Genomic DNA, 57,671 nt, shown 5'->3' with positions numbered 1-57,671 from the left:
TCAGGCCCACATTACCGCAATAGCGGCCACTACTATCAGCGCCAGCCCCCAGTGGTCAGCTTTTTGCAGTTTTTCTTTAAATACAAAAGCCGAAATCAGTAACATAAACAGCACTTCAACCTGCCCCAGTGTTTTTACCAGCGCCACCGACTCCAGGCTCATGGCGGTAAACCAGCCAACGGAGCCAATGCAGCTGCACAGGCTGATCAGTAAGGTAAGTTTAGGCCGCTGCCATAAAGCCGTTAATGTCGGCCTGTCTTTCAACGTTAACCACAGCAGCAATAACAGCGTTTGCAGCATAATAACCAGCAATAATACCCAGGCTGCACCGTATGGAAACGGTAAACCCATAACTAAACTGGCCTGCCGCACCCATAAGGATGTCAGTGCAAAGGCTAAACCGCTGCCAAGGCCCAGCAACAGCACCGACACGGATAACTGGCGCAAACTGGCACCACTGAGTAAAAATACCGCGAAGCCTCCTAAAGCAACACCAAACCAGCCGAGTAAGGTTAACGACTCACTAAAAAACACTACGCCCAGCACCGCCGCCAACACGGCTTCACTTTTTGCCAGGCCGGCACCTATAGCGTAGTTTCGTAACTTAAACAGCTTTACCATTAGTGCCGTAGCCAGTATTTGTGCCAGAGAGGCGGCAATAATAAAACCGGCAAAATGGCCGCTAAACACCGGCATAGCTGCTGGTTGCCACTGGTATAACACATACAAATAAAGCGCCGCTAAAGGCGATGCCCAGATAAACCGCGCCAGCGTAACACCGGCTACGCTAACATCTTTGCTAAGTTGTTTTTGAAACGCATTGCGCCAGGCCTGCATAAATGCAGCCAGCAAGGTAAAAGGGATCCACAGCACAGCGACACACCCGAAGACGTAAAGACGGCTATATTAACAAAAAAGCGTAAAACGTGATAGCTGGCCGCAGCAATAGCGGCCATTCATTACGCTGATAAGCTGCTTAGTCGATAAAGTCTATTTCAACCGGTGTTGCTGTAGGGCTTACCACCACATTTTTTGCCTGTAAAAAGGCGATATCGTCGGCCGCTTCCGGGTTGTCGTCTACGTCACAACTTAGCGCTACGGTATAGTTATCAGCCTGAATAAAGCCAATACTGTAGTGGTACTCGCTTACACCATCAAAATATACGTTGGTGCTGGCATAAGGCTGATAGGTATTATCGCCGCCATTATCAGCTAACTCATCCAGTGGCCGATCAGCCCCCTGGTACAAATACACCGCCGCTACCGGCACAGAGGCATCAGCCGGGGCTACTGTGCAGTTATTATTGATCAGCAACCCTTCTGCTACCTGGCCGGTTAAATGGCCAACCTCAGTGTTGTTAACCAAGCGCAAGCCGGTTGGTTTAAGGAAATAACCATTTTGCCCTGGCGGGTTAATCAGCGCCTTACGTAAATCAAACTCCAGTGTGTAATTAGCATTGCCGCCTTCAACCAGTGTTAAACTGCCCAGCTTTAATTCATTTGACGGCACCTGTAATGGCTCCCGCATGCCATCTTCCAACTCGACATAACTGCCGGAGGCAATTTCCAGCCGTAGCTGGCCATAATTGCCGGCTTCAATATCAGCATCGGTTAAAAGCGCTTCAGACTTAGCGCCATCAAGCAGCAGTAAATCTACCCCGCGCGTATTAGGAATAATTGTCCCCTGCGCATCACGGCATTCATCATTCGCCTCTGCTGCCGCGTCGTCATCCCCCACGGTAAAACTCTGATTGCCCACGCCATTACCGGTTAACTCAATTTCACTAAAACACAACATAACGACTTTAGCGCCATTTACCGGTGCATCGCTTACTGCCAAACTAAAGCGGGTCATCTGTGGTTGTATATCATCGTCGTCTGAGTCGCTGTCGCACGCAGCCAGTAACGTCAACGACGCCAGCACTGCACTTGTCAGTATTGTCTGTTTCATTAATTTGCCCTCCGTTAGTGCAACCTAACTAATAGCAGTAAAGACTGAATGGTTACTTAATTGCTCAGCAGGCTATTGTTAAACTGGCGAAAATTGCTGCAGTCAGGCGATACAGCATTGCATTCTGGCGGGGAATCATTATGATACGCGCTACGTCGGTACGTAGCGCAGCTTGGTAGCGCACTTCGCTGGGGGTGAAGGGGTCGGAGGTTCGAATCCTCTCGTACCGACCATTAAATTCCCCAAAACAAAGCCCCGCAAAAGCGGGGCTTTGTTGTTTCTGTAGCCAACATCTAAAGCCGGTTTATCGGCCTTAAGCGCAAATTTAGTATTCTGGTATCAAGTCCAACTCTTCCAGCCGAATAGCCATTGCTCCTATGGAAACCTTAAACTGCTCAGCAAGCGAGAATACTGCTTCACCGTTTATACGATCCAAACCTGCCAAAGCTCTCGCTAACCCCCGTTTGGTCGAGAGCTCCTTTTCGATGCGCTTATCATTACTACTATTAAGCAGATATTGCAGGTTATCCCGTAACAACACGTCCTCTGAGAACCGTGCCTTAAAGCGGCTGGTTACTAATTTGGCAGGCATTAAAAAATATACTGCAAACTTGTCTGCTTCAAGCTCAATATGGTCGCGGGGTACAGCGCCACTGCCATCCAATGGTCTGTCACGATGTAAACCAGACTGCTGATGCATAATGGCATGCCCTACCTCATGGGCAGCTGTAAAATTCATAATTTCAGGTGGCATTAACAGAGAGAGTTCTGCTGTTCGATTATCTTTGTCTATAATTCCAGCGACATCAATATCACCTTCAATCACACCCAATGAGCTTCTTTTAAATACCTTATAGCCCAACAGTTCAAACGCCTTTTCAGGGTTCAGCAACTCTGCCGGATCATCAGGTACACCATCCGGCCACAGTGCTTCTTTCTGATACCATATGGCATGAGCGAGTTTTCGTGCTGCCTCTTCGATATGCTTGTAACTAATTTTGCCTTTGCTATCCGTAACAAGCTGATTAAATTGCAGCAGCGGTAAAGGTAAGTTCTGTTTGTTATTACCGCCAACGGATAAAAACTCATCTTCTTCCTGGTTTGCCGCTACTGCGTAGCGGTTCAGGTTACCTTTGTAGCCTTCGTGCAGTTCTTTGCTTTCATACGTTGTAGCAGGAATACCCGGATAAGCATTTAAAGATGGTGGCACTTTAATTTCATCATCAATCTGATTGGCTAACACTTCATACGGGTGCCGAGGACCTCCATTAGCCGCAGCAATATCAGCTTGAGCTTTATTTATGTTAGTGGCAGCAAATTGGCTGGGCATATCGGCGCTAAATTCCCCTTCATCATCGAGATGTGCAAAAGGATTTTGTAGCCGTTGACGATCTTTGATTATCAAATTTAGAGGTGCTGTCATGCAATAAACCTTTTTGTATAAAAAGCAATCAATTAACGATAGCTCATTTACAAAGTAAGTGTTAATGGGAACTGCATTTAGCCCAGGCTAACGTTTAAATGTACTCAACAACTTGGCAGCAGAAGGAAGGCCGATGTTCCACGAAGTACGCACTTATCCATTCACCTGCTCACCGACATCGGCAAAGACCAGCAGGCATAGGCAACGCACACCGATGCCAAGTCAACGAAGATATACCAGAAAAGGCATGTGTAGTGGGTTTGAATCATACCGGGTTTGTCGGAGGCTAATTTTCTTGAGAGAATTAGTCCATGAACAAAAGAACAACTTATTCCGCAGAAGTACGCGAACGCGCAGTTCGTATGGTTTTAACCTCAGAGCATGATCACCCATCGAGATGGGCGGCGCTGGTGTCTATTTCATCAAAAATTGGTTGTACACCTGAGACGTTAAGGGCTTGGGTTAATCGAATCGAGGTGGACTCAGGCAAAAGGCCAGGTATTACTACCGATGCCGCAGCCAAGATCAAACAACTTGAGCGAGAAAACAAAGAGCTTAAGCAGGCCAACGAGATCCTGAAGAAAGCTGCGGCGTTTTTTGCCCAAGCGGAGCCGACGGGCAGGCCGTCCTGCGCAAACCGAAGAAATAATCCAGTTCATTGATTCGCACCGAGCGTTGCATGGTGTCGAGCCGATTTGCCGTGTGCTGCAAATCGCGCCATCAACGTATTTTCGGTGCAAGTCACTTGCAGCCCGGCCACAGCTGCGCTGTCAGCGTTATCATCAGGATGAGGCGTTAAAGCCAGAGATTCTGCGTGTATGGCAGGACAATCGGCAATGCTATGGTATCAGGAAGGTCTGGAAGCAACTGAGGCGTGAGGACTTTACGGTGGCTCGCTGTACCGTTGCCAGACTGATGAGCATTCTTGGGATACAGGGTGTGCGACGAGGGCGTCGTTGTGTCACGACGCTCCCTGATGAGAGTGCTGCAACACCACTGGATCTGGTGAACCGGGAGTTTACTGTAAGTCGGCCAAACCAGCTTTGGGTGGCGGATATTACCTATGTAGCCACTTGGTCAGGCTTCGTTTACGTCGCCTTCGTCACCGATGTGTTCTCCCGTAAAGTTGTAGGCTGGAGGGTAATGAAGTCGATGCAGACGCCGTTAATTCTGGATGCACTGGAGCAGGCTTTATGGGCCAGGGGCAAGCCGAAAGGCGTCATTCATCACAGCGACAGAGGAAGCCAGTATGTCTCGATACGATACTCAGAGCGATTATCAGAAGTAGGCTTTACCGCGTCTGTCGGCAGTGTTGGGGACTCGTATGACAATGCATTAGCAGAGACAATTAACGGCCTGTACAAAGCCGAGGTCATTTATAAAGACGGCCCTTGGCGAGGGTTGGAGCAGGTTGAGCTTGCAACGCTGGATTGGGTAGACTGGTTTAACAATAGCAGATTACTGAGCTCGATTGGCGATATCCCGCCAGCTGAATATGAGGAAAACTATTATCGACAATTAAAGCAAGATACGGCAGCATGACTCAAACAAATCCGCCTCCGAATTTACCGGTACGATTCAGTTGAAGTTCCAGCCGCGGTACTGGCTATAAAAATATCATATTAAACAGTATAAAATAACAGAGGCCTAAGTTTAGTAGAACGGGTACTAAAAAATCCAAAACAGTTAGATCCATCATCAGCTGTTTAGGAAACGCACAAAAGCTGCCAAGTGTCATAATGGCTTTGAGCCGCAAACTTTTAGGTGAAGCCCAAACAGTTCGCACAATAGAAGTTTGGCCTTCTTCAAACCTCTGAACGACCACTCCCCACTCAGTTGCGTGCCTTAGATAATTTATATTGATATTTTCTTTGTTTACATGCTCGATTTCTAACTTATGTATCACCCCACCCCTTGGCCCTACCGATGTTTCAAACTTCTCAGATGGACTATTGTCAGTACTATTGCAGTAACCACTGATAGTAAACGAAAAATCATCATCTTTATTCTCTATAGGACCAATGAAAAAAGACGCATCCTTGTTTAGTACATACTGTCTGATAAAACCAAATCCAGCCGAAGTTCTGAAAAAGTAACGGAGGCAGCTTGTTTTAACATATAGGTATTCTTTTTTGTTATGAAGATAAAATCGGAGAACAGAAAAAACTGATGAAACCAAGTATATCATTACAATTTTATCGGGATGGCTGACCACAATCTTACCAAACCAACTTATATCTATGTCTAAATCTGTCACCTTCAATCCAAGATATATTGGAATAAATCCGGTCGCAAATAACATGATCATGGCTATAGATGATGCTCGTTTGTTACTACCATTAGCGTCGACAAAAAACTGGTAAAGCATGCGTCATCCCTCGCCATAATATATGGCGATAGCATAACGCTAACACATTGATTTGCAAATCTTGAATTTGTATTTCAAATCTGTACTTTTCCTAGCTGTACACACCGTTAATAAGTCAACGAAAATATACCCGGAAGGCCATGTGCAGAGGATGGAAGTACTTGCGGCGAAGCTGGCTATATGATGAGTAAATGGTTTGAGTTGAGTGCTATCTATAAAATTCGTAAGAGCATTGGTCAAGCTTAATTAAATTTGCTTTTGTTCGTCTGACAATTCTCAATATCAATACGAATCTGTCATGGAAGACAAACATTACCTGACCGTTGCGCATCCACATGATTGCTTCACCAGGTGCAAACACTCGGGTATATGAATTCTGCTCTAAATCACGATACGCATTTGTACCCCACTGTTGTCGATATCTATGTTCAAGCTCTTTTGCAACATGGCTGTTGAATACCTCAAATAATACAATGTGCATACTCTTAGACATTGGTATGCCATTCTTCAGGAAATAGGCGCCCTGCCCGAGATAAGTGCAGTACTTAGCCATTTCCAAACCACTAACCGGTATTTTTAGTGCTATAGAGCCGTCAGGCATTTTTTTTCCTGACCGGATCATATCTAAGAACCTTTCTTGACTACCCCTGTAATCAACAGCTTTGATAAATGCATTAACCGCCAAGTCAACGCATTCAGACTGGCTTTTAGCAACAGTTCCCAAAATAAAGTCCAAGTTTGATTTATCTGAGTTGCAGCCTTTACATGCCCAAAATTCAAAATCTCCATTCGTCCTGGTTTTTTGCAAAAGAGTATTTGGCACTAAATGTTCGCGTGAACGACTTAAGGGATGATCTGGGATCCTATTCATGATCTGGCGGCAATACGGACATACTGTATTTGTATGTTTAAGCTTCATGACCTGATAGATTCCTTACCCCAATATACAGTAGTAGCATAACGCTAACTTGTTGATTTGCATAGTTTGCATTTTGACGACAAAGTGGTAATTTTGTAGGACAAAAGCACAAACTGCCAACTCAACCAATTGTTTTTAAATTATAAAATTTCTTTACAGTAGCTTCTCATCGGGTGTCAGAGATCGGAGATTCAAATCTTATCGTAACGACCATTAAATTCCTCAAAACGAAGCCACGCTTTTGCAGAGCTTCGTGTTTCTGTACTTACACATAACGGTTTAGAGTTTAAAACCATTAAGCGATTTTTTCATATCACAGGGCACTTTCCGTAGTTGCTGGCTGACGACTGAAAGCTCGGTCGATTTTGCTTTGTGCCATAGATTGCAGGGCGTTGGCAGAGTCTTGCTAAATATCCTGAATACGTTTGTTGATATCCTGAGATGCCTCAGTTTGTCGAACTTAAGCAAGTGCATTTTAAATGAAATTAATTTGTGAATATTGAGTTACAAAAAGAAGTTATGTATGCTGCGCAAGTTAAATAGATACAGGGAGGTTAGAAATGAGCTGGATACATACTGGAAAAACACAGGCTTTTAATTACACCGGTTTGGATAAAAACCTGGCGCAGGAGCACGGTATTCGGTTACCCGCTCAATATTTTGTCAACAAGTGGCAGCTGACTCATCAGGCACTGTTGATGCTGGCCAGCCTGAACGATTATGACCAGCAGCAGGTCATGAAAGAGATTGAATACGTTACCCGCTACCCCAGCACAACCTACTCTACCAAGCACAGTTTAAACCCGTTCCGGCGTATCTACCGCACCCGATATCCGTTTCGTAGTTACCATTATTTAATTGAATACCGCACGGCGGCCAATGGCCAGGTTGTGATTGATGAAATATTTTTCGACAAAACATTAACCGGAGAAAATGTAAACTCCGCAGCTGAACGCACTATGCTCTATCATGTGGGTAGAGATGCCGATCAACACTATGATAGCGCTAAAAATCATGATGAAATTAGAGGATTAGTTTTATCTGCTCCAAAGTTCGCGCCAACAAATCAAGTTCGCACTGAACATGCAGCAGTAAATGGCATGCAAAATAACCTTAATAAAGCAGCGTGGCTAATGGGCGTACATGCCCAGGCGGCTTATAGCTCGGATACGATATCTGCCTATACGTTGTTTCATAACCCCACTGATGGCGGTATGTTAGACCTGACAGAGTGCTTATTTGATAAACTTAGCCGCACTAAATCCCATAATGCGCAACATTTAGCTGCAGTATTGGCGCAAGCACAGCAGCAAGGCAAAGCGGTAAAATGGGTTGCTCATAGTCAGGGCGCAATTATTTTTAATGCTGCACTGGTGCACTACCGGGCGCATTATGGTGGCCGTTTAGGTTTGCAACAGTTGGCAGTGCATGGCAGCGGAGCAAATGTGGAACGTCTGATAAATATCGCCACAGGCCTTGGAATGAAAATTACTGACGTAAGAAATAACCCATTTGATTTGGTGCCCAACTTGGCTGGAGGCAACAATTTATCGCCCAGCAGTTTATGTCGCAGCTTAAAATTCTGCGGTCTGGTATTTGGACCAAACTCAGGCCCAGGTGTAAGCCCACATACGTTGCCTTATCTCGGCATCGAAACTTACAGGCAGCAATTATGGATGATGGGTAACCATAAAAAAGCAGCGCAGGTACAACGATATATTCAGATACATGCAGGTAAGGTTCGCTAATGGGTTTAGTTAAAAATGTGTGGCAGGGTTTTGCCGGTGGGCCGGATTTAAATCGCCAACAAATACACCGGTTTTTACTGGAAGATATTCAGGTGCAAGTACGCATGCCGCATTCTAATATCGAAACCATTGCATCACCACGTCTTGTTAATTTTCCTTATAAAAGGCCTGGCTGGTTTGAAAGTAATATGGAACAACAAAGACAGCATTTTTACGTGCACCTCAATACAGAATGCTGGTTTTATCTCGCCCCAGTTTTACGCTTTGACGATGGTGAATTAGGCCACCTATTTTGCTCACTTTGGTTAAAACGAGTACCCGATGGGATTAATGCATTAGATCGGCAGCAGCTAGTCCAGTGCGTGATAGAAGAGCACAACGAACATTACAATGCAGCAGTACAACCAGAAACGCCGTACAATCATGGTAAGGGGATAAATACTGAAATCAGACAGGATACGCGCGCCGAAGCGGAGTTAGCTGCTTCGAGAGGCTCTCCCTACAGGTTAGATAATCTGGAAAAATATACGGCAATAGCCATTAACAGCCACGGCTATTCGCCATTAGCACCTGCCAACATCATTTCACTTCACGGGCAGGACTGGGTATTTTATCAGGATAAGCGGCGTCCAGACTTACCTAATGGCGCAGATTTTTACTGTCTGCCACTGGATAATAGCTACTACTTTGCTATCAGTTTCCAATATACCGTGTGTCAATCTGGTAATACGCGCTGGCTTAAACACGCCAAAGCGACCCAACAAATGGTATTGGATAGCTTAAAAGTGAGCCCGGTTGATATTACTGCTGATAACTTACTGGTTCATACGAGCAAAAAGGCAGAGTAAAGTTGCTAAAAAACTGGTGGCAGGGGTTCGCTGGCGGGCCTGATTTCAACCAGCAGCAAAAGCTTAGCTTTTTGCTGGAAGAGTATTCTGTTCAGCTTACGCTGCCCTACTCCAATATTACCTCTGACGAGCAACCAAAGCAGGTTAATTACCCGTTTCGCTCAGTAGGCTGGTTTGAACAACACCAGCAACAGAAAGATCAACACAAGTATGTCCAGATACATACTGAGGGTTGGTGCTACTTAGCGCCTCTGCTGCGTTTTGATGGCAGTGAGTACGGTTGGTTGTGGTTAAATGTCTGGTTAAAGAAAGTACCAGAAGGTGTTGATGCACTTGACCGCCAGGTACTTGCTAAACATGTAATTGATGAACATGTAATTGATGAACATGTAATTGATGAACATGACCAGCACTACAATTCATCTGTAATTGGCACTGATGGTGAATACGGCCTTGGCCGCAATACCGAAATTGAGGCAGAACTGAAAGAATATGCAGAACTTCGTGCATCCCGAGGTTCGCCATTCACTGAAGAGCGCTACCGCGAAGAACTGCAAGGCCGGATCAATAATTATGGCTACCCACCGCTGCAAGCAGCGAAACTCATTACCCTGCAAGGCCTTGAATGGGTGTTTTATCAGGAAAAATACGATAGACACCCAACCCGGACAGACTTTTACTGCCTGCCACTTAGCAGCAAGTTTTACCTGACAATTGCTTTTAAACACCGGGTTGACAATGCCAGTGAGAAATCCTGGCAGAAAGATGCTGAAAACGCTCAGAAAAAAATGCTGGCCAATGTGAACATCACAACTGCAACGAAAGACACAAACCTGCTCACTTAAGTCTGTAAATAACTAATTTGAATCTGTGGCAGATAACATCCCGTGACAGTGCTCTATCACGGGATGTTATGTCTATACTTACAGTTTAAACCCACTTAGCGATTTTTTCATATCACTGGCCATTTTTCGCAGTTGCTGGCTGGCGACTGACAGCTCGGTCGATTTTGCTGTAGTGCTTTCCACTGCCGTGGCGATATTTTCCATATTTTCGTTGATGGTGCCCGACACCACGGCCAGCTCTTCGGTGGCGCTGGCCAGTTGGTCGTTAACATCGGTAATGCTGGATACTGCGGTATTTATGCGTTTTAGCGCCTCACTGGCTTGCTGCGAGCAGACTATGGTTTGCTCGGTTTCAGCTTTGCTTTGCGTCATAGATTGCACGGCGTTGGCAGAGTCCTGCTGAATACCCTGAATACGTTTGTTGATATCCTGCGTAGAAGCTTGCGAGCGGCTGGCCAGGGTGCGTACTTCGTCGGCTACCACGGCAAAGCCTCGGCCCATTTCACCGGCACGGGCAGCTTCAATGGCCGCGTTTAGTGCCAGTAAATTAGTTTGCTCAGCAATGGCACCAATAACATCGGTTACTGCCCCAACCTCTTCACCGCGCTTGGATAACTGCGCAATAACCTCAGATACCTGCTCTAACTTCAGCTTTAACGCGTCAATAGCGGTAATGGTTTGGCCAACTGACGTTACCCCGTTTTGTGTTTCGGTGTCGGCATCCCGGGCAGCTTTGGCTGCAGTGGTGGCACTGCGTGCCATATCTTCACAGGTAGCTGTCATTTCATTTACCGCAGTAGCAACCTGCGCGGTTTGATCCATAACATTTTGCAAAATCTGCTGCGTTTGCTGGCTGCTGTCATCTAAAGCCTCAGATTGCATCGACAATTGCTCGGCCATCGATATCTGCTGGCTGATAATACTACGTAGCTGGCTAACCAAAATGCCAAGCGCTGCTAGCAGGCTGTCATTGTCACCACTTCGCAGCGCAAACTGCACAGAGAAATCACCGGCGGCAACCTGCTGCACCAACAGCTTGGTGTCGGCCACTTCACCACCGAGCGTGCTTAGTAGCCAACTGCGGATAAATAACGACACTCCCGCTGTCAGCAGCATAATAATAATTACCACCACACCAATTTGCATCGCAACAGCCCAGAATGCCGCTTTCATATCATCGATATAAATACCAGAGCCCAGCACCCAGCCCCAGCTATCGTCTTTTGCGACATAAGACAGCTTGGTATAACGCTCCTCGGTTACCCCACCGCCTTTTAATGGTTTTGGCCATTGATACTCAACAAAACCGTCACCGTAGCGGTTTATTACATCAACAAAGCTGACGAACAGATTGGCATTATTTAAGGTTTGCTGCTCTTTGCCATCGCGGCTACGCATTAAAGTGGCATGGTTAAAGTTGGGTCTGTCGAGCACGGTACCATCTAGCGCAGGTACTGTCGGGTGCATAATCATTTTGGGAATGGGACGGCCGGTGTCGTTAATCCAGATATATTCTGTGCCATCGTAGCGTATGGCCTTAATGGCAGCCATGGCCTGTTGTTGTGCCTGATCTTTACTCAGGCTGCCGCTCTGCTCCAGTGCCTGATAATGTTTCACCAGGCTAAGGGCGCTGTCAATTACCGCCACAACCCTGTTTTCTCTGCCCTCTGTCAGGCTGTGCTGCAAGGCATTTAACGCCACTGCACCAAGCACCATAAAACCAAGCAATGCCAGTAAAGGAATGCTTAACAAACGCCCGCCCACGGTTTTCCAAAATGCCATGATATATCCTTTTTTATTACTTCGATGTTCCTGATTTAGCAGTTAATTTCACTGCCAGAGTCAAAGCTTTTTTTAACTTTATCAGCATAGCCTGTGCTTTATCAGCTGTCACATCTTGTAATTAACAAATAACCACGTTAGAACTGATAACGTGGTTCTCAGCGGAGTGGTTTGTTATGCAGTTTTTGTATCGCGTTAGCTTTTATTTGTTGTTCAGCCTGGCTGTACTTTCAGCCGCGGCACAGGCTTGCCTTAAAGGCCAGGCTGCCGTAGCTTCGCCGGATCAGTACGGTGCCACAGTGGCAGAGCAAATATTAAAAAAAGGCGGCAATGCGGTTGATGCTGCGGTAGCAACTGCTTTTACACTGGCAGTAACCTACCCTGAGGCGGGCAATATTGGCGGTGGTGGTTTTATGACACTGTGGTTTGACGGTAAAGCTTACTTTCTGGATTACCGCGAAACAGCGCCTGCAGCTGCCCAACGTGATATGTATTTAGATGAAGAAAAACAGGTTATTGAAAACTTAAGCTTAATTGGCCATAAAGCCAGTGGTGTGCCGGGCACAGTAATGGGATTATGGCAGGCACATCAGCGGTTTGGCAGCCTGCCCTGGGCAGAGCTGATACAACCTGCTATTTACTATGCCCAAAATGGTTTTACCGTAGCAGAAAACCAGTATCAGTACCGTGCCGATTTACTTAGCCAACTGGAAGGCAAAACCAATTTTGCCCGCTATTTTTCTGCTATGCAGCCTAACGAAAACTTTGTTCAAAGCGAGCTTGCCAGCACTCTAAAACGTATTGCTGAACATGGCCCGGCCGACTTTTATCAAGGTGAAACGGCTAAATTACTGGTAGCGCAAATGCAACGCGGTGGCGGCCTGATCACTCTTGATGATTTAGCGGCATATAAAGCTGGCTGGCGTGAGCCGGTTATTACCCCCTGGCGCGATTACCAGTTGGTAACTGCTGCACCACCAAGTTCTGGTGGTATTGCGCTTAGCCAGTTGCTGGCATTAAAACAGCGGCGCAGTGCCGACTTTACTAATGTTGCGCTTAACAGCAGCCAGTATGTGCATTTAATTGCTGAGATAGAAAAACGCGTATTTGCTGATCGCGCCGATTATCTGGGCGATCCAGACTTTACGACAGTACCGCAGCAGCAACTGCTTGACAGTGCTTATCTGGATAAACGCGCGGCGGAGATAAACCCGGCAGCAATATCGGCCACCGCAGCGGTAAAGCCGGGGCTGGAAGGCTACCACACCACGCACTTTTCTGTGCTGGATAAAGACGGTAATGCGGTGTCTAACACCTATACGCTGAATCTGGATTTTGGCAGCGGCGTGATAGTAGAAGGCGCTGGTTTTTTACTGAACAACGAAATGGACGACTTTTCTGCCAAGGCCGGTGTTCCCAATGCCTTTGGCGTAGTAGGCAGTGATGCCAATGCGATAGCACCGGGCAAACGAATGTTGTCGTCGATGACCCCCAGCCTGCTGATAAAAGATGGTAAAGTCGGGTTGGTGATTGGCACGCCGGGTGGCTCAACCATTTTCACCTCTATTTTTCAGGTAATGACGAATTTATATGACTACCGGTTACCGCTGGCTGACGCTGTGGCTGCACCGCGTTTTCATCATCAGTTACTGCCCAAAGATCAGATCACCATGGAGCCTTATGCATCGCTTAGTACAGCAGTACAAAATGAGCTAAAGGCCAAGGGCTATCAGCTGGTGACTCAAGGCTGGAACCTTGGTGATATTCAGGCAATTCAGGTAATAGACGGCAAAATAACTGCCGTTGCCGATCCGCGCTCACGTGGGGTGGCGAAGGTTATTAACTTGCATTAACACCACCGAGCAATAAGGTTTTAGTTTTAGCCTTACTTTTTTACTTTGGCGCTACTTTGGCATTAGTGCTGTACTAAAGCCTTATTGTTGCCGGGCCACGTTTATGCAACATTCCGTAGTCTATTACCCTGTTATTGCCGGAGCCGTTATGCCCAAACTTAAGTTGGTTAGTTTTACACTGTTATCTGCTTTTGCCATACCGCTATCAGCACAGCAGACATTGCCCAAACTGCAGTTGGCAGAGCACATTACCTTGTCGGGTTTATCCAGCGGCGCTTATATGGCTGGCCAGTACCACTTAGCATTTGCCGAACAGGTTAGCGGCGTAGCCATGCTGGCCGGTGGCCCGGTATATTGTGCGCAAAACAGTTTAGGCCTGGCCCTGGAACATTGTTTTAATAAAGCCAGCAGCTCGCCGGATATGAATGCAATAAACCAGTATTTAACCGCGCAGCGCGCCACGGGCAAGCTGGCGCCGGTTGCAGCAGTTAAAGATGACAAAGTATGGATTTTTCATGGCAGCAAAGACACCACAGTATACCCCGGCCTGGCCGCAGTACTTTACCAGCAGTACCGGCAATGGGTTGATAGCAGCCATATTGCACTGATAACAGATAAACCTTTTGGCCATACCTTTCCGACAGACAATACTGCTTTGGGTAGTTGCGATGTCTCTGAGCCGCCTTTTCTGGCCAGCTGTAATTATGATGCTGCAGGCGAGCTGCTTAAGCACTTACTGGGCAGTGTTAAAGCAAAAACAGCCAGCAGCAGCGGCCGGCTAATTACAATTAACCAGCATCAGCTGGCTGCGGCTGCCAAAGATGCCCTGGCTGAAACCGGTTATTTGTACATACCACAAAGTTGTGCCAGCGGTGAAAGTTGCCGGTTACATGTTAGTTTTCATGGTTGTAAGCAAAATGCCGCCAGCGTAGGCGAAGCCTATGTAACAGGCAGCGGGCTGAATAATTATGCCGATAGCAATAATATTGTGGTGTTATACCCGCAAACCACTGCCAGCAGCATAAACCCATTTAACCCTAATGCTTGTTGGGATTGGTGGGGCTATACCGGCGCTGATTATGCTACCAAAGAAGGGATACAACTTAAGGCCATACACCAGTTAGTGCAGGCCTTAACAGATTAAGTTAAAACAGCCGCGACCAGGATAAAAATGCTGACAGCCCGGTATCACGATCCGTTAACGGGCTGTCACTGATACTGCTGCCATACCAGTGATGTTGTACACCAAGTCTTGTCATACCACCAAAAAACAGCGCCGTAGTGACAGAAACGCCGGCATTATAATTAACGGCACCACTGGCTTGATAAGCGGGACGCTGCGCTGTAGCTTCATCCGGGCGCACGCCGTAGTAGTAATCGACCAGATTGCTGTCGGAATAGCTGACGCCAAATGCCGGCTCAATGATGACCTGCCCGGCACGGTAGCTATAACTCACTGATACCTTTGATTCCTGGCCGTTAGAGTTACCTAATAAATCAAATACGGTTTGGGCTTCAAACTTCCAGCTATCCTGGCGCAGCTGCATGCCAATACCGCCATCAATTGAATCTTTACGTTTGGCCATACCGTTAAACACCGCACTGTCAGATTCATCAAAACCAGCAAACCGCGGAGCAAGTTTGGCGCTAAAACTGATATTACCCAGATCCAGCAGTTTATAGCTTACAAAAGGCCCGTATACCGTCAGCCTGTCGCCCTGATAACCAATGATAGGTAACGGGATAGTGCGGTTGCTGTAGCCCTGATATATTTCCTGATTAACCCCGACACCCACACCATAGGAAAAACCTTGTGATGCGGCACTTTGTGCCATTGCTGTACAACACACCAAACTGGTACCGATAACACTGGCTAAAACACAATGACTCAATTTCATCTGAAAACCTTAGGTTGCGACTAAATAGCGATTGGGTAGCGACTAAGCTGCGACAATAACCCGGATATAACACTTACTGTGTTGATAACATCATTACTGTACCCAAATACGTATAGATCAACCAGCGTTAAAACTTATTTTGTGCTGCCATGCCAGGCGGCAATATTTGCTCTACACCGCCAAGGCGTTTGGCCATTTGCATAATGCGATCATGGTGTTTAGCCAGTGCGGTTTTATCATCTGCGGTTAAGCAACCGGTTAGCGTTTGGTAATACTGTTGGCCCTGCTGAATGCTTTTTTCAGTTTTTTGCCGCTGCGCTGCCGGTAAAAACATCAACGCCTGGCGTGATACTTCCAGCGCAGGCTGCACAGCATCCAGCACGGGCCAGGTTACTTTGGCACTTAACTCAACAAACTGTACCGGCGTAAAACCATGCTCTTTCGCCAGTTGCTCAATTTGCGTTTGATAAGCGGAATCTTTTTCCTGTGCGCTAAGCTCACGGTAGTGTCGTGGCCAGTCACAGTGTTGCTGTAACTTAAACTGCTTGTTTTGTGGCCTTTGCTCTAACTGCTGTAATTTGGGCAACATGGCTTCAAACTGGTCCAGATTAGCATCTGTCAGCACTGTTGCAGCCATTACAGGCAAAGCAAGCACACTAAGCAGTGTCAAGCCGGCAATGCTGGTTGGTTTCATCATGGTATCTCCGGAATTTATGTTATCGCGCTATCTGAACAGGGCAAGGCTTAATCCAGCCTGAAGCCTGTGCCGCAATCCTTAAACGAAAAACAGCACCGCCAGCCCCAAAGCCAGTATTACCAGCGTGGCAACTAACAACTTGTTAGCCAGCGCCCTGCCACCCAATACAAACACCAGAATACATTTAACAACGGTATTACTCAGTGCTGCTACAGTAACAGCGCCAGCGGCCAGTGCTATGCCCTCAGGTATACGCCGGGCGTAATCCGCCATTGACAAGGTTATGGCGTCCACATCAGTTAAACCTGCTACAGCTGCCAATATATACAAGCCTTCGCTGGCGGCATATTGCTCGGTAAGTTTAACCAGCAGCAAAATAACCGCAAACAACACTCCAAATTTCATTGCTGCAATCAGGCTAAACGGGTTACTAACCTTAACGGTACTTTGTTGTGGTGCCTGATAACGCCTGCGGCCAAGCTGGTAGTAAATAGCCGCCATAGCGGCAGTAGCCACCGCCATAACGCTAAACGGCAGCCACAAATGTGCCAGCAAAGGTTTATACACAATGCTTACTGTTACCAGCACACGGACAAACATTACCAGCCAGGCCAATAATACCCCGCAGGCCTGAGTATCGGCAGCCAGCGGATCGGGTTCAAATTTACTGCTGCGGGCAAAGCTTAAGGTAACGGCAGTAGACGATGCCAGGCCACCACTAATACCGGTAACTACGGCACCATGGGCAGCACCAAGCCAGCGCACGGCAACATATCCCAGCAGCGACATAGAGGAAATCAGTATTACCAGCAACCAAAGCCGGTAAGGGTTAAGCGCCTGCCAGGGATCGACTGGTTCATTTGGGAGTAATGGCAATACGATAAAGCTGGCTATCAGCAGTTTGACTCCGGCGTATAAATCTTCATTGTCGATTTTACTGACCATAGTGTGCAGCGGCCGTTTAAAGGTAAGAATGGCCGATGTCAGAATACCCAGCATCACCGCTAATTCAGCATAACCAAACATCACTGCGCCACCGAGTAAACACACGGTAATAGCGCTGATTTCACTGGTTAACCCCAACGCCGTCGGGTTATGCCGGTTTTCCAGTATGTAAGCGGTGAGTACGGCCAGTGCAACCACCAAAACGGTAATGACAAATAGCCAGGGTGATTGCAGATGCAGTGATAACCAGGCCGACACCGCACCAGCCTGGGCAAACAAAATGTAGGTGCGTAAGCCACCAAAGCCCCCGGGGTGTTCGTCGCGGCGGTGTTTTTCCCGCTCAATGCCAACCAACGCCCCCAACAACAAGGCGATTAAAAAGTTTTGCACCATATCAATATCAAATTCTGACACTTTCGATTGAACTCAGTTGGTTAGCGGTTATTAGCCACAGCATAGCGCAGTTTGTCCGGCCGTGGCAGATGCAACCGCGCCAAACTGTTAAATTGAGCAAAATCATGGTTCGCGTTACACTCGCTGCCTTTGCATTGATTACGGGTTTGCTTATGGCACTAAAAGCCACTGTATTTAAAGTTCAGCTGCAAATTGCTGATATGGACCGGCATTATTATCAGGATCACAGCCTGACACTGGCGCAGCACCCGTCAGAAAATGACGAGCGTATGATGGTGCGCCTGTTAGCCTTTGCCATCAATGCCAGCGACACGCTGGCCTTTACCAAAGGTTTAAGCGCAGAAGACGATGAACCGGAGTTATGGGACAAAACCCTCAGTGGTGAGATTAATTTGTGGGTAGAGTTTGGCCAAAGCGATGAAAAATGGCTGCGTAAAGCCGCCGGACGGGCAAAACAGGTGCAATTATTTTGCTATGGCGGGCGTAGCGTACCGGTATGGTGGAAAAACATTCAACAAGCTCTGGAGCGTTACCAGAATCTGGCGGTGCTGGAAATCAGCGAAGAAGCCGTAAAAGCCATGGCAAAACTGGTAAACCGCACTATGAACCTGCAGTGCAATATCAGCGAAGGCCAGATCTGGCTGTCCGACGCTGAGCAGAGTGTATTAATTGAACCTGTGCTGCTAAAAGCAGCACAGTAGCAGCGCCGTAATAAAGGCCTGCGCCGGCTTATCCCAGGCGTGGGTCGCTGTCTTTAATCATCGGTTGCGTTTTGTTTTGCGCAACAAAGGCCAGTAATGCCGGATAATCGTCAAACTCCAGCAGTTCACGGAACAAAGTCCAGTCCACCAGGCTATATAGCGCCATGGCAACATAATCCCATTTGGCAAACTCGTCATTTGCTGCCTGTTGTTCCAGCACATACAAAGAGGTAGCTACCCGCTCACGCTGTAAATTAAAAAACAGCTTATCGTCATTGGTGTCAAAGCCGCTACGGCTGCATTGCAGCAGCATCACTAAAGAATCACTTACGGCATTAATTACTGTTAGCTGGTTTTCCTGATACCAGCTAAGCGGCGCTATGCCCAGCTTGGCTGCCAGATAACGGTAGATCACGCCAGAATCAAAAATAACCTGACCTGCATCGTCCAGCATTGGAATGCGCAGTGCCGGGTTAATGGCTGCCAATGTTTGCCGACCTTCACCGGTAAAAATATTCAGGTTAATAAACTCGTGTGCGGTAGTAGCCAGCAATAAGCGAATGCGCCGCACATAAGGTGAGGTTTGTGAACCGTATAGTTTCATATTTACTCCTTAACAGGCGCTGTTGCAGCGCGTAATGAATTCAGGCTAAAACCGGTTACCAGCATGGTGCCGATAATAACAATGGCAGCACCGGCCAGCGTATGCCAGCCGACAGTTTCATCTAAAAACAGGTGGCCCCACAATACACCAAATACCGGTATTAAAAAGGTAACGGTTAGCGTGGGTGTAGCACCTAAATCCTGCACCAGCCGGAAATACAGCATATAGGCCACACCGGTACAAATCACTCCCAGCGCCAGCACAGCATACAAGCTTTGCATGGCCGGCTCAGCCACCGGCAAGGGTATAAACCAGAGTAATGGCAATAACCACAGGCAGGCCCCCCACATATTGCCATGTGCATTGGTAAAAGCCGGCACCGGTTTAGCCAACCGGGTATACCAGGTGGCAATACCATAACAACAGGCAGCCCCTGCTGCGGCAGCTATAGCCGGTAAGGCATTGCTATTTGCAGTAGCATCAAAGCCTACCAGTATGGCCACACCACTGATCCCCAGCAGTAAACCGCCGGCAATTTTTAATGACATACGCTGGCGAAAAAACACCCAGCCAATTAATGCGCCCCACAACGGTGCTGTAGCATTAAGCACCGCCAGTAAAGATGCGGTTAGTGTTTGCGCCGCATAGGCAAACAGCAAAAATGGTAAAGCGGTATTAAAAAAGCTCAGCACCATAAAGTGGCTAGCGTAGCCACGTATTGGCAAACTGCGTTTAAATGCTACGGCAACCAGTGCCAAGAACAGTGCCGCCAGCAGCACCCGGCCAAACATCAGCCAGGCCGGGCCAAGCTCCGGCACCGCAATACGCATAAACAGAAAGGAAGCGCCCCAAATAGCGGCCAGCGAAAATAACCGGATAATACTGCCTGAATTCACCTTCACTATCCTGTTTGTTAATTATTGCTGCTGTATACATTTATTACTGGCCACTGCACTTACCAGTACCACCAATACCCAATTGCGGCGGCAATTACCAGCACCATCAACAGTATTAAGCCCCAGGGTTGTTTTTTCCCGGCGTACGGATCTTTTAGCGAGCGTTTGGCGCCTTTGGGCAACTTAGCCAAACCGGTTAACGCAGCACCAAAGGGTACATTAATTTTTGCTCTGGTATTAACCGCCCAGCCATTGGCATCCAGCAAAGGCCCAAGATTGCGCCGCCGTAATGTCATAAAAGCCATTAACATAGACGGACATGAAATAAGCAGCATAACGCCAAGCAGTACTAAAGGTATCTGCCACCATTGCAGCGAAAACAAGCCGGCAACCACCGCCGCCAGCATGGTGCCTAAAGCCCCTAACGCCAGACCAATTGCCGCAAAAATACCGGCAAATTTAGCAATATCAAAGCCAGATGTTGCCGCTGCCGGTGCTGCGGCGGCATCGGCTACACCACTGGTCGTTTTGGTTTCAATATCTTTATCACGCGAAGCGGCAAATTTTTGCAATTGCGCTTCAATAAAAGCGGCGACCCGTTTATAGGGTGACCAGAAAGCCTGGCGGATACTCACGGGCTGGGCCACTACTTTTATTACACTGGCTTTCCAGTCACGGCCATTGCGATCATAAAATATACCGTTGCGCCCCGGCACCATCAGCTCATCGACATCACCTCCGGTAAGTGCAGCAACAATATTTACTGCCGCCTCCCCCTGGCGGGTACAGGTACAATACACCAGATAACAACCACTGAACGGCGCCATGCTGGCGTGGCGGGCCATATCTGCTACATATAGCACCAGCTCGCAACTGCGTTGATCCAGATACAGGGTTCCGGCCTGAAAAATAGCTTTATTTTCGCCCTGATAAAAATCACTTAACGATACATAGTTACGCAGCAAGGTAACCAGATTGCTTTGATAATGCACCAGACGCTCAACTGCATCGACATTATCGGCAAAGGTTTTTTCAGCTACATCAAGGGCGATAAGCTGCTGCAACCGCGCTGCAGCATCGGTGGTAACAATGGTAGTTAAACGTTCGGGCGCTAGCTGATGTAAGGCTGAATCAGGTTTAGCAGCCTGCCAGGCACGCCAGGTTGCCAGTTTGGCTGAAATAGCTGACCACTCGGCCAAACTTAAACTGTCCGGGGTGTTACCCAGCAAAGGCTTGATAACCAGCTGAGATAACTGCTCAATTTTTTCCGCCCAGGCCGGGTTAATACCCTGCCCTAATGGCAAAGCCAGGCCAGCCCCTACTTCGGCCAGCGGTAAAGCCGCGATATCATCATCGCTCTGGCCTATCGCCCGGTTTGCCAGCACTGCATATACGGTAGCTTCAGGGTTTAACGTTTGGGCGGCCCGGCTGTCAAATGCGGCTAACTGGCAACGAACAAAAAAGTCATCCACTTTTTCCTGCACACTGTCAAATACCGCTACTGCTGCAGCGGTGTCATTACCCAGCGGATGCAAATCGTCCGACTCTGCGGCACCGGCTTTATGCCAATCAACTATGGCCTGCGCCTGCGCCATAAAACTGTTTAACATCTCGGTGTCAGTACCCATACCGCCACTGCAGTCAGCCACGCCACCCAACACACTGACAATGTCGGTAATCAGCTGTTTTACATCATCGTCTGCGGTAAGCTCGGCCATCACCACGCCGTCACCGTTGAAATGATCCGGTGAGAATAAACGGGATTTATCAGTAAAATCGCCTACCTGTAAACTGTCAGCAGCGGTTTTGCCGGTATATTCCAGCACCCGCAAAGCGGCAAGTTTAATGGCGGCGCCAATTTCATCAGCGTCAGAAATTGCATCCAGTGGCACGCCAGGTGGTTGAAACATCAACTGCGCATCAGTAAGGCGCTGACAACACCAGCTTACTGCGGCCTGTATTTCCGGCACCCGGATCTGGCCGTCACCGTCTACGTCTAATAACGCCAAAGTGCGGCTATTAATTTCCAGCCCGGAGGTTGGGCAACTCAGCACTGTCCAGAGTTTAGGATCAAGCTCGTTTAGGTGTTGCAAGTCGGCACCGGTTTCCAGCGCAACCTGATCAAAACCGCCTGAGCGGAAAAAACGCCATTTATGTTGTGTAGTATTATCAGCCACAGCCGTCGCTCCCTGAGACAAAAAATTAATTTAGCATAATGCAGCGCTGCACTATTTACCACATGGCCTAATGTTACCAAATAGCCTGATACAGAATTTTTACCCACCTACATTGCCAAGCTATGCAACTTTATTGCATAATCATCCGGCTTCATTTTTGTTTTATAGCTTTTGGCCCACGCTTATGCGTGGGCTTTTTACTTTTTACGCCAACAACATGGCATCAACCTTTATCGTCGTGGCCAATACGGCTGGCTACAGCGCCGGTTTGCTGCTGATATTTCGCATCCAGCCTTTTGTTATAAGGCCGCTCGGCCGGGCCTGTCATCAGTTCAAAATTCAGCGCACCAATTTTCATCTGTGGCCTAAGCGCCAGTGGCAACTTACCGCTGTTATAAAACTCCAGCACGATATTGCCAGACCAACCCGGATCAATGCGGTGCGCAGTAACATGCACCATTAATCCCAGCCGCGCTAAAGACGAGCGCCCGTCTAACCAGCCGACAATATCATCCGGCAAGGTGACCGATTCCAGCGTCATCGCCAGTGCCAGCTCACCGGGGTGTAAAATAAACTTGTCACCGTCTGCGATGTAAATTTCGTCACTCATTACGCTGTTAAGTGCCTTATCCACCTCGGCGCGTGGGCCACTTAAATCAATATAAGCAGCGGTGTGGGCAACAAATACACGAAATTTATTGCCCAGACGAATATCAACACTCACGCCGCTTATCATGTCGGCATCAGGCAACGGAGTAATGCTAATTTTACCTTCAGCTAAATAGCGTTCTATATCGCGGTCACACAGTCTCATTTTAATCGTCCGTTATTATTATTTCAGGTTGGCCAGCCGCTTGCGCTGCAGCCTGCCAATGCAATGCCAGCATTAGTTGCCGGCCAATTGTACGGTAAATTTGCGCCACAGGCTGCTGTTTTAACACTATGGGCACCCCGGCGTCGGCCTGCTCGCGGATCTGTTTTTGCAGCGGTAACTGGCCCAGCACCGGTACCTGATAACGCTCTGCCAATAAGATACCGCCTTCAGTACCAAAAATATCATCAATGCTGCCGCAGTGGCTGCACTGGTAAAAACTCATATTTTCAATCAGGCCCGCTAGCGGAATATTGACCTGACGAAACATGCTGATGGCTTTTTCTGCATCCGACAGTGCTACATCCTGCGGTGTGGTTACTACCACAGCACCGGTAACCGGCAGTTTTTGCGCCATGGTCAGTTGAATGTCACCGGTGCCCGGCGGCATATCAACAATTAAATAATCCAGCTCTGGCCACAGCGTTTCGTTCAGCAGTTGCAACAACGCCTGGCTGGCCATGGGGCCGCGCCAAACTGAGGCTTGCTGTGGATCAACCAGAAAACCGATAGACTGTAAATACACGCCATGAGCAAACTTGGGCTGCATTAACTTATTATCCGGCGAGCTGATTTTCTCGCCGCTCAGCCCCAGCATCACAGGAATAGACGGGCCATAAATATCCGCATCCAGCAAGCCAACCTTAGCACCTTCCAGCGCCAGCGCAGTCGCCAGATTAACGGCAGTGGTAGATTTACCCACTCCGCCCTTACCCGACGCAATAAGAATAATCTGCTTAATATCTTTAAATACCGGTGCTGCTGTTAGCTGATAATCCAGGCTTAACTGATAACTAAAACCGGCATCAAGCAGCGCCTGCTGCAACGGCTGTGCGATGGATAACAGCGGCAGTTTCAGGCTGATACGCAGATTGTTTTTTTGCAGGCTTACGCTGTCAAGTAATAACGCCAGCGGCGCGCCACTGTCGGGCAATTGCCAGTGTTGCAGCAGTTGCTGTGCGGCTTCAGGCAAAGCATCGGTTTTGGCAGATTTAAACCAGTTAAACATCAGCAAGTTCCAAATTCAGGCTTTAACGCGTTTTTTTAGCAGAACCGCACCTTGGCGGGTGCGGATCGATGGCGGCTAGTGTATCATTTAGTGAAATTTTTTCAGTTATTTATGCAAAAGAGCACCGCTTAATGTCGACACGCAAAATACTTGTAACCAGCGCTTTACCCTACGCCAACGGCCCTATCCATTTAGGCCACTTACTGGAATACATTCAAACCGATATCTGGGCCCGCTTTCAAAAAGCCCGTGGCCATGAATGCTATTACGTTTGCGCCGACGACGCGCATGGCACCCCTATTATGCTCAAAGCGCAGGAGCAAGGCATTACACCCGAACAAATGATTGCCAAAACCAATATTGAACACCAGGCCGACTTTGCCGGTTTTGGCATTGGCTTTGACAATTATCACTCGACACACAGCGAAGAAAACCGCGAGTTTGCCAGCCAGATTTACAATAAACTTAATGCTGGCGGCTACATTAAGCGTAAAACTATCAGCCAGTTGTTTGACCCGGAAAAGCAAATGTTTTTGCCTGACCGTTTTGTAAAAGGCGACTGCCCCAAATGCGGTGCGCTGGATCAAAACGGTGACAGCTGTGATGTCTGTGGTGCTACCTACAGCCCAACTGAAGTTAAAAACGCCCGCTCTGTGGTATCCGGTGCTACACCGGTATTAAAAGACTCTGAGCACTATTTCTTTGATTTACCTGCCTTTAGCCAAATGCTGCAAGACTGGACCCGCAGTGGTAGCTTACAGGATGAAATGGCGAATAAACTACAAGAGTGGTTTAAAGATGGCCTGCAAATGTGGGATATCAGCCGCGATGCGCCCTACTTTGGTTTTGAAATACCAGGCGCACCGGGTAAATTCTTTTATGTCTGGTTAGATGCGCCTATCGGTTATCTGGCCAGCTTTAAAAACCTGTGTGATAAAACCGGCATCGACTTTGACAGCTTCTGGCAGCTGGACTCCAGCGCCGAGGTGTATCACTTTATCGGCAAAGACATTATTTATTTTCACAGCCTGTTCTGGCCGGCCATGTTGCACGGTGCCGGTATGCGCAAACCCAATGCCATTTTCGCCCACGGTTTTGTTACCGTAAACGGCGCCAAAATGTCTAAGTCGCGCGGTACTTTTATTAAAGCCCGCACTTATCTGGATCATTTAAACCCGGAATATCTGCGTTATTACTTTGCGTCTAAGCTTAGCAGCAGCATTATTGACCTGGATTTAAACCTGGATGACTTCAGCCAGAAGGTTAATGCCGATTTAGTGGGTAAAGTGGTCAATATTGCCAGCCGCTGTGCCAGCTTTATTACTAAGCGCTTTGATGGCAAGTTATCGGCTACGGTAGCCGAGCCTGCCCTGCTGACAGAATTTACCGCTATGGGTGAAAGCATCGCCGACAGCTTTGAAAAGCGTGAGTTTGCCCGCGCTATCCGCGACATTATGGCGCTGGCCGATAAAGCCAACCAATACATTGATGCCAAAGCGCCCTGGGTGCTGGTAAAAGATGATACCAAACAGCAAGAAGCGCATGACGTTTGCTCTATGGGTATTAACCTGTTTCGCGTACTGATGCACTATTTAAAACCAGTGTTGCCGTTAATGGCCGCAGAAACCGAAGCCTTCTTAAACAGCGAACTAAGCTGGCAGAATTATCAGCAGCCATTAACTAATCATGCTATCAACCCGTTTAAAGCTCTGATGCAGCGGGTTGATCCGGTAAAAGTTACCGCCATGCTGGAAGCTTCAAAAGAAAACCTGCAACCACAAGCTGCTGCACCGGTAAAAACTGCGGCTAAGGCTGAAAAAGCACCTGCGGCAGAGCGTGAACCAATAAGTGAAACCATCAGCATTGATGATTTTGCCAAAATTGATTTGCGCGTAGCCAAAATTATTAAAGCCAGCGCCGTTGAAGGTGCCGACAAACTGGTGCAGCTGCAACTGGATATTGGCGGCGGCGAAGTACGCCAGGTGTTTGCCGGTATTAAATCGGCTTACAGCCCTGAGCAGCTTGAAGGGCGCCTAACGGTGATGGTAGCAAACCTGGCACCACGTAAAATGCGTTTTGGTTTATCCGAAGGCATGGTGTTGGCCGCAGGCCCTGGTGGCAGCGACTTGTTTATTCTGTCACCGGATGACGGTGCACAACCCGGAATGCGTGTGAAGTAACTGTTTCAGGCAGCTTTGGGCTGCCTGTATTTTTTTAAGGCAACGGATGACCAGTAAACACCCTTACCGCAGTTTTAGCGCTTTGTTTCTTACCACTTTGCTGATGCTGGTGGCACAGGGTTCGTTATCAACTTACCTTGGTTTGTCGCTGGCACAGCAGCAAGTCGATTCTATCTGGATTGGCGCGTTAATGTCCTGCTATTATCTTGGCCTGGTGCTGGGCTCTAAGCTTGGCCACAAGGTTATTGCGCAGGTTGGCCATATCCGCGCTTTTGTTGCCAGCGCGGCTATTGTCAGCGCTTGTGCGATGAGCCATGTGCTGATAAACCAGTTGGAAATATGGCTGCTAATGCGGGTTATCGTTGGTATGGGCATGATGTGCCAGTATATGGTGCTGGAAAGCTGGCTGAACGAACAAACCGAAAGCTCGCAGCGTGGCACTGTGTTCGCCTTTTATATGATCACCTCTTATCTTGGTATGATTGGCGGCCAGTTAATGCTTAGCCAGTTTCCTGAGCTGGGTATTGCGCCACTGCTTATTATCAGTATGTGTTACTCGCTGTGCATAGTACCGATAGCACTGACTAAACGTATTCACCCGGCACCGCTGCAACCGGCACCGCTGAAGATTCTGGCGTTTTGGAAGCTGGTGCCTCAGTCGCTGACAGCAATAACGGTAGCAGGCATGATGGCCGGTGCTTTTTATGGCCTGGCGCCCGCTTATGCTGCCGCTAAAGGAATGACTACCGAACAGGTTACCTTATTTATGTCGGTAACGATCTTAGCTGGTTTGTTAGCGCAGTGGCCTATGGGCAAAATTTCTGATCGGGTACCACGCAGCCGTATCTTGCGTTTTAATGCTGCAGTGCTAACTATTCTTACCTTGCTCATTGCGTTGTTGCCATTAAGTGGCTGGCTGTTGTTGCTGGCAACCTTTTGCTACGGTGTGCTGGCCTTTACGCTTTACCCTATTGCTTCGGCTTTTGCCAACCAGAATGTAGAGCAAAACGATCGGGTGGCACTGTCTGCCACAGTGTTACTGACATTTGGCTTGGGAGCCTGTTTTGGCCCCTTGCTGGCATCGGCGTTAATGCAACTGGTTGGTCCGGCGATGCTGTATGCCTTTATCAGTTGCTGTGCTCTGACGCTGTTTCTGCGGCTGATCCGGGTAAACTATACGCAAAAAATGGTTAAACGCATGATGGACGAGCAACAAAATGCCCAGTTTAAAATGGGCTCAGGCGATTTGGTATCATCACCGCTGGCGGCGGCGCTTGATCCACGCGTTGACGAAGAAGTGGTTGTGGCACAAATGCGTGATGACGACTTTATTGCCGCTTATCAGCAAGTGCCTGCCGGTTATGACGAAGATATTGAACAAGAGCAATCTGAAGATCATTTTGATGCCACAGAGCCAGCGGAGAACTACCCCAGAAATACTGAGCAAAACAAAACCGTCTGATGACGGTTTTGTTGCTTGTGCTAGTTACTGTGCATCACCACTTTATTCCACAGATTCTGGTTTTTCACATAAGAGAAATATTCATCCGGGCGCCAGAATTTGGGCAACAGCGGCATATTTTTGCGCTCTTCAAAATTTGACACCAGTTTACTCAGAATTTCCAGCAAACGCTCTTCGCTGATCCGCTCCAGCTTTTTACGCGCCTGCGGGTAGTACAGGTTGTTTTCAACACTGACGATACAGCCCTGGGCAGACACGTTATAAGTAAGGTTACGGGTTACCATGCGGCAAACCGGTTGGCGGATATCGGCCGGGTAAAGCCCGGTAACAATGGCATATTCGTAACGATCCAGATCCTGCCTGTCTGAATCTTTCGGAATATAAGTAATGCCAAAGCCCTGTGGGAAAATACCGGTAATACTTAACAGCGCATCTACCGCTACCTTGCTGTATACGCCTTTCTCTACGCCTTTTTCCAGCACCAGAGCCACTTTAGGTAAGGTTTCGTAGGCAAAGCTGCTTTTGGTCGATAACACCACCGAGGTATAAATTTGCGGAATTTTAAGCACATTGCCAATACCGTGCTCCGGCTTGATGGCGTTTTTCAGCAACATCAGCACAAAATTCTGCCGCTCACCTTCAAGCTTAATAAACTGGTCACGCTCTTCTCTGGAATTACCGCTGTATTTATCCAGACCCAGGCCCTGGGTAACATATTTCAGGCTTTCGCGATAACTAATTTGCAGCAACGCCAGCCGCTCGTCGTTCTCAAGTACCCGAAATTCATCAGCTTTACCATCTGCACCTTTTAATATCAGCAGTGCTTCAGGGTGGCAGTTACCAATATCCTGCAGCAGTGCGGCCATTAACAGTGGAATTTGTACATCATCGCGAAACGGATCATACTCATCTTTGCCGTTTTTTTTGCCTTTACTGGCCATATAACGCTGCTGCACATAAGCGTTGTTCAGCTCACCATCGGCCAACAGCTTATCCAACAAGCGCAGTGACAGAATAGCTTTATATAAATGCTTACTTTTTTGATTGCTGGCAGCAACATGCTTGCCTTCGGTAGGCGATAGCAGCTGAATAGTGCCCAGTAATTTAGCACTGTTCATATTAGTATCTTCCTGCGATTCCCCCTGACATAGCTCCAAAATATCCAGACAGATTTTTTTAAGCGTCGTCAAACGGGCGCTGGCTTCATCATTGCGTGCCTGCTGAAAGGTTTGCCTTTCATTTTGTGCTTGCAGCAAGTTACGCTCAACCAACGCCAGATCGCGCTTGCTTACCTGCTTCTGGCGGTTTTCAAATAAAAATACCTGTTGTTCCAGTTCAATTTTTTCTGCCTGCTGTGCTACCGCCTGCTGAAAATACTGTACCGCCTGCTCGTACATGGAGTCGGCTACTGCCGTAGTATCACAAATACGGTTAATCAGTGTTGTCACCAACTTACTGTAAGTTGATTTTCCGATGGTACCTAAAGTCATTCTGGTAAGGCGTCCTTGTTACAATATGCGCACTGCCCGGCTAACACAAAACGAGGTGCGGGCAGGAAAAGGTTTTCAGCAAATCAGAATGTTAACACAAGCTTGCCACTGGTGGCATTACTGGCCATAAGCTGATGCGCAATTTGTGCCTGGCGCCAGTCAAATTGTTGTTGTAGTACCGGCTGTATCTGGCGCTGCGCCAGCATCCTGGCAAAAGCCTGACTAAACGCCTGAGTGAGATTAGTTTTATACCGGTTACTGCGATTACGCAAGGTAGAGCATATCAGCTGGCCACGGCGTTTAAACAAAGGTGCTAAATTGAGTTGCGGTATGTCATGCCCACCCATCATGGCATACAGCACGATTTTGCCGTCCATTGCCAGTAACGGAATTTCGCGGCTGATATACCCGCCTGCCACCGGATCCAGTATTAAATCCAGGCCTTGCGGCCATTGGCTGGCTAGTTCCTGTTCAAAAGCGTTTGTTTTATAGTTTATTGTCAGGTCGGCCCCCAATGCAGTGCATACTGCCAACTTATCTGCACTGCTGGCCGTAACTGCTACCTTTGCACCAAGGGCTTTAGCCAATTGTATGGCGGCGGTACCTACTCCACTGGCACCTGCATGAATAAGCACCCGTTGGTTAGTTTGCAGGTTGCCGATGCTGCACAACAGCTGATAAGCCGTTAAAAATACTTCTGCCGTTGCGGCAGCTTCTGCCATGCTGTAGCCGGCAGGCACGGCCATAGCATGCCCGGCATGCAATAATGCATATTCAGCATAACCTCCACCCGGCACCAAACCAAACACCGCTTTACCCAACCAGCTTTTATGCAGTGGCCCGGCAGCAACAACCACACCGGCTACTTCCAGCCCCAGAATATCGCTTTCGCCCTCTGGTGGCGGATACAAGCCACGACGCTGCATTAAATCTGCCCGGTTGACACCGGCAGCCGCCACTTTAACCAGCAGCTGTTCTGCCGAAGGTTGTGGTACTGCACGCTGTTCGATACGCAATGTGCTGTCTTTACCGGCGTTTTCTACGGCGATAACCTGCATAGTGGCGGGGATGCTGACCAAAACTGACTCCTTAGTAAATTGGCTGCTTTAGCTTAAATTGTGCTTTAGCTTTGGGCAGCGCTTCTCTACAATGCGGCCTTTAGTCTAGCACAGTGTATAAATGCCCATGAATAAGCCTTCAGTCTCATCTGTATTACCCCGGTTAACTCTGCAGGAAACCCGGGAGAAGTCGTTAAAACGGCTGCATCCGTGGATATTCTCCAAAGCAGTAAAAAGTATCAGTGGTAATCCGGCCAATGGCCAGACAATTGAGATTGTCAGTAGCAAAGGTGAATGGCTGGGCTATGGTGCTTACTCTGCCGAGTCGCAGATCCGGGCGCGGGTATGGAGCTTTAATCCGCAAGAGCAAATAGACGCCGCATTTTTTCAGCGCCGTATTGCCCGGGCCTGGCAGTTACGCACTGAGCTTTTTGACCTTAACCAGACCACAGGTTTACGGGTTGTAGCAGCAGAATCTGACGGTTTACCTGGTGTTACCATCGATAAATACGACACCATACTGGTGTGCCAGTTGTTATCTTCCGGTGCCGATGCCTGGCGCGATGCTATAGTGCAGGCTTTGATAGCACTGTTTCCTGAGCACAGTATTTATGAGCGCTCTGATGTCGATGTGCGCAAAAAAGAAGGCTTACAACCGGTTACCGGCTGGCTGCATTTGCCGCGTAATAACGGCGAAGTGGTAATTAAAGAACACGGTATGTCGTTACTGGTTGATGTTATGCAGGGCCATAAAACCGGCTTTTATCTGGACCAACGGGCCAGCCGGGCTGCAGCCAAACGTTATGCCAAAAATAAAACCGTACTGAATTGCTTTAGCTATACCGGTACTTTTGGTGTAGCAGCCTTGCAAGGTGGTGCGCAAAAGGTAACCAATGCTGATTTATCCGGGCTGGCGCTGAGTACAGCACTGAAAAATGCAGAGCTTAACCAGCTTGATCTGTCAAAAATAGATAACGTTAAATTTGACGTGTTTAAACTGCTGCGCCAGTATCGCGAGCAAGGTAAACAGTTTGATATGGTGATCCTGGACCCGCCCAAATTTGCTGAAAGCAAAGCGCAATTAATGGGTGCCTGCCGCGGTTATAAAGATATTAATATGGTAGCCATGCAAATTGTTAAACCCGGCGGCTTATTGCTTACTTTTTCCTGTTCAGGCCTGATGGAAGATAGCTTGTTTCAGAAAATTGTTGCCGATGCCGCACTGGATGCCAAACGTGACTGTTTGTTTATTGAAAAGCTCAGCCAGGATAGCGACCATCCAATAGCCAGCTTTTACCCGGAAGGCAGCTACCTCAAAGGCTTAGTGTGTAAAATCTACTGATATTAGATCTTGGGTAACAGCATAGCTTTGGGGTATGCTGACATAAAATTGTCATCATTGGAGAAACAACGTGAAACTATTCACCCTTGCCTTAGCATTTAGCAGCAGTCTGGTTTCTGCTGCCAACTGGCAGTTAGATAACAGCCAGTCCAGCCTGCATTTTGTATCGGTAAAAAATGAGGTAGTCGCTGAAACACATCAATTTAAACAGTTAAGCGGCAACTGGGATGGCAGCATGGTTAACATCAGTATTCCGGTAAATAGCCTGGAAACACTGATCCCAATCCGTAACGAGCGGATATGGCAGTATGTGCTGCAGGCTGAGCAATTTTCCGCCATTACGGTATCTGCAGAGTTAAAACAAGATGCGCTAGCCAACCTTGCAATTCGCGACAGTATGTTACTAGAGCTGCCACTTAACGTTACCATAGCCACAGAAACAGCGGCGTTAAATGCCAAGCTACGTATTACCAGGCTCAGTGCCAATACCCTTCAGGCGACAACTGAAGCACCACTGATGTTAAATACCGGCAGCTTTAAACTCCTTGACGGTGTAGCCAAATTGCAGGAGTTGGCAGGGCTTAAGAGTATTGACACTTTAGTACCGGTTAGTTTTACTGTGCGCTTTAACCAACAGTAAAAGCCCAGGTTGGCTAACCCCATAATGCAAAAAAGCAGCTTTGGCTGCTTTTTTGTTGGCTGTTTTTAATTTAGCTCCATAAAAGCTAAACCTAACTGATAAATATCTTCACTTTCCTGGCTGCAGCGCATCACTTTCGCACTTGCATCCAGCGGCGGTATGCTGGCATTGGCAGAATCAAGCCGTACCCGGATCAGCGTACCCATTTCCAGCGGTTCATCCACTTCAATTGACATGCCTGATGCACTTAAATCACGGCAAATGCCGTCAATCACCCGCCCGGTTTCAGGGTCATTAATCATCAGTTTTACATCAGCATTGACCATCATCCTGAAATAATGCCGGTTGTCGCCTTTTGTCAGCATAATACCTCCTAACTACGTCAGGGTTAGTTATAGAACTTTCCATCGCCGGTGTAAAGTAGGCGTTAACATATCGGCATTGTTACACCTTAGCTTCGTTCACTGCGTGCAGTACTCTTTTCACCGATACCGGATAAGGCGTGCCCAACTGTTGGGCATGCAAAGATACTTTCAGCTCTTGCAACATCCAGTAAATTGCCTGCACCGGCTCAGGCAGTACTTTGCTGCCGGCAAATTTACCTAACAGATTGTTGTAGCTATCAAAGGCTTTTTGATACTCGTGCATCAATAAGCGGTCGCGCTGTGGATCAACCGGCAGTTTTTCCAGCCGCTTTTGCATAGCCTGCAAATAACGCACTATATCGTCCAGCCGCGCGGCACCGTGCTTACTGACAAAGCCTTTAAAAATCAGCTCATTCAGTTGCTGCTTAATATCGCCCTGTGACTGCACATGCGCCAAATCGACTTTGCCCTTTAAACGCTTTTGTATGTCATGGCACAGGGTTAAGATTTGTTCTACTTTAAGTGCTATGGTCACCACGCTGTCGCCCAGCTCTGCACGCACTTTTTCTTTTAATGCAATAAATTGCGGCTCATTTTGCGGCAATGCTTCGTTATCAATAAAAGCATCAACACCGGCAGCGATACAGTCATCTATCAGCTCTAACACCCGCCCAAACGGATTAAAATACAGCCCCAGCTTGGCTTTATTCGGCAAGGATTCCTGCAGGTATTTTACCGGTGACGGAATATTCAGCAGCAGTAAGCGCCGCAATCCCTGTTTAGTGGTTTCCAGCGCCTGCTGCGGATTATCCAGTAACTTTATGGCCACAGAATCACGCTCGTCCACTAAGGCCGGAAAGGCTTTAATTTCATAACCGGCCTGCAACTTAACGTATTCGCGTGGCAGTTGGCCAAAGCTCCACTGGGTTAATTGATCCTGCTCTATCCCCTGCTCGGCAACCTGGCTTAAGCTTTGCTGTACTTCACCTTGTAAGCCCTGTTTTAGCAAATTCAGCGAGCGGCCCTGGCGTAAGGTTATGCCCTTTTCATCTACTACTTTAAAATTCATTTTTAAATGCGGCGGCAGGCTGGTTAAATCCCAGGCATCTTCCAGAATCGTTACGCCGGACATCCGCTTTAAGCGCGAACTAATAACGTCAAGTAACCGGCCTTTATCCGGGTTCAGCGTTTGCATTAATGCATCGGCATAGTTGGGCGCCGGTACAAAGTTACGCCGGTATTGCTTAGGCAGTGATTTAATTAATGCCACCAGCAATTCGTGACGCAGTGCCGGGATCAACCAGTCAAAGCCGTTATCATCCAACTGGTTAAGCAGCGCCAGTGGAATAATAACGCTGACGCCATCGTCCGGCTCACCGGGGGCAAAATGGTACTCCAACGGTAAGGTTAAATTGCCCTGACGCCAGGTTTCGGGGAATTTATCGGCGGTAATATCACTGGCATCGCGGTTAAGCAGGCTGTCGGGATCAAAATTAAGAAAGCCGGCATCTTCACTACGCTTTTTCTTCCACCATTTGGCAAAATCTATCCGGTTATTCGCCCATTGTGGTACACGCCCGGTATAAAACGCCGCCAGGGTGTCTTCATCAACCAGAATATCACGCCGGCGTGATTTCTCTTCCAGTGCGGTCACATCGTCAATTAAGCGCTGGTTATGCTGTAAAAAGCTGTCGTTAGTACCCAGTTCCTGGTTCACCAGCGCTTCGCGTACAAACAGCGTATGGCACACTGCCGGGTCAATTTTGCTGTACAGCACAGCGCGTTTGGGCACGATAACCAAACCGTATAAACTGACTTGCTCGTATGCGATAACCGCACCACGCTTTTTCTCCCAATGCGGCTCACTGTAACTGCGCGTCACCAAATGTTCTGCCAGCGGCTCTATCCACTCCGGTTCAATTTTAGCCAGCGTGCGGGCATACAACTTACTGGTTTCTACCCACTCCGCTGCTGCCACCCATTTGGGTTTGCGTTTAAATAAATGGCTGCCCGGAAATACATAAAACCGCGTTTGCCGCGGGCCTAAATAATCGGCTTCTGAGTCTTTAAAGCCGACCTGGCCGAGCAAGCCACTTAGCACGGCCTGGTGAATAGCCTGATAACCGGCAGTTTGCTGGTTTAGCTGATAGCCTTGCTCCTGCATAAGTTGGGTAAGCTGGCCGGTAAGATCCTGCCATTCGCGTACCCGCAGGTAATTTAAAAACTCCTGGCGACACAGACGGCGAAACTGGTTATTGCTTAACTGCTCTTGTTGTTCTTGCAGGTATTGCCATAGCTTAAGCCAGGCGGCGAAGTCGGAATCCGGATCGGCAAAACGGGCATGGCACTGATCGGCTTTTTGCTGTTTGTCTAATGGACGCTCGCGCGGGTCCTGAATGGACAGCGCAGCTGAAAGCACCAGTAACTCTGTTAGTGTGCCGTTGTCGGCACCAAACAGTACCATGCGCGCCAGGCGCGGATCGATCGGCAGCCGCGACAGCTTTTTGCCAAGCTCTGTTAGTTGCAAGCCCTGCTTATTGCGGTTTAGCGGGATGGCACCCAGCTCTTCCAGCAGTTTTATACCATCGTTAACAAAGCGGCTGTCCGGTTTTTGCAAAAACGGAAAGGCTTCAATATCGCCAAGGCCCAGCGCTAGCATTTGCATAATAACGGACGCCAGATTAGTGCGCAGTATTTCCGGATCAGTAAACTCGGGGCGGCCGTTAAAGTCTTCCTCACTGTACAGCCGGATACAAATACCGGCTGCTACCCGGCCACAGCGGCCTTTACGCTGGTTGGCACTGGCCTGGCTAATCGCTTCTATCGGCAATTGTTGTACTTTGGAGCGATAGCTGTAGCGCGATAGGCGCGCAGTACCGGGGTCTATCACATAGCGAATGCCGGGCACCGTCAGTGAAGTTTCAGCCACATTGGTAGCCAGCACAATGCGCCGCCCGGCGTGGCTTTGAAAAATACGGTTTTGCTCGGCCGCGCTTAATCTGGCATACAGCGGCAGCACTTCGGTATGTGGCAGTTTGAGTTTTTCCAGCGCGTCGGTAGTATCGCGGATTTCACGCTCACCGTTTAAAAAAATCAGAATATCGCCAGGTGGCTCACGGTATAACTCTTCTACAGCGTCAAAAATGCCCTGTAGCTGGTCGGCGTCTTTGTCGTCCTGCTCAGTTACCGGCCGGTAGCGGGTTTCTACCGGAAAAGTACGGCCAGACACTTCAATTACAGGTGCATTAAAAAAGTGCCGGGAAAAACGCTGCGGATCAATAGTTGCTGAGGTGATAATCAGCTTGAGATCAGGCCGTTTCGGCAGCAGTTGTTTTAGATAACCGAGTAAAAAGTCGATATTCAGGCTGCGCTCGTGCGCTTCGTCAATAATTAAGGTGTCGTACTGGTTTAAAAAGCGGTCTTGCTGGATTTCAGCCAGTAAAATACCGTCGGTCATTAGTTTAATAAAGGTATTGTCGCTGGTGTGATCACCAAAACGGATTTTATAACCAACCTGGCTACCCACCTGGCACTGCAATTCTTCAGCGATACGATCACAAACACTGCGTGCAGCTAAACGCCGGGGCTGGGTGTGGCCTATCATACCGGCTACGCCACGGCCTAACTCCAGGCAAATTTTCGGGATTTGCGTGGTTTTGCCCGAGCCGGTTTCGCCAGCAATAATCACCACCTGATTAGCGGCAATAGCGGCTTTGATATCGTCTTTTTTTTCTGATACCGGCAGCTGTGGCGGGTAATTTACCTTGGGCAACGCAGCCAGCCTGGCCGTGCGTTGCATTTGCGAACGGGTAATGTCCGCAGCTATACGCTGCAACTGCGATATTTTTGCTTCTTCAGCCAGGTTTTTGCAGTTATGCAAACGCCGGCGCAGACGAAACTGGTCTTTTAACAGACAAGCGGGAATACGGGAAATAAGTTCAGATACGGAGATAACAGCTTCAGACAAAACAACGCCCTCGTTAACAGAGGGCGCCATGCTACCAAGAGCAGCAGGTAAAAATCCAGCGCTTAACGCTATCCTACATTACCATAATGCGAATGCAGCTCTTTATCGATGGCTCCCAGTACATCTGAGCGGGTAATAATGCCAAGTAAATAGCCATCATCGTCTACCACCGGGTACAACTTAGGTTTAGCTTTTAACATGATTTGCGCTAAATCGATAATACCGTCATAGCCTTTTACCGTTAACACAGCGGGGTTCATCACATCAGCTACTCTTGACGCCTGCTGATCATGATAAGTAGACATCAGCATGCGTTGCAGACAATCCTGCTCTGAGATAAAACCCACTATTTTACGCTGTTCATCAATTACAGGCCCACCGGTCTGCCGGCCTTTAATTAAACGGGCTACGGCCATTTCTACCGGCATATCAGCAGTAAACGTAACCGGATACCGGTTCATATAATCTGCCACTTTTAGTAAATCCATGCTTCCCCCTGCACTGTATTGCTGAGCATCAGGCTCTTATTAAGGTTAGCCGAATTTAACCGCTTTGCTGCAAAATCAGCTTTTAGCAGCAAAGATCTCGCTGACAACCTGCCCGCCTTCGGCTTTAAGTGCGCGGTACATTCCTTCAGTATTAAAGGTCCAGCTTAATTGCCCTTTGCTATCAACCACGATAACGCCGCCATCACCACCAACAGCTTTCAGTTCTGCCATCACTTCTTTTGCTGCCACGGCGGCCGTTTTTTTCTGGTATTTCACTCTGGCACAAATATCGCCGGCAACCTGATAACGGATAAAAAACTCGCCGTGGCCGGTGGCTGATACAGCACAACTTTTATTGTCGGCAAAGTTACCGGCACCAATAACAGGTGCATCACCAATACGGCCATAGCGCTTTGCTGTCATACCGCCGGTTGAGGTTGCTGCTGCCAAATTACCCTTGCGATCTATTGCAACCGCTCCTACGGTACCCATTTTCCAGGCCGGATCATAAGGTACTGCCGCCTGATGCGGCTGCGGTGCTATAGCCTGTTTTGCCCGTTGTAAGGCTTCGTAGCGAAATGGGGTATTAAAATAGCTGTTATCTACCAGCTCCAGTTTCTGCTGTTTGGCAAATTGTTCTGCACCTTTACCGGATAACATGACATGGTCTGATTTCTCCATTACTGCCCGCGCCAGCAATATTGGGTTTTTTACATTGGTGACACCGGCAACAGCACCCGCGCTGCGATCCCGGCCATCCATAATAGAGGCATCCAGCTCGTGGCTTTCATCAAAAGTGTACACCGCACCTTTACCGGCATTAAACAGTGGTGAATCTTCTAATACCATTACTGCTGTTGTTACCGCATCTAAACTGGAACCACCCCGCTCCAGCACTGCGTATCCCTGATTAACTGCGTGAGTTAACATAGCGTGATAGGCTTGTTCCTGCGCTGGTGTCATACTGTCGCGGTTTATGGTGCCGGCGCCACCGTGGATCACTATACCTATCGGCGCTTTTGATGCCATGGCACCGGCAGAACTCAGCATTAGTAAGACAAGCAGTAGTTGTTTCATTGTTCAGATTTTCCCCGCAGAGTGTGTTATCGCACCTTTGTACTTTATATCCGGCAATGGAGCAACTTTATGTAAAGCTTTCATGCCTGTTGTCATCGTACTTTGTTACAAAACAACTGCGGTATTTTGGCACGCCTGAACTATATTTACCCTGTGGCAATCAGGCAGGGTGGTTTATGAAGTTACCGCTGTTTATATACCCCATTGTAATAACAGCACTGCTAAGCGGCTGTCAGTCAACTGCGCCTGCTATGTTGTTTCCGCCAGAACAACTGCTGGTTGCGCCCCAACTTAAAGGCGAAGTAACTGAACCTGAAACAGCTGAGCAAATATTTGCCTTGCCGCAGCAAACCCGCTTTGAACTATCGCGGCTGATTAACGCCACCCAGTCGATGGAAGAACGCACAACCAGCGTACTGAAATTAATTTTATCTTATGCGCATGACGGCTTACTTTATGACAATGCTGCAACTAAAACTGCCAGTGAAACCATAGCTGCCGGGCGCGCTAACTGCCTGAGCTTGTCGATACTGACCTACAGTATGGCAAAAGAACTGGGCATGACGGCGGTATTTCAGGATGTGCAGATCCCGGAATACTGGACCAGCGAACTTAGCCAGACCTGGCTTAATGGCCACGTTAACCTGCGCTTGCAGCATGGCAGAGCGCTCAGAGGAGCGCCGGGTTTTGTATTACTGGCAAAAGACATTGTGGTTGATTTTGATCCATACAGCCTGAAGCAACAATTTCCTGAACATGCTATTAGTGTCAATCGCATTGTTGCGATGTTTTATAATAATAAAGCCGCTGTTGCTTATGCTGCAGGTAATGATGCTCAGGCCTATCGTTATTATCAGGCAGCCATTGAGGCAGACGCTTATTTTGCGCCAAGCTGGTCAAACCTTGGCGTGTTATATCGTACCAACGATATGCACGATCTGGCCGAGCGTAGTTACCAGCAAAGTTTAATGCTGGATCCGGGTTCCACCAATACGCTGGCTAATCTGGCCTATTTGTACCGCCAACGTGGTGAAATAGCTAAAGCCGAACCACTGGAAAGGCGCGTAATGCTGAAACGGCGCACTAACCCGTATTACCACCTGATGCTGGGTAATGAAGCGTACAAAGGGCAAAGTTACGACACTGCCATTGCCCATTATGAAAAAGCTGTAGCGCTGGATAGTAAAAACCATGAAGCCTATTTTGGTTTAGCACGTAGCTACTACGCCATACAAAACAACCAGCAAGCAGCCAGTTATATGCTAAAAGCCACACGTAGTGCCCCTTCAGCTTATGATCAGCAGCGCTACCGGCATAAACTTGAGGTATTAAATCAGCTTACCAGCGCTTATTAGCAAACTAGCCAAGCAATAAGCGCTGCTCAGCCATTCCCATACTTAACACGTAAGGCTGTTCACTTTGCTGGGCGGCTATAAAATCCTGCTTTGAGCTTATCCCCTGCCAGTTAATCTCGATCAGGCTTTGTGCTACGGCACCACCTAAGCTGGCACCAGGGCCCAACAAAATAATATGCTGTGGCGCAAACTCTTTTACTGCCACCTGTAACGCTTTACTGAAATGATATGTCTGGCAAACCTGATGTTGCAGCGTATAACGTTGCAATGCGGCTAAATCACTGCCGAAATTGGGCCAGATCTGGCCGCGGCCGTCTATCAATGGCAGTTGTGGCTGGTTAAAGCGCGATGCTGGCCACAGCGACAACGCCTTATCTGAGGCGGCTTGCATAAAACCGGTATGAAAAGCGGCATGACCTGCCAGTAACAACGGAAAACGCTCATCACAGGGCGGTAGTGCCGCCATCGCCGCTTTTACGGCCGGTTCGCTTCCTGCTACTACCGCATAGCCACCATACACAATAGACATAAATAACGCATTGCTATGTATGGCCAGTTGCTGCTGCACCAATGCCATGCGGTTAATATCGGGTTGCCAGTTGTCATCAATAACCGGGTAAATAAATTGCGCACCGGCACCATCTGCGGTTAATTGCGCCATATCGGTTACCAGTTGCATGCCGCTTGCTGGTGTCAGTACACCGGCACAGCCCAGAGCGGTATACCACCCCATAGAATTACCGGTAACTGCTACTACATCAAAATGGTTAGCGTTAATACTGTGGTAATCACAAACACCTGCCGCATAAATTAACGCGGCGGCATTATCAGCTTTTAAATGCAGACTGCGGCTAAAAGCAGCTTGCTGATCTAACCCACTTACCGTTGCTAAACCCATCCCGGATCTGATCTGGTCAAACTGCGCCAGTATAGTTTTTGTTTTATTGTGTTGGCTGATATAACCAAGCTCGGCTTTGTTATAAGTACCGCGGCCGGGGCATACCACTAAGGCTCTTTTTTTCATTGCACACCCTCCGCCGCGGTTTCACCCAGTAACTGAAGTGCCTGGTCAATAATTTGCTGTGCCGATGGTAATACCGTATAAGCTGCCGCACCTAATGGGATAAAGCTGTCTTGTGCACATAAACGGCTAAGCTGAAAATATCCTGGCCTGGCTTCATGCAGCGCTGTAAACAGCTCTTCACTGAGTGAACCCCGACGGCGGCACTCATCTACAATCAATACCTTGCGACAACTTGCTAATGCTTTGATAATTAAATCAATATGCAGCGGCACCAGAGTGCGCAAATCAAGTACGCGTAACCGTACACCACGGGCATTTAGTATCTGCTCTGCCTGGCGGCTTAAATAATAGCCATTACCATAACTGATAATGGCCAGTTGTTCGCCATTACCAAAGATGGCAGGTTCACCTAACTCAGGCAATGGCGTATCAGGCGGCGGATAATCACTGAGCCATAAACCATCCCCGGCAGTGATTAAATCACGTGTCATATACAGCGCTATAGGTTCTAGCAGTATTACCAGACGCTTTTGCTGATGTGCCAGCTGTACTGCCTGGCGCAGCAGCAAGGCGGCATCATGGCCGTTAGACGGACACAGTAAAACTACGCCAGGTATATCGCGAAATACTGCAAAAGAGTTGTCATTATGAAAATGGCCGCCAAAACCCCGCTGATAAGCCAAACCAGCTATCCGGATCACCATGGCATTGTGATACTGGCCATTGGAGAAAAACGGCAAAGTGGCCGCTTCGCCGCGGATCTGATCTTCAGCATTGTGTACGTAAGCTAAAAACTGAATTTCCGGAATGGCAATAAAGCCCTGTTGCGCCAGGCCAATTGCCAGCCCGAGAATACTTTGCTCATCCAGCAATGTATTAATGACCCGGTTACTGCCAAAGGCATGCACTAAATGCTGCGTTACGCCGTAAACTCCGCCTTTTTTGCCAACATCTTCGCCAAAAACCACAGTATTAGAGTACTGCGCCAACACATCATGCAGCGCCCAGTTTAATAACTTGGCCAGATGCTGCTTTTTACCGGTGTTATGCTGATCAAAAGCGAACAATTGCTGGCGTGCTTCAGCTGCAGGCAACGGCGGCACAGGCAAAGCCTGCCGCACTGGCGCAATGGATGCCATAACCTGGGCTGCTGTCGTCAGTTTAGGCCGGCTGCTGGCAACTTCTGCTACCCGGGCAATTTGTGCAACCAGGCTGTCCAGCTGTCTTAGTAATTGCTCAGAGGTAATATTACCGCTGGCTAGCAGCGCAGCACTGCTGCTTAATAAAGGATCCAGTTCCAACCCGGCATCAATTTGAGCTTTGGTACGATAGGCAGCTTCAGCATCTGCTCCGGCGTGGCCAAACAAGCGCACAGTAGATAAATGCAGTACTGCGGGCTTACGTTTAGTACGTACATAGTCGGCTGCACGTTTAGCCACGGCATAGGTTTGTGCCAAATCGCGGCTGTCGGCAGCAAAGTACTTTAATGCGGGCCTGTCGGCTAAATCCTGCTCTATCCAGCCACTGGGTGTCGGCGTAGAAATACCCAGGCCATTATCTTCGCACAAAAACAGTACCGGCAACGGCACTTGCTGATAAGCGGCCCAGCAGGCTGAATTAATTGCGCCTTGTGCCGTGGAATGGTTTGCTGAGGCATCACCAAAACTACACAGCGCTATAGCATCCTGTGGCCACTGGCCGTTTAGCCCCAACCGCCGGGTTAAGTCTATGGCAAAAGCAGCGCCTACCGCTTTAGGTAGCTGTGACGCTATGGTGCTGGTTTGCGGTGGAATATTCAGCGCCAGGCTGCCCAGTACCTTGTGCCTGCCGCCAGATATTGGATCGTCACTGCTGGCGCAAAATGACAGCAACATATCGTACAGTGGCGTACTGCCCGGCAATTGCTTGCTGCGTTCGATAAAAAAGGCGCCGCTGCGGTAGTGCAAAAACGCCGGATCGGTAACACGTAACGCTGCGGCTACCGCAGCGTTACCTTCGTGACCCGCACTGCCAATGGTATAAAAGCTCTGGCCTTTGGCTTGTAACAGGCGTGATTGTAAGTCCAGCAACCGGCTGCAAAGCTGGCTGTGCCACAGCTGATACAGTGCTGCAAATTCAATGCTGTGGCAACTGCTATGTACCGGCAATTTGCCGCTACCTAACCTTTGACGGTATTCATTAACCCAGGGATGCACGGCTTCTGACATCAGGCTGACTCCACTTAAGTAAAATGTCAGGCTTGTTAGCCGCTAAACGCCTGTAAGCCAGTTTGCGCCCGGCCTAAAATCAGCGCATGTACATCATGGGTACCTTCATAGGTGTTTACTGCTTCAAGGTTCATCACATGACGGATTACATGGAACTCGTCGGCGATACCGTTACCGCCGTGCATATCACGCGCTACACGGGCAATATCCAGTGCTTTACCACAAGAATTGCGTTTAATCAGCGAGATCGTCTCCGGTGCCAGTAAATTCTGATCCATCAGCCGCCCGGCTTGTAAGCACGACAACAAACCAATGCTGATCTCAGTTTGCATATCAGCCAGCTTTTTCTGAATAAGCTGGTTTGCTGCCAGCGGCCGGCCAAACTGATTGCGGTCAAGCGTATACTGTCTGGCTGCATGCCAGCAAAACTCTGCCGCCCCCAGCGCGCCCCAGGCTATGCCGTAGCGGGCTTTATTTAAGCAGCCAAAGGGCCCTTTTAAGCCGCTGACATTAGGCAGCAGTGCATCTTCCGGTACCTCAACATTATCCATTACAATTTCGCCGGTAACTGAAGCACGTAATGAGAACTTACCTTCAATTTTTGGCGCTGTTAATCCTTTCATACCCTTTTCCAGCACAAAACCACGAATATCACCGTCCAGTTTGGCCCACACCACAAATACATCGGCAATGGGTGAATTGGTGATCCACATCTTACTGCCGTTTAACACATAACCAGCGGCGGTCTTTTTCGCTGTGGTTCGCATACCAGCCGGATCTGAACCTGCATCCGGCTCAGTTAAACCAAAACAGCCAACCCACTCACCACTGGCTAATTTAGGCAGGTATTTTTGCCGCTGTGCTTCGCTGCCGTACTCGTGAATGGGGTGCATGACCAAAGACGATTGCACACTCATTGCACTGCGATAACCACTGTCTACCCGCTCTACTTCACGGGCCACCAGGCCATAACAGACATAATTAACTGCTGAGCAGCCGTATTTTTCCGGCAAGGTAGCGCCAAGCAAACCCAGCGCGCCGAGTTCAGTCATAATTTCACGGTGAAAATGCTCTTCGCGGTTGGCCATTAACACACGTGTCTGCAGCTTTTCCTGACAATACTGATGAGCGGTATCGCGGATCATCCGCTCTTCTTCTGTCAACATGTTGCTAAATGCGAATGGGTCCTGCCAGTCAAAATGTGCACGTGTCATAGCAAATTCCTCAATAAAACCAGCGAAATAATTTTTGTTATGGCCAGATTAGCCTGCTTTGGTATAGAGTTAAAATATAATAATTCTGTATCAGGTATAGTTTAAAACTATGGATATCCGCCAACTCAGTTACTTTGTTGCGGTGTACGAGCAAGGCAGTGTTAGTGCTGCTGCCCGCCTGTGCTGCGTGGCACAGCCTTCGCTTTCTGCTGCCTTGCGCCAGTTGGAACAAGAGCTGGGGGTTACACTGTTTGTCCGGTTACCTAAAGGCGTAACACCAACGGAAGATGGCGAAAAACTCTATGGCCATGCCGGGCGTTTGCTAAGCCAGTTGCAGTCGCTTAAAGCGTCATTCAGCCAACCGGTGGCGCGGGTAAAATTCCGCCTTGGTTTAATTCGTGCTTTAGGTGTCGAGCGCATGAGCCAGCTGTTACGCGAATTCAGCAATAATGTGCAGGGGCTGGAGTTGCATTTGGTAGAGCCTGATGAACACTGTGACGCCCGTATTATTACCCCGCAACTGCTAAAAGCCGGTGAAGCATTTCAGCCGTTCTGGCATGACAGCTATTTGCTGGCAATGCCTCCCGGTACCCCACTTAGTTTACAGGCGGAAGTGCATTTGGCCGATTTTGAACAACTGCCACTGATCAAACGTACTCCGTGCGATGCCTGGAATACACTGTACCCCGAGCTGGTTCGCCGCGGTATCAAAGCCGATGTACGTGCCGATATTCAAACCATTGAGTATGCACTGGGCCTGGTTTCTGCCGGTGTTGGCTGTGCTTTGGTGCCAAACTTTGACACTTTGCTACAGCGCCAGGACATAGTACTACGCCCTATCGCCCAGCTGAAACTTGAGCGCCAGTTGGGGCTGGCCTACGGAAAAAATCAGACATCTGCCTCACTTACGGTGTTACGCCAGTTGTGTCAGCCCGTTTCTTAGCCAGTAAGCTTAAATCCCCCGCTTGATCTGACGCAATACCGCTTAGTGCGAACTACGATAAAGTGCCGTCTTTGTCCGCCATACTTTGCAGGTTGCTTTATGTCTGTTGTTTCACACGCCCAAGACCAGGATAACGATCCGATCATTGCTTCTGTCCTGCTGAAAAAGCCTGTTTGCTGTAACAGCACACAAACCGTGCGGGAGGCTGCAAAGCTGATGCGCCAGCATGCTATCAGCTGTATTCTGATCACCGCTGTGCCCGATGGTAAAGTGTGTGGTATCTGGACAGCAGCCGATGCCAGAAAACTGGATTTCAGCCGCCCGGAAGCAGCAGATACGCCACTGACGCAAGTAATGAGCTCGCCTGTGCGCAGCATAACTGATAGTAGCAGGCTTAGCAGTGCCGCCAGCACTATGCTGCAGCATGGTATCCGCCGCTTACTGGTGGTTAATAAGCACGGCGAGGCCGTTGGCCTGCTAACTCAGAGTGATATCGTCCGGCAGCAAAAAATTGAATTTTATCTGCAGTTCCGTGATGTCAGTTCCTGTATTACAGCTACACCACTACAACTAAATGCAACCATGCCGCTGGCGCAAGCAGTACAGCAAATGCAACAGCTGAATACCGAAGCCGCTATCGTACGGTTTGATGATGGCCGCAATGGTATTGTTACTGAGCAGGATCTGATTCATTTTCTGGCGCAGCAAAGCAATTGTATCGCTGTTGGCGAGCTGGCAACAACACCGCTGCTGAGCATCGCCTCTACGGCCACGCTATTGCAGGCGGTAAAACTGCTTACAGATAATCAGCTGCGACATATTGCAGTACACAACGATACATTGCTGATTGGCTTATTATCTTTTAACGACATTTTGCGTAATGTTGAATACGCCTATGTAGACCAGCTAAGAACCGCACTGCTGGCGCGCGATGTAGCACTGCGTACCTCTGCCGATTATTTACGCCTGGCACACAAAGTGATTGATGCCTCGCTAGATGGCATTATGATCACCGATAAAGACGGTATTATTCAGTCGGTAAACCCCAGCTTTTGCCATATCACCGGCTACAGCATGCAGGATGTTGTTGGCAACAGCCCCCGTTTGTTAAGCTCTGGCAGGCATCAGCCAGACTTTTACCGCAGCATGTGGCAGGTGTTATTACAACAAGGGCGCTGGCAAGGCGAGATCTGGAACAAGCGTAAAAACGGTGAACAATACCCGCAGTGGCTTACCATCACCGCCATTCGTAATGAAGAACAACAAATAAGCCAGTTTGCCGCTATTTTCAGCGATATTACTGAGCGCAAACAGCAAGAGCAAAAAATTCACCAGTTGGCTTATATTGATGAGCTAACTGGTTTGGCTAACCGGCGTATGTTTCTTGACCGGCTACAGCTGAGCTTAGCTAACGCGCACCGGCATAAGCATAAACTTGCGGTGCTGTTTCTGGATCTGGATTTATTCAAACGTATTAATGACACTTTGGGCCATCAGGCTGGCGATCAGGCATTAAAAGAAGTGGCCAGCCGGATAAGCGCAACTGTACGTGAAGGCGAATCGGTTGCCAGGCTCGGCGGTGATGAATTTACTATTTTACTGCCCGAGGTAACCGATGCTTCAACAGTAGAACACCTAGCGAAACGCATGATCTGCCAAATAGAAAAACCAGTACGTTTACTTGGCCAGGAGTTTTTTCTTACCACCAGCATTGGCATTGCAGTATACCCACAAGATGGCTGCACGGCAGAGCAACTGGTAAAACATGCCGATGTCGCCATGTATCAGGCGAAAAGCGGCGGGCGTAATCAGTATTGTTTTTATCAGGCCAGCGCCGGGCAGCAAAATGCAGATGAACTCAAACTGGAGCAGGCATTGCGCGAAGCACTGCGGTTACAGCAACTGGATGTGCATTACCAGCCCAAATTTGAACTGACAACAAAAAAACTGGTGGGGTTTGAAGCCTTAGTACGCTGGCAACACTCTGAGCTTGGTACCGTATCGCCGGCATTATTTATTCCGCTGGCAGAAAAGCTCGGTTTAATTAGCGCACTGGGCGAACAGGTACTGCAACGGGTATGCCTGCAGCTGCAGCAATGGCAAGATTTTGCCATTCCCGTGTCGGTAAATGTTTCGGCGCTACAACTGGCAGATACAGACTTTGTTACGCGGCTACATCGGATAGTACAACTGGCAGCTATAGCCCCACAGCTGATTGAACTTGAACTGACTGAAAGCTGCCTGATCCCGGAGCAGGCAGAACAAACGCTGAATCAACTAACCCAACTCAAAGCACTGGGGTTTAAATTATCTATAGACGACTTTGGCACCGGTTATTCTTCGCTGTCATACCTGCGACGCTTGCCAATTGATACGCTAAAAATTGATCAAAGCTTTGTGCAGGATCTGCCGGGCAATATCAGTGCCTGCCAAATTGCCAGCGCTATTATTGCTATGGGGAAAGCGCTAGGGCTTGATGTTATTGCCGAAGGTATTGAACATCAGCAACAGCTGGATTTTCTGCTGCAGGCAGGCTGTGATAAAGGCCAGGGTTATCTGGTGTCACCACCACGGCCAGCACAGGACTTTACCAAAACATTATCAGCTAAAACTATTAAGCCGGTAAGCTCAGCGTAAGCCAGCATTGCATAGCTGAGGCTGTTGCCTATACTTAACTAAGTTTTAGTTAAGGTAAAATAACCGCATGACGCTTCCTGTAGATACTGAACCTGAGAACCGTGCACCAGCCAGCCAACCTAAACAACACAAGCCCTTATCACACCGGGATGCTGAAGCCGCCTGCCCTGACGACGGCTCTGTTTGTGGTGAAGAAGATCCAGGCTCTGCACTGGAAAGTTTAATGGATGATGATAAGTAAGGCGTTCAAATGGATATGGGAGAAAGGGGCCTTAGGCCCCTTTCTTAATAGTGAAACCGACACTGCGCTATTATCAGATACCCATCTGAGTAGGTGTAAACCAAACGGTGTTCACGGTCTATTCGGCGTGAATAGAAGCCGGCGAAATCCCCGACTAAACGTTCAGGTTTACCCTTACCTTCTAACGGCGAACGCATTGCTTCCTTTATCAAATCATCAATACGGGGCTTAGCTTTTTTATCAAACGGCTTCTATGAGCCATGCTGAAGGTGTTACTCATCTTTTCAAGTAGATGTGTCAGATCAAGTCGAGACTAATACATTTTTATATCTTTTCTGTCTGGCACAACACGGCCTCTTCAGCAAGATTTATTAGAGTAAGACTTGTTAGCTGGTTAGTGAATATTACACCATACTCATCAGACTGATCAGGTCCTTTAATATAGTGTTTCAGTAAGTAGTTTTGCTTCAACGGAGGAAGCTGCGCTATCCCCGCCCAAATATAACGCTCATTTTCAGAAATAGACTCAATATCAGTTCCTGCCCCAGCTTTGGCGAGACTTGCAGCGGTATCGACGAGAGACTTGCATCTATTATTTTTTAATGTGAATTGCTGATCTCGAAGTGTAGCTTCATCCTTGTATTTCAATCGAAGAACCTCAACTTTTATATTGGCTTCATTAGACACCCAGGCAGCGTAGCCGGAGGATAACGCGGCCACAACAATACTAACTATCGCAACAACATCACTACCAGTGAATTTCAACATGTTTTAGACCTTTAAGTTCCCACCTACATAACATTTAATGTAAAATCGCTTTGAAGTCGTATAAAAACTTAATCAGGAGTAATAAAAGCAGCTTTTAGAAGCTATTGGATTTAACTTGTAAGCTCTATCAGTTGTTTAAAAAACTTTCCTGCTCTAGGGCTGCTGATCAACTCAGTCAAATTATCAGTGAGGGACTCTTTATCGGCACATGAAGGAGATTGTCCTGCATAGCTTATTCTCACAGGATAACCTTTTTCACTCAATTTCCATTCACAAAGCTCAAATTGTGGGGAGTCTGCAACATTATCATTTGTTGCAACCAAAGCCTCATAATGACGGCCTTTTGGGCCGAAATATCCTATACCTGCAGCCAACGCTGTAGTAAAAGGGTTACCACTCTCAGATTCAAATTTGTCCTTAACAGAGATTTTAACCTTGTTACCAGAAAGCTCGGCTATCGACTTAATAAAGTCATCTAAAACTTCATTTATCTCCGCTATATTTTCAGCAGCTTCATCTGCATGTTTAATTCCTTGCTCAAATGCCCTTTTAAAATTATTCATTTATCTTCTCCAGTCGAGCGAAAACAGGTAGGTGATCAAATACTAATTTGCTGTTCGACACTAACTCTAAGGCAGATTCGATGCCAAGGGTGACTCCATCCTCATCTAACTTCCAAAAATTTCCATTAACAAAGGCGGAAGAAAATAATATTTGGTCAAACAAGCTCCAGTTGCTATATAAACCACTTTTATAGTAACTACTGCCACAGTATCTGTCACACGTTGACATTCCCAAATTTTTCCAGTACGGGTTATAGAAAAGATCTGATTTTTTTCGAACTCTTTCTTTATCTCTGGTCGCTATTAAATACTCTGACAATGGTGCCTCAAATGGCTCAGAATTATAGTCACCCATAAGTATCATGTGAGGGATATCCGTTTCGGAGGCTCTTATGTCATTGAAGTAGTCCCTCAACCTAGCTCCCAAATGAGGTCTAATTTTATCGGCATCGCCTGGCATTTTACTCGGCCAATGAGACACTATAAGAATAAACTGCGAACCGTCTACAATAGCAATTTTTAAAGCGTGCCCGACTCTATACTTCCTATCTACAATTTCCCATGTGAGTAAAGTAGACGTCAAAATGCCAATTTTCTGTGAGTTATAGATATAAGCTTGGCTGAATACGCTTCCTCCCACTTTGGAGTCACAGATTTGTATTTCATAACTTGTATTTTTTAAGAGTAAGGATATTTCAATAAAATCATCGCGGCACACCTCTCCAAGAGCCAAAAAGTCTAACTCTTTTTCCACAAGCATATTCTTAATAACAATCAGAGCCAACACTAAATTCTCTTCATGTCCTCCTAATCTTGGCTTACCTCTCGGCGAAAGACTTGTATTCCACCAGCCAATTGTAAGATGCATTAAGCGTACTGACTCCATTTAGCTATTTTCCATTGAACAATAAATCCCTGAAAGCAAAGAAACATATCACCTAGACGGCTTTTTAACCAGCGCGTTGCTAATAAATTCAAACCACTTTTCATAAGCTTGGCGTTGCTCATCTATCCAGTCGTGCCTGTTGTAAATGGCCATAACCCACTAAGCTTATGGCCTAACATCTTCTATGCTAGATGCGGCGCTACGCCCTACTCTGTCAGCCTGGTTGCTATAGTACGGCGAAAATTATGCGGTACAAAGTCAGCAATTTTAAGCTTGGCCCGTATGCATGAAACCGCTCTGGCAATAGCATTCTGTTTCTGCTGCGTATTGGCTGCATCGACGACATTGCCCCCCAGCTGTTACACTATGGCTAAAGGCATGGTTTTGTCTTTGCCCCAAACGAATACTACACATTACAACGCAGGACATAAAAATTGAACCAACAGCCTACGTTCTATTTTCACGACTATGAAACCTGGGGCGCCGATCCCAAACGCGACCGCCCGGCTCAGTTTGCCGGCATTCGCACCGATCTTGAGCTGAATATTATTGGCGAGCCTGATGTTTGGTATTGCCAACTGGCAAACGATTACCTGCCGCATCCGCAAGCGGCATTAATTACCGGCCTGACACCGCAGCTGTGTAATAAAAAAGGCCTGGCCGAAACTGAGTTTATGCAGCGCATTCTGCAGCGTTTCAGCACGCCCAATACCTGTGTGCTGGGCTATAATAACCTGCGTTTTGACGATGAAGTCACCCGTTACAGCCTGTACCGCAATTTTTATGAGCCCTACGGCCGCGAATGGCAAAACGGCAACAGCCGTTGGGATCTTATAGACATGGTGCGCGCCTGCTATGCACTGCGACCAGACGGCATAAACTGGCCTGTGCGCGAGGATGGCAGCCCCAGCTTTAAGCTGGAAGAGCTGACTAAAGCTAACAGTCTGGCACATGAAAACGCTCACGATGCGTTATCCGATGTATACGCCACTATTGCTATGGCAAAACTGATAAAACAAAAGCAGCCCAAGCTGTTTGGATATTTATTTGAACTGCGTAAAAAAGCCAAAGTGGCCGAGCTGATTGATGTTGCTGGCATGACACCACTGGTGCATGTATCGTCTAAGTTTCCCGCCACTCAGGGTTGTGTTAGCTGGATAGTGCCCCTGGCATTTCACCCTACTAATAAAAATGCGGTGATTTGCTATAACCTGCAGGCTGATCCAACACCGTTGTTTGCAGACGATATTGCGACTTTGCAGCAAAAGCTGTACACCAAAACCGCCGATCTGGCTGACGGCGAGCAGCGGCTGGGTTTAAAACTTATTCACCTGAATAAATGCCCTGTGTTAGCACCGGCAAAAACGCTGACTGAAGAGCGCGCAGCCGCTTTTGGTATCGACCGCGCCCAGTGCCTTAAACATTTAGACTTTTTGCGCCAACATCGCGCTACGCAAGCCAAAACAATAGAGCTGTATCAGCAGTTAAATGAGTTTCCGGCAGAAACCAACCCGGATTATCAGCTGTATAGCGGTTTTATTAGCGATGGCGATAAGCAAAAAATGCAGCAATTGCATCAGTTAGCACCGGAGCAATTAGCCGTTAGTGCACCGGTGTTTAGTGATGAGCGCCTGAACAGCCTGCTGTTTTTATACCGCGCCCGTAATTATCCGGCCAGCCTGACCGACAGCGAACAGCAGAAGTGGCAACGCTACCGCACCGATAAGCTGATGCATGGCGTGGATAACCCTAACCTGACGATGGAAGATTTTAGTCTGGTGCTGGAAAATCTGGCGCATGAACATGCCAGTGATGAGCAGAAAATGAAAATTCTAAAGTCGCTTTATCTCTATGTGCAAAGTTTATAACTCTGACCGTTATGCTGTGCATAGCGAAGCCGATAACCCCGTTTGCGCAGCCACAGAGTGTCTGAGCCCTGCCGTAGGCATTAGGGCGAGTTGCTGTGGCGAGCACAATGGGTGTTACCGGCGCAAGCTTTTAAACATCACTATTGAATTTCATCAGGAATACATGAATACTTAGCGCTATCTTGTCGGAGTGCCCAGCTGTTTACAGCGGGCTGAGACCGTGAAAACGGGATCCGTTGAACCTGATCAGGCTAATACCTGCGAAGGGAAACAAGGGGAAATACAGCACATAACACAGTAGTAATCCGCCTGGCGGTTTTGTTACCTGTTATTACCTGCCCCACTCCGGACAAGCAACCTCAACTTGTTAACCGGAGTTTGCTATGTCTGCACCAACCTTATCCAAACGTGATTTACGTGCCCATGCCCGTGCTTATATTCAGGCGCTGCAGGGTGAAACGTTCCCCGGTTCCAGCCGCCGTTATCTGTTGTGCGAACACAGCGGCATGCAGGTACCAGTGCGGGATATTCATCTTAGTCCCAGCCGCTTGGCCGATGGCAGCGAGCAGCCTAACCAAAACCTGCCGGTGTATGACACCTCAGGCCCTTATGGTGATCCGGCGCAGCAATTAGATGTGCTCAAAGGCTTACCGAAGTTACGCCTTAACTGGATTACCGCGCGCGCCGATGTTGCGCCCTCACCGCTACCGCCCTTTGCTGATATCGCCCTGGATGAGCAGATCACCGAGTTTGAGCACCAACCACTGCGGGCCAAAGCCGGTAAAACGGTAACCCAATTACATTATGCCCGGGCCGGTATTATTACGCCGGAGATGCATTTTATTGCACTTAGAGAAAATATGGCGGCTACCAGCGATGGCGTTAGAAGCCATCAGGGCGAAAGCTTTGGTGCAGCGATACCCAAACATATCACAGCAGAGTTTGTACGCCGGGAAGTTGCGGCTGGCCGCGCCATTATTCCGGCCAATATTAATCACCCGGAAGCAGAGCCAATGATTATTGGCCGCAACTTTAAAGTAAAAGTTAATGCCAATATCGGCAACTCCTCGGTCAGCTCCAGCATTGAAGAAGAAGTAGAAAAACTGGTGTGGGCCACCCGTTGGGGCGCCGATACGGTAATGGACTTATCAACCGGCCGGCGTATTCACCAAACCCGCGACTGGATCTTACGCAATAGCCCGGTACCGATTGGCACAGTACCGATTTATCAGGCGCTGGAAAAAGTTAAAGGTGATGTCAGCCAGCTTAACTGGCAGGTGTTTTACGACACTCTGGTAGAGCAAGCCGAACAAGGCGTCGATTACTTTACTATCCATGCCGGTGTGTTAAAAGATTTTGTTGCCTTAACGGCTAAGCGGGTTACCGGCATAGTATCGCGTGGTGGCGCTATTATGGCGCAATGGACCAGGCTGTATAATCAGGAAAACTTTTTGTACCAGCACTTTGAGCAAATTTGCCAGCTCTGTGCCGCTTACGATATTTCATTGTCGCTGGGTGATGGCCTGCGCCCGGGCAGTATTGCCGATGCCAATGATGAGGCGCAATTTGCCGAACTGCGCACCTTAGGCGAGCTGACAAAAATTGCCTGGCACTATGATGTGCAGGTAATGATTGAAGGCCCGGGCCATGTACCAATGCAGCTTATTCAGGAAAATATGACTGAGCAGCTAAAACACTGCCATGAAGCCCCCTTTTATACGCTTGGCCCGCTGACCACAGATATCGCACCGGGGTATGATCATATTACCTCAGGCATCGGTGCAGCTATGATTGGCTGGTTTGGCTGTGCCATGTTGTGTTATGTCACACCAAAAGAGCATTTAGGCCTGCCAAACAAAGAAGATGTAAAACAAGGCCTTATCGCCTATAAAATTGCTGCTCATGCGGCAGATCTGGCTAAAGGCCATCCTGCTGCACAGCTAAGAGACAATGCATTGTCTAAAGCCCGCTACGAGTTTCGCTGGCAGGATCAGTACAACCTGGCACTGGATCCATTTACCGCTAAAGCCTATCACGATGAAACACTAAGCCACGAAGGTGCAGATGCCGAGCCATTTTGCTCTATGTGCGGCCCTAAGTTCTGCTCTATGCGGCTTAATCAGCAAATCCAGCAGGAAGAGGCCGCCACTGATGCATAGCACTTTAACTGAAACCAAACCCATCGTCTGGACGATTGCCAGTTCAGACAGTGGTGGCGGTGCCGGCATTCAGGCCGATTTGCACACTTTTGCCGCACTGGGCTGTCATGGCTGTAGTGTAATTGCCGCCGTAACTGCGCAAAACAGCACTGAAGTCATTGGTTATGAGCCAGTAAGCACAACCTTGTTTATCACTCAGCTGAACTGCTTGTTGCAGGATATGCCTCCTAAAGTGATTAAAATCGGGCTTATCCCTGATGCAGAATTACTGGCGCAGCTGGTTAACTGGCTGGTACAACATAAAGCGGACCATCAGTTTGTGGTTATCGCCGATCCGGTGTTAAGCAGCAGTAGCGGTTATAACTTTGTCAGCCAAAGCATGCTAAGCATCTGGCGGCAGCAACTCCTGCCGCTGCTTGACCTTATCACGCCAAATCTGCCAGAGCTGGCAATACTCAGTGACCTGGCGCTTGCAGACAGCAATGAGCAGGCGAATCAATTATTACAATGGGGTGTAAAAGCCGTATTGGTTAAAGGCGGTCACGGTGCTGATACAGCTACGGTAACCGACCATTACTGCAGCACAGCGCAACGCTTTAGCTTACAACAGCCCCGGCTTAATACACTGCATAACCATGGCACCGGCTGTGTTTTGTCCAGTGCTATCGCAGCTGTGCATGCTTATGGCTATAAACTTGCCGATAGCGTCATCGTTGCCCGGGCTTATTTACAGCAGGCTTTAAAGCATAGTTATGCCACGGGCAAAGGTGCCGGTTGTCTGCAACATCATAGCTGGCCAACAAAACGCTGCTATTTCCCACAGTTAATTCTGCCGCAGGATACCCTTTATAAAGGGCTAAGTTTTACCTGTATCAGTACACCTATCGGCTTTTATCCGGTAATTGACAGCCTACAGTGGTTAAAACGTTTGCTACCGCTTGAGCCCGATGTCATTCAATTGCGGATAAAACAAGGCTCACCAGACGAGATTGAACGGCAAATAGCAGAAGCAGTACTGCTTAGCCGCGATTATAAACTACGGCTATTTATTAATGATCACTGGCAACTGGCCATTAAATACGGTGCTTATGGTGTCCACCTCGGGCAGGAGGATTTAGCACAGGCAGATCTTAATGCAATAGCAGCAGCGGGTTTATGTCTTGGTATCTCAACGCACAGCTATACAGAGCTGCTGCGGGCACATCAATTACGGCCCTCTTACATTGCGCTGGGGCATATTTTTGCCACACAAACCAAACAGATGCCGTCGCAGCCACAAGGGCTGACTCGCCTGAAACATTATGCCGCATTCTGTGACGATATCCCGACTGTCGCCATTGGTGGTATTAATCCACAGCGACTTGATGCTGTATTGCAATGCGGTGTAGCAGGCGTTGCCGTTGTGTCGGCCATCACTGCACAAACTGAACCGGAGCAGGCGTTCTTACGGCTTAAACATCAAGTGGAGCAATACTATGCGCATCATGCTTAACGACACCCCGCTGCAACTTGCTACTGTCAGCACGTTAACGCAACTGTTGCAGCAGCAACAATTAAGAACTGAGGGCCTGGCAATAGCGGTTAATAACAGCGTTATCGCTAAACGTCTGTGGCAAGAGTATCAACTGCAAAACCATGATCAGATACAACTATTTCAGATAGTTACCGGAGGTTGACCATGCTTCGCATAGCAGACAAAAGCTTTAGTAGCCGCTTACTGCTGGGTAGTGGTAAATTTGCTCATCCCAGCCTTATGCAGCAAGCGATACAAGCCAGTGGTTGTCAGTTGGTTACTCTGGCGCTGAAACGCCTGCAGTTGGGACAACAGCAGGATGATTTGCTTCACCCACTACAACAGATGAATATCCAACTGCTACCTAACACTTCAGGGGCCAAAACAGCCAAAGAAGCCATTTTTGCGGCGCAGTTAGCGCGTGAAGCCTTGCAAACCAACTGGCTAAAACTGGAGATCCATCCTGATCCACGTTATTTAATGCCGGATCCTATCGAAACGTTAATAGCAGCAGAGCAACTGGTTAAATTGGGTTTTGTGGTACTGCCCTACTGCAGCGCCGATCCTGTTTTATGTAAACGGCTGGAACAAGCCGGTTGTGCTGCGGTAATGCCGTTGGGCGCTGCCATTGGCTCTAATCAGGGTTTACAAACCCGCGCTATGCTGGAGATTATTATCGAACAAGCCACAGTGCCGGTTATTATCGACGCTGGCCTTGGCGCACCATCCCACGCGGCAGCGGCCATGGAGCTAGGCGCTGCGGCAGTGCTGGTTAATACCGCCATTGCCAGCAGCCAGAACCCGGTTGCAATGGCCCTAGCCTTTGCACAAGCAGTAAATGCTGGTCGCACGGCATACAACGCCGGGTTAGCGGCCGCACATTCACACGCGGAGCCCTCAAGCCCGCTCACTGACTTTCTGGCGACCCTATGAGCTTTTATACGCAATGGCAGCAACAAGACTGGCAAACACTGCAACTGCAAAGCCGCAATTTTTCAACAGCTCAGGTGCGGTCAGCACTGCATAAAACACGTTTAACACTCTGTGACTTACAAACGCTGCTGTCTCCGGCCGCTTTACCTTTGTTACCTTTGCTAGCAGCCAAAGCACAACAGCTGACCCGGCAAAGGTTTGGCCACAGTGTGCAGTTTTATGCGCCTTTGTATCTGTCTAACCTTTGTGCTAACGAATGCACCTACTGCGGTTTTTCTTTAAGCCAAAAAGTAAAACGGCGCACCTTAAACTCTGCCGAAATAGCACAGGAATGCCTTGCTATTAAAGGCCTCGGCATAGATCAGGTGCTGATTGTTACCGGTGAGCACGAGCGTAAAGTGGGTATAGACTACTTTTGTGATGTGCTGCCATTGATCCGACGTCACTTCAGCAACGTGCAGTTAGAAGTGCAGCCACTAACCATCGAGGAATATGCCAGGCTGAAAAGTCTTGGTGTAGACGCTGTAATGCTATACCAGGAAACCTACAATGCCGCCGCTTATCAGCAGTATCATTTAAAAGGCAAAAAAAGCGATATCCACTGGCGGCTGGATGCACCCGACAGAGTTGGCCAGGCCGGTATCGATAAAATCGGCCTGGGTATTTTGCTGGGTCTTAGCGATTGGCGAACCGATGCCATCTTACTGGCGCAGCATCTGCAATACTTACAAAAACAGTATTGGCAATGCCGTTTTAGCTTATCTGTCCCCAGAATACGCCCTTGCAGTGGCGGTAACAAGGTGAGTAATCCAATCAGTGATAAAGAGTTAATCCAATTGCTATGCGCCTTTCGTCTGTTTGCGCCAGAGTTGGAAATCAGCCTGTCAACGCGCGAGTCGGCCGAGTTTCGCCAGCACGTAGTACCACTGGCCATCACCAGCGTCAGCGCAGGTTCAAAGACCCAACCCGGCGGTTACAGTGTTGAGCCAGAAAACCTCGAACAATTTAGTATAGATGATACCCGTTTACCTGAAGAGGTCGCCAAAGCCTTGATACAGCAAGGTCTGCAGCCTGTATGGAAAGATTGGGACAGCTTTTTAGGTAGATAAAGCAAAAAGGCCGGCTCTGTCGAATAGCGGTGAACTACATTGCTCACCCCCTCCATGGGGTTCGCCGCTTTGCGGCCAGCTAAAGCTGTCCCAGTTCGTTCCGGACGAACTGGTCGCATAGCGTTTCGCTCACTCGGACAGGTAACCCACCAGCAATACCAATAAAAAAACCCTTCGTTTTCACGAAGGGTCTGTTTAATTGGGAGCCTGGCGGTGAACTACTCTCGCATAGC

46 protein-coding genes, 1 tRNA gene, 2 pseudogenes, 1 riboswitch and 1 other annotated feature are annotated in these 57,671 nt (G+C 48.3%); of the genes and pseudogenes, 22 read left to right on the top strand and 27 right to left on the bottom strand.

Annotated elements, in window-relative coordinates:
- Together M2404_RS17205 and M2404_RS17200 are read right to left on the bottom strand one after the other, a co-directional pair.
- Complete coding sequence (locus M2404_RS17205) at nucleotides 1–873, bottom strand: DMT family transporter (protein ID WP_259240987.1); 873 nt, start codon at nucleotides 871–873, stop codon at nucleotides 1–3.
- A 103-nt stretch (nucleotides 874–976) separates the two neighbouring features.
- Nucleotides 977–1,951: a DUF4382 domain-containing protein gene (locus tag M2404_RS17200; protein ID WP_259240986.1), complete on the bottom strand. Its 975-nt coding sequence runs from the start codon at nucleotides 1,949–1,951 to the stop codon at nucleotides 977–979.
- Nucleotides 1,952–2,107: 156 nt separating this feature from the next.
- Between M2404_RS17200 and M2404_RS17195 the strand changes: the two genes are divergently transcribed.
- A tRNA-Pro gene (locus M2404_RS17195) sits at nucleotides 2,108–2,184 on the top strand.
- Nucleotides 2,185–2,276: 92 nt separating this feature from the next.
- Here the strand turns inward: M2404_RS17195 and M2404_RS17190 are convergent.
- A complete protein-coding gene (locus tag M2404_RS17190; RefSeq protein ID WP_259240985.1) occupies nucleotides 2,277–3,374 on the bottom strand; it encodes an ImmA/IrrE family metallo-endopeptidase in 1,098 nt (365 codons plus the stop codon).
- Nucleotides 3,375–3,685: 311 nt separating this feature from the next.
- Here M2404_RS17190 and M2404_RS17185 point away from each other — a divergent pair.
- Nucleotides 3,686–4,916, top strand: a protein-coding gene (locus tag M2404_RS17185; RefSeq protein WP_405047794.1) for an IS3 family transposase whose coding sequence is annotated in 2 segments (ribosomal slippage) — nucleotides 3,686–3,987 and nucleotides 3,986–4,916 — 1,233 coding nt in all. Because the reading frame shifts where the segments join, the coding sequence is not laid out codon by codon here.
- Nucleotides 3,964–4,094, top strand: a sequence feature (AL1L pseudoknot). It overlaps the preceding gene by 131 nt.
- Before the next feature lie 64 nt (nucleotides 4,917–4,980).
- Here M2404_RS17185 and M2404_RS17180 read toward each other — a convergent pair.
- Together M2404_RS17180 and M2404_RS17175 are read right to left on the bottom strand one after the other, a co-directional pair.
- On the bottom strand, nucleotides 4,981–5,742 hold the full coding sequence (locus M2404_RS17180) for a hypothetical protein (RefSeq protein ID WP_259240984.1): 762 nt from the start codon (nucleotides 5,740–5,742) through the stop codon (nucleotides 4,981–4,983).
- A 208-nt stretch (nucleotides 5,743–5,950) separates the two neighbouring features.
- A complete protein-coding gene (locus M2404_RS17175; RefSeq protein ID WP_259240983.1) occupies nucleotides 5,951–6,661 on the bottom strand; it encodes an HNH endonuclease in 711 nt (236 codons plus the stop codon).
- Between the two features lie 560 nt (nucleotides 6,662–7,221).
- Between M2404_RS17175 and M2404_RS17170 the strand changes: the two genes are divergently transcribed.
- From M2404_RS17170 to M2404_RS17160, 3 genes are read left to right on the top strand one after another with little or no spacing between them, the layout of a single operon-like run.
- The gene (locus M2404_RS17170; RefSeq protein WP_259240982.1) at nucleotides 7,222–8,409 is read left to right on the top strand and encodes a hypothetical protein; all 1,188 of its coding nucleotides are present in this window, start codon (nucleotides 7,222–7,224) and stop codon (nucleotides 8,407–8,409) included.
- A complete protein-coding gene (locus M2404_RS17165) occupies nucleotides 8,409–9,257 on the top strand; it encodes a hypothetical protein (protein ID WP_259240981.1) in 849 nt (282 codons plus the stop codon). The genes M2404_RS17170 and M2404_RS17165 overlap by 1 nt, the downstream gene beginning before the upstream one ends.
- Nucleotides 9,258–9,259: 2 nt before the next feature.
- A complete protein-coding gene (locus M2404_RS17160; RefSeq protein ID WP_259240980.1) occupies nucleotides 9,260–10,102 on the top strand; it encodes a hypothetical protein in 843 nt (280 codons plus the stop codon).
- Nucleotides 10,103–10,180: 78 nt separating this feature from the next.
- Here the strand turns inward: M2404_RS17160 and M2404_RS17155 are convergent, their stop codons facing one another.
- Nucleotides 10,181–11,884 (bottom strand): methyl-accepting chemotaxis protein, encoded by a 1,704-nt coding sequence (locus M2404_RS17155; RefSeq protein WP_259240979.1) that lies wholly within the window; start codon nucleotides 11,882–11,884, stop codon nucleotides 10,181–10,183.
- Between the two features lie 176 nt (nucleotides 11,885–12,060).
- On the opposite strand from M2404_RS17155, the gene ggt reads away from it, so the two are divergent.
- Together ggt and M2404_RS17145 are read left to right on the top strand one after the other, a co-directional pair.
- Nucleotides 12,061–13,737, top strand: a complete 1,677-nt coding sequence (gene ggt / locus M2404_RS17150) for a gamma-glutamyltransferase (RefSeq protein WP_259240978.1) — start codon at nucleotides 12,061–12,063, stop codon at nucleotides 13,735–13,737.
- A gap of 148 nt (nucleotides 13,738–13,885) precedes the next feature.
- The gene (locus M2404_RS17145) at nucleotides 13,886–14,881 is read left to right on the top strand and encodes an extracellular catalytic domain type 2 short-chain-length polyhydroxyalkanoate depolymerase (RefSeq protein WP_259240977.1); all 996 of its coding nucleotides are present in this window, start codon (nucleotides 13,886–13,888) and stop codon (nucleotides 14,879–14,881) included.
- A gap of 1 nt (nucleotide 14,882) precedes the next feature.
- Here the strand turns inward: M2404_RS17145 and M2404_RS17140 are convergent, their stop codons facing one another.
- The 3 genes from M2404_RS17140 to M2404_RS17130 form a co-directional block, all read right to left on the bottom strand.
- Nucleotides 14,883–15,635 carry a MipA/OmpV family protein gene (locus tag M2404_RS17140; RefSeq protein ID WP_259240976.1) on the bottom strand — a complete coding sequence of 251 codons (753 nt, stop codon included), beginning with the start codon at nucleotides 15,633–15,635 and terminating at the stop codon, nucleotides 14,883–14,885.
- Nucleotides 15,636–15,762: 127 nt separating this feature from the next.
- Complete coding sequence (locus M2404_RS17135; RefSeq protein ID WP_259240975.1) at nucleotides 15,763–16,332, bottom strand: hypothetical protein; 570 nt, start codon at nucleotides 16,330–16,332, stop codon at nucleotides 15,763–15,765.
- 78 nt (nucleotides 16,333–16,410) lie between these two features.
- A complete protein-coding gene (locus tag M2404_RS17130; RefSeq protein ID WP_259240974.1) occupies nucleotides 16,411–17,691 on the bottom strand; it encodes an MgtC/SapB family protein in 1,281 nt (426 codons plus the stop codon).
- Between the two features lie 152 nt (nucleotides 17,692–17,843).
- Between M2404_RS17130 and M2404_RS17125 the strand changes: the two genes are divergently transcribed.
- Entirely contained in the window at nucleotides 17,844–18,392 is a 549-nt protein-coding gene (locus tag M2404_RS17125; RefSeq protein WP_259240973.1) for a YaeQ family protein, read from the top strand.
- Nucleotides 18,393–18,420: 28 nt separating this feature from the next.
- Here the strand turns inward: M2404_RS17125 and M2404_RS17120 are convergent, their stop codons facing one another.
- From M2404_RS17120 to apbC, 5 genes are all read right to left on the bottom strand, one after another.
- Nucleotides 18,421–18,996 carry a glutathione S-transferase family protein gene (locus M2404_RS17120; RefSeq protein ID WP_259240972.1) on the bottom strand — a complete coding sequence of 192 codons (576 nt, stop codon included), beginning with the start codon at nucleotides 18,994–18,996 and terminating at the stop codon, nucleotides 18,421–18,423.
- A gap of 2 nt (nucleotides 18,997–18,998) precedes the next feature.
- Complete coding sequence (locus M2404_RS17115; RefSeq protein WP_259240971.1) at nucleotides 18,999–19,892, bottom strand: DMT family transporter; 894 nt, start codon at nucleotides 19,890–19,892, stop codon at nucleotides 18,999–19,001.
- A gap of 59 nt (nucleotides 19,893–19,951) precedes the next feature.
- Nucleotides 19,952–22,069 (bottom strand): hypothetical protein, encoded by a 2,118-nt coding sequence (locus M2404_RS17110; protein ID WP_259240970.1) that lies wholly within the window; start codon nucleotides 22,067–22,069, stop codon nucleotides 19,952–19,954.
- A gap of 223 nt (nucleotides 22,070–22,292) precedes the next feature.
- Nucleotides 22,293–22,883 carry a dCTP deaminase gene (gene dcd, locus M2404_RS17105; protein ID WP_068238172.1) on the bottom strand — a complete coding sequence of 197 codons (591 nt, stop codon included), beginning with the start codon at nucleotides 22,881–22,883 and terminating at the stop codon, nucleotides 22,293–22,295.
- Between the two features lies 1 nt (nucleotide 22,884).
- The gene (gene apbC / locus M2404_RS17100) at nucleotides 22,885–23,949 is read right to left on the bottom strand and encodes an iron-sulfur cluster carrier protein ApbC (RefSeq protein ID WP_259240969.1); all 1,065 of its coding nucleotides are present in this window, start codon (nucleotides 23,947–23,949) and stop codon (nucleotides 22,885–22,887) included.
- A gap of 131 nt (nucleotides 23,950–24,080) precedes the next feature.
- Here apbC and metG point away from each other — a divergent pair, with 131 nt between their 5' ends.
- Together metG and M2404_RS17090 are read left to right on the top strand one after the other, a co-directional pair.
- Nucleotides 24,081–26,129, top strand: coding sequence for a methionine--tRNA ligase (gene metG, locus M2404_RS17095; RefSeq protein WP_259240968.1), 2,049 nt, complete (start codon nucleotides 24,081–24,083; stop codon nucleotides 26,127–26,129).
- Nucleotides 26,130–26,175: 46 nt separating this feature from the next.
- Nucleotides 26,176–27,591 (top strand): MFS transporter, encoded by a 1,416-nt coding sequence (locus M2404_RS17090; protein ID WP_259240967.1) that lies wholly within the window; start codon nucleotides 26,176–26,178, stop codon nucleotides 27,589–27,591.
- Nucleotides 27,592–27,611: 20 nt separating this feature from the next.
- Here M2404_RS17090 and M2404_RS17085 read toward each other — a convergent pair whose 3' ends face one another.
- Nucleotides 27,612–29,081 carry a hypothetical protein gene (locus M2404_RS17085; protein ID WP_259240966.1) on the bottom strand — a complete coding sequence of 490 codons (1,470 nt, stop codon included), beginning with the start codon at nucleotides 29,079–29,081 and terminating at the stop codon, nucleotides 27,612–27,614.
- Between the two features lie 83 nt (nucleotides 29,082–29,164).
- Nucleotides 29,165–30,160: an NAD(P)H-quinone oxidoreductase gene (locus M2404_RS17080; protein WP_259240965.1), complete on the bottom strand. Its 996-nt coding sequence runs from the start codon at nucleotides 30,158–30,160 to the stop codon at nucleotides 29,165–29,167.
- A gap of 100 nt (nucleotides 30,161–30,260) precedes the next feature.
- On the opposite strand from M2404_RS17080, the gene M2404_RS17075 reads away from it, so the two are divergent.
- Together M2404_RS17075 and M2404_RS17070 are read left to right on the top strand one after the other, a co-directional pair.
- Nucleotides 30,261–31,481 carry a class I SAM-dependent rRNA methyltransferase gene (locus M2404_RS17075; RefSeq protein WP_405047793.1) on the top strand — a complete coding sequence of 407 codons (1,221 nt, stop codon included), beginning with the start codon at nucleotides 30,261–30,263 and terminating at the stop codon, nucleotides 31,479–31,481.
- A 70-nt stretch (nucleotides 31,482–31,551) separates the two neighbouring features.
- Nucleotides 31,552–32,121 (top strand): YceI family protein, encoded by a 570-nt coding sequence (locus tag M2404_RS17070; RefSeq protein WP_259240964.1) that lies wholly within the window; start codon nucleotides 31,552–31,554, stop codon nucleotides 32,119–32,121.
- A 65-nt stretch (nucleotides 32,122–32,186) separates the two neighbouring features.
- Here the strand turns inward: M2404_RS17070 and M2404_RS17065 are convergent, their stop codons facing one another.
- The 4 genes from M2404_RS17065 to M2404_RS17050 form a co-directional block, all read right to left on the bottom strand.
- The gene (locus M2404_RS17065; protein WP_068238154.1) at nucleotides 32,187–32,486 is read right to left on the bottom strand and encodes a PilZ domain-containing protein; all 300 of its coding nucleotides are present in this window, start codon (nucleotides 32,484–32,486) and stop codon (nucleotides 32,187–32,189) included.
- 79 nt (nucleotides 32,487–32,565) lie between these two features.
- The gene (hrpA, locus tag M2404_RS17060; protein WP_259240963.1) at nucleotides 32,566–36,453 is read right to left on the bottom strand and encodes an ATP-dependent RNA helicase HrpA; all 3,888 of its coding nucleotides are present in this window, start codon (nucleotides 36,451–36,453) and stop codon (nucleotides 32,566–32,568) included.
- A 68-nt stretch (nucleotides 36,454–36,521) separates the two neighbouring features.
- Nucleotides 36,522–36,941, bottom strand: a complete 420-nt coding sequence (locus M2404_RS17055) for a CBS domain-containing protein (protein ID WP_259240962.1) — start codon at nucleotides 36,939–36,941, stop codon at nucleotides 36,522–36,524.
- 75 nt (nucleotides 36,942–37,016) lie between these two features.
- Nucleotides 37,017–38,018, bottom strand: a complete 1,002-nt coding sequence (locus M2404_RS17050; protein ID WP_259240961.1) for an isoaspartyl peptidase/L-asparaginase family protein — start codon at nucleotides 38,016–38,018, stop codon at nucleotides 37,017–37,019.
- 176 nt (nucleotides 38,019–38,194) lie between these two features.
- Between M2404_RS17050 and M2404_RS17045 the strand changes: the two genes are divergently transcribed.
- The gene (locus tag M2404_RS17045; RefSeq protein WP_259240960.1) at nucleotides 38,195–39,373 is read left to right on the top strand and encodes a tetratricopeptide repeat protein; all 1,179 of its coding nucleotides are present in this window, start codon (nucleotides 38,195–38,197) and stop codon (nucleotides 39,371–39,373) included.
- A gap of 4 nt (nucleotides 39,374–39,377) precedes the next feature.
- Here the strand turns inward: M2404_RS17045 and M2404_RS17040 are convergent, their stop codons facing one another.
- From M2404_RS17040 to M2404_RS17030, 3 genes are read right to left on the bottom strand one after another with little or no spacing between them, the layout of a single operon-like run.
- Nucleotides 39,378–40,397, bottom strand: a complete 1,020-nt coding sequence (locus M2404_RS17040) for a malonyl CoA-ACP transacylase (protein ID WP_259240959.1) — start codon at nucleotides 40,395–40,397, stop codon at nucleotides 39,378–39,380.
- Complete coding sequence (locus M2404_RS17035) at nucleotides 40,394–42,604, bottom strand: thiamine pyrophosphate-dependent enzyme (protein ID WP_259240958.1); 2,211 nt, start codon at nucleotides 42,602–42,604, stop codon at nucleotides 40,394–40,396. The genes M2404_RS17040 and M2404_RS17035 overlap by 4 nt, the downstream gene beginning before the upstream one ends.
- Before the next feature lie 35 nt (nucleotides 42,605–42,639).
- Complete coding sequence (locus M2404_RS17030) at nucleotides 42,640–43,818, bottom strand: acyl-CoA dehydrogenase (protein WP_259240957.1); 1,179 nt, start codon at nucleotides 43,816–43,818, stop codon at nucleotides 42,640–42,642.
- 109 nt (nucleotides 43,819–43,927) lie between these two features.
- Between M2404_RS17030 and M2404_RS17025 the strand changes: the two genes are divergently transcribed.
- The 3 genes from M2404_RS17025 to M2404_RS17015 all read left to right on the top strand — a co-directional run bounded on the left by M2404_RS17025 (nucleotide 43,928) and on the right by M2404_RS17015 (nucleotide 47,639).
- Complete coding sequence (locus M2404_RS17025) at nucleotides 43,928–44,761, top strand: LysR family transcriptional regulator (protein WP_259240956.1); 834 nt, start codon at nucleotides 43,928–43,930, stop codon at nucleotides 44,759–44,761.
- A gap of 99 nt (nucleotides 44,762–44,860) precedes the next feature.
- A complete protein-coding gene (locus M2404_RS17020) occupies nucleotides 44,861–47,398 on the top strand; it encodes an EAL domain-containing protein (protein ID WP_259240955.1) in 2,538 nt (845 codons plus the stop codon).
- A gap of 67 nt (nucleotides 47,399–47,465) precedes the next feature.
- Nucleotides 47,466–47,639 carry a hypothetical protein gene (locus M2404_RS17015; RefSeq protein WP_259240954.1) on the top strand — a complete coding sequence of 58 codons (174 nt, stop codon included), beginning with the start codon at nucleotides 47,466–47,468 and terminating at the stop codon, nucleotides 47,637–47,639.
- A 44-nt stretch (nucleotides 47,640–47,683) separates the two neighbouring features.
- Here the strand turns inward: M2404_RS17015 and M2404_RS17010 are convergent.
- The 4 genes and pseudogenes from M2404_RS17010 to M2404_RS16995 all read right to left on the bottom strand — a co-directional run.
- Nucleotides 47,684–47,872, bottom strand: a pseudogene (locus tag M2404_RS17010) (Txe/YoeB family addiction module toxin); the annotation flags it as partial.
- Nucleotides 47,873–47,963: 91 nt separating this feature from the next.
- Entirely contained in the window at nucleotides 47,964–48,407 is a 444-nt protein-coding gene (locus tag M2404_RS17005) for a hypothetical protein (RefSeq protein WP_259240953.1), read from the bottom strand.
- Between the two features lie 110 nt (nucleotides 48,408–48,517).
- Nucleotides 48,518–48,970: a hypothetical protein gene (locus M2404_RS17000; protein WP_259240952.1), complete on the bottom strand. Its 453-nt coding sequence runs from the start codon at nucleotides 48,968–48,970 to the stop codon at nucleotides 48,518–48,520.
- Nucleotides 48,963–49,856, bottom strand: a complete 894-nt coding sequence (locus tag M2404_RS16995; protein ID WP_259240951.1) for an endonuclease/exonuclease/phosphatase family protein — start codon at nucleotides 49,854–49,856, stop codon at nucleotides 48,963–48,965. Before M2404_RS16995 ends, M2404_RS17000 begins: the two co-directional genes overlap by 8 nt.
- 434 nt (nucleotides 49,857–50,290) lie before the next feature.
- Here M2404_RS16995 and sbcB point away from each other — a divergent pair, with 434 nt between their 5' ends.
- From sbcB to thiH, 6 genes and pseudogenes are all read left to right on the top strand, one after another.
- Entirely contained in the window at nucleotides 50,291–51,724 is a 1,434-nt protein-coding gene (gene sbcB / locus M2404_RS16990; protein WP_259240950.1) for an exodeoxyribonuclease I, read from the top strand.
- Between the two features lie 176 nt (nucleotides 51,725–51,900).
- Nucleotides 51,901–52,011, top strand: a riboswitch (TPP riboswitch).
- Between the two features lie 96 nt (nucleotides 52,012–52,107).
- A pseudogene (gene thiC, locus M2404_RS16985) lies at nucleotides 52,108–53,859 on the top strand (phosphomethylpyrimidine synthase ThiC); the annotation flags it as partial.
- Nucleotides 53,860–53,875: 16 nt separating this feature from the next.
- A complete protein-coding gene (gene thiE / locus M2404_RS16980) occupies nucleotides 53,876–55,375 on the top strand; it encodes a thiamine phosphate synthase (protein WP_259240949.1) in 1,500 nt (499 codons plus the stop codon).
- Nucleotides 55,359–55,559 carry a sulfur carrier protein ThiS gene (gene thiS, locus M2404_RS16975; protein WP_259240948.1) on the top strand — a complete coding sequence of 67 codons (201 nt, stop codon included), beginning with the start codon at nucleotides 55,359–55,361 and terminating at the stop codon, nucleotides 55,557–55,559. Before thiE ends, thiS begins: the two co-directional genes overlap by 17 nt.
- Nucleotides 55,560–55,561: 2 nt before the next feature.
- A complete protein-coding gene (locus tag M2404_RS16970) occupies nucleotides 55,562–56,329 on the top strand; it encodes a thiazole synthase (protein ID WP_259240947.1) in 768 nt (255 codons plus the stop codon).
- A complete protein-coding gene (gene thiH / locus M2404_RS16965; protein ID WP_259240946.1) occupies nucleotides 56,326–57,438 on the top strand; it encodes a 2-iminoacetate synthase ThiH in 1,113 nt (370 codons plus the stop codon). Before M2404_RS16970 ends, thiH begins: the two co-directional genes overlap by 4 nt.
- The last annotated feature ends 233 nt before the right edge of the window (nucleotides 57,439–57,671 follow it).

This window comes from Rheinheimera pacifica (genome assembly GCF_024809855.1).
Classification (GTDB): domain Bacteria; phylum Pseudomonadota; class Gammaproteobacteria; order Enterobacterales; family Alteromonadaceae; genus Alishewanella; species Alishewanella pacifica_A.
Note: the sequence above shows the minus strand (reverse complement) of the source record. Positions and strands in the feature narration are given on the sequence as shown.

What these genes read in the sequence shown, in the direction of transcription:
- M2404_RS17040 (WP_259240959.1), bottom strand. Translation starts at nt 40,397, where the DNA reads ATGAAAAAAAGAGCCTTAGTGGTATGCCCCGGCCGCGGTACTTATAAC.
- thiH (WP_259240946.1), top strand. Translation starts at nt 56,326, where the DNA reads ATGAGCTTTTATACGCAATGGCAGCAACAAGACTGGCAAACACTGCAA.
- M2404_RS17165 (WP_259240981.1), top strand. Translation starts at nt 8,409, where the DNA reads ATGGGTTTAGTTAAAAATGTGTGGCAGGGTTTTGCCGGTGGGCCGGAT.
- M2404_RS17120 (WP_259240972.1), bottom strand. Translation starts at nt 18,996, where the DNA reads ATGAAACTATACGGTTCACAAACCTCACCTTATGTGCGGCGCATTCGC.
- M2404_RS17075 (WP_405047793.1), top strand. Translation starts at nt 30,261, where the DNA reads ATGCCCATGAATAAGCCTTCAGTCTCATCTGTATTACCCCGGTTAACT.
- M2404_RS16970 (WP_259240947.1), top strand. Translation starts at nt 55,562, where the DNA reads ATGCTTCGCATAGCAGACAAAAGCTTTAGTAGCCGCTTACTGCTGGGT.
- M2404_RS17065 (WP_068238154.1), bottom strand. Translation starts at nt 32,486, where the DNA reads ATGCTGACAAAAGGCGACAACCGGCATTATTTCAGGATGATGGTCAAT.
- M2404_RS17030 (WP_259240957.1), bottom strand. Translation starts at nt 43,818, where the DNA reads ATGACACGTGCACATTTTGACTGGCAGGACCCATTCGCATTTAGCAAC.
- M2404_RS17015 (WP_259240954.1), top strand. Translation starts at nt 47,466, where the DNA reads ATGACGCTTCCTGTAGATACTGAACCTGAGAACCGTGCACCAGCCAGC.
- M2404_RS17200 (WP_259240986.1), bottom strand. Translation starts at nt 1,951, where the DNA reads ATGAAACAGACAATACTGACAAGTGCAGTGCTGGCGTCGTTGACGTTA.
- M2404_RS17090 (WP_259240967.1), top strand. Translation starts at nt 26,176, where the DNA reads ATGACCAGTAAACACCCTTACCGCAGTTTTAGCGCTTTGTTTCTTACC.
- M2404_RS16995 (WP_259240951.1), bottom strand. Translation starts at nt 49,856, where the DNA reads ATGGAGTCAGTACGCTTAATGCATCTTACAATTGGCTGGTGGAATACA.
- thiE (WP_259240949.1), top strand. Translation starts at nt 53,876, where the DNA reads ATGCATAGCACTTTAACTGAAACCAAACCCATCGTCTGGACGATTGCC.
- apbC (WP_259240969.1), bottom strand. Translation starts at nt 23,949, where the DNA reads ATGTTTAACTGGTTTAAATCTGCCAAAACCGATGCTTTGCCTGAAGCC.
- thiS (WP_259240948.1), top strand. Translation starts at nt 55,359, where the DNA reads ATGCGCATCATGCTTAACGACACCCCGCTGCAACTTGCTACTGTCAGC.
- M2404_RS17170 (WP_259240982.1), top strand. Translation starts at nt 7,222, where the DNA reads ATGAGCTGGATACATACTGGAAAAACACAGGCTTTTAATTACACCGGT.
- M2404_RS17145 (WP_259240977.1), top strand. Translation starts at nt 13,886, where the DNA reads ATGCCCAAACTTAAGTTGGTTAGTTTTACACTGTTATCTGCTTTTGCC.
- M2404_RS17175 (WP_259240983.1), bottom strand. Translation starts at nt 6,661, where the DNA reads ATGAAGCTTAAACATACAAATACAGTATGTCCGTATTGCCGCCAGATC.
- M2404_RS17020 (WP_259240955.1), top strand. Translation starts at nt 44,861, where the DNA reads ATGTCTGTTGTTTCACACGCCCAAGACCAGGATAACGATCCGATCATT.
- metG (WP_259240968.1), top strand. Translation starts at nt 24,081, where the DNA reads ATGTCGACACGCAAAATACTTGTAACCAGCGCTTTACCCTACGCCAAC.
- M2404_RS17045 (WP_259240960.1), top strand. Translation starts at nt 38,195, where the DNA reads ATGAAGTTACCGCTGTTTATATACCCCATTGTAATAACAGCACTGCTA.
- M2404_RS17140 (WP_259240976.1), bottom strand. Translation starts at nt 15,635, where the DNA reads ATGAAATTGAGTCATTGTGTTTTAGCCAGTGTTATCGGTACCAGTTTG.
- M2404_RS17135 (WP_259240975.1), bottom strand. Translation starts at nt 16,332, where the DNA reads ATGATGAAACCAACCAGCATTGCCGGCTTGACACTGCTTAGTGTGCTT.
- M2404_RS17025 (WP_259240956.1), top strand. Translation starts at nt 43,928, where the DNA reads ATGGATATCCGCCAACTCAGTTACTTTGTTGCGGTGTACGAGCAAGGC.
- M2404_RS17180 (WP_259240984.1), bottom strand. Translation starts at nt 5,742, where the DNA reads ATGCTTTACCAGTTTTTTGTCGACGCTAATGGTAGTAACAAACGAGCA.
- M2404_RS17155 (WP_259240979.1), bottom strand. Translation starts at nt 11,884, where the DNA reads ATGGCATTTTGGAAAACCGTGGGCGGGCGTTTGTTAAGCATTCCTTTA.
- M2404_RS17050 (WP_259240961.1), bottom strand. Translation starts at nt 38,018, where the DNA reads ATGAAACAACTACTGCTTGTCTTACTAATGCTGAGTTCTGCCGGTGCC.
- M2404_RS17005 (WP_259240953.1), bottom strand. Translation starts at nt 48,407, where the DNA reads ATGTTGAAATTCACTGGTAGTGATGTTGTTGCGATAGTTAGTATTGTT.
- M2404_RS17055 (WP_259240962.1), bottom strand. Translation starts at nt 36,941, where the DNA reads ATGGATTTACTAAAAGTGGCAGATTATATGAACCGGTATCCGGTTACG.
- M2404_RS17035 (WP_259240958.1), bottom strand. Translation starts at nt 42,604, where the DNA reads ATGTCAGAAGCCGTGCATCCCTGGGTTAATGAATACCGTCAAAGGTTA.
- M2404_RS17125 (WP_259240973.1), top strand. Translation starts at nt 17,844, where the DNA reads ATGGCACTAAAAGCCACTGTATTTAAAGTTCAGCTGCAAATTGCTGAT.
- M2404_RS17190 (WP_259240985.1), bottom strand. Translation starts at nt 3,374, where the DNA reads ATGACAGCACCTCTAAATTTGATAATCAAAGATCGTCAACGGCTACAA.
- dcd (WP_068238172.1), bottom strand. Translation starts at nt 22,883, where the DNA reads ATGAGACTGTGTGACCGCGATATAGAACGCTATTTAGCTGAAGGTAAA.
- M2404_RS17000 (WP_259240952.1), bottom strand. Translation starts at nt 48,970, where the DNA reads ATGAATAATTTTAAAAGGGCATTTGAGCAAGGAATTAAACATGCAGAT.
- ggt (WP_259240978.1), top strand. Translation starts at nt 12,061, where the DNA reads ATGCAGTTTTTGTATCGCGTTAGCTTTTATTTGTTGTTCAGCCTGGCT.
- M2404_RS17085 (WP_259240966.1), bottom strand. Translation starts at nt 29,081, where the DNA reads ATGACTTTAGGTACCATCGGAAAATCAACTTACAGTAAGTTGGTGACA.